Source organism: Actinomadura darangshiensis (assembly GCF_004349235.1).
Taxonomy (GTDB): domain Bacteria; phylum Actinomycetota; class Actinomycetes; order Streptosporangiales; family Streptosporangiaceae; genus Spirillospora; species Spirillospora darangshiensis.
On sequence record NZ_SMKY01000030.1, the window covers coordinates 1 to 53,269 of the forward strand.

At 72.8% G+C, this 53,269-nt stretch carries 56 protein-coding genes; 39 read left to right on the forward strand and 17 right to left on the reverse strand.

The window, feature by feature from the left end; genetic code table 11:
* Positions 1–233 (reverse strand): hypothetical protein (locus tag E1293_RS09555; RefSeq protein ID WP_132196034.1); only part of this gene is annotated, 233 nt, incomplete at its 3' end.
* Between the two features lie 215 nt (positions 234–448).
* Between E1293_RS09555 and E1293_RS09560 the strand changes: the two genes are divergently transcribed.
* The 8 genes from E1293_RS09560 to E1293_RS09595 all read left to right on the forward strand — a co-directional run bounded on the left by E1293_RS09560 (position 449) and on the right by E1293_RS09595 (position 7,193).
* Positions 449–1,885, forward strand: coding sequence for a 2-hydroxymuconic semialdehyde dehydrogenase (locus tag E1293_RS09560; RefSeq protein ID WP_132196036.1), 1,437 nt, complete (start codon positions 449–451; stop codon positions 1,883–1,885).
* Between the two features lie 11 nt (positions 1,886–1,896).
* Positions 1,897–2,697, forward strand: coding sequence for a 2-keto-4-pentenoate hydratase (locus E1293_RS09565; protein ID WP_132196038.1), 801 nt, complete (start codon positions 1,897–1,899; stop codon positions 2,695–2,697).
* Positions 2,697–3,440, forward strand: a complete 744-nt coding sequence (locus E1293_RS09570) for a 2-keto-4-pentenoate hydratase (protein WP_132196040.1) — start codon at positions 2,697–2,699, stop codon at positions 3,438–3,440. Before E1293_RS09565 ends, E1293_RS09570 begins: the two co-directional genes overlap by 1 nt.
* Before the next feature lie 50 nt (positions 3,441–3,490).
* Entirely contained in the window at positions 3,491–3,925 is a 435-nt protein-coding gene (locus tag E1293_RS09575; protein WP_132196042.1) for a RidA family protein, read from the forward strand.
* Positions 3,922–4,494, forward strand: coding sequence for a 3-hydroxyanthranilate 3,4-dioxygenase (locus tag E1293_RS09580; RefSeq protein WP_132196044.1), 573 nt, complete (start codon positions 3,922–3,924; stop codon positions 4,492–4,494). Before E1293_RS09575 ends, E1293_RS09580 begins: the two co-directional genes overlap by 4 nt.
* A gap of 10 nt (positions 4,495–4,504) precedes the next feature.
* On the forward strand, positions 4,505–5,551 hold the full coding sequence (locus E1293_RS09585) for an amidohydrolase family protein (protein WP_132196046.1): 1,047 nt from the start codon (positions 4,505–4,507) through the stop codon (positions 5,549–5,551).
* Positions 5,548–6,798: a kynureninase gene (gene kynU, locus E1293_RS09590; protein ID WP_243716127.1), complete on the forward strand. Its 1,251-nt coding sequence runs from the start codon at positions 5,548–5,550 to the stop codon at positions 6,796–6,798. The genes E1293_RS09585 and kynU overlap by 4 nt, the downstream gene beginning before the upstream one ends.
* A gap of 191 nt (positions 6,799–6,989) precedes the next feature.
* The gene (locus tag E1293_RS09595) at positions 6,990–7,193 is read left to right on the forward strand and encodes a cold-shock protein (protein WP_131761823.1); all 204 of its coding nucleotides are present in this window, start codon (positions 6,990–6,992) and stop codon (positions 7,191–7,193) included.
* Positions 7,194–7,274: 81 nt separating this feature from the next.
* Here the strand turns inward: E1293_RS09595 and E1293_RS09600 are convergent, their stop codons facing one another.
* Complete coding sequence (locus E1293_RS09600) at positions 7,275–8,495, reverse strand: MFS transporter (RefSeq protein ID WP_132196048.1); 1,221 nt, start codon at positions 8,493–8,495, stop codon at positions 7,275–7,277.
* 73 nt (positions 8,496–8,568) lie between these two features.
* Here E1293_RS09600 and E1293_RS09605 point away from each other — a divergent pair, with 73 nt between their 5' ends.
* Positions 8,569–9,588: an ROK family transcriptional regulator gene (locus E1293_RS09605; protein WP_243716128.1), complete on the forward strand. Its 1,020-nt coding sequence runs from the start codon at positions 8,569–8,571 to the stop codon at positions 9,586–9,588.
* A gap of 18 nt (positions 9,589–9,606) precedes the next feature.
* Here the strand turns inward: E1293_RS09605 and E1293_RS09610 are convergent, their stop codons facing one another.
* Entirely contained in the window at positions 9,607–10,269 is a 663-nt protein-coding gene (locus tag E1293_RS09610; RefSeq protein ID WP_132196050.1) for a TetR/AcrR family transcriptional regulator, read from the reverse strand.
* Complete coding sequence (locus E1293_RS09615; RefSeq protein WP_132196052.1) at positions 10,266–11,489, reverse strand: acyl-CoA dehydrogenase family protein; 1,224 nt, start codon at positions 11,487–11,489, stop codon at positions 10,266–10,268. The genes E1293_RS09610 and E1293_RS09615 overlap by 4 nt, the downstream gene beginning before the upstream one ends.
* Positions 11,490–11,535: 46 nt before the next feature.
* Here E1293_RS09615 and E1293_RS09620 point away from each other — a divergent pair, with 46 nt between their 5' ends.
* A complete protein-coding gene (locus E1293_RS09620; protein ID WP_132196054.1) occupies positions 11,536–12,282 on the forward strand; it encodes an SDR family oxidoreductase in 747 nt (248 codons plus the stop codon).
* A gap of 23 nt (positions 12,283–12,305) precedes the next feature.
* Positions 12,306–13,262, forward strand: a complete 957-nt coding sequence (locus E1293_RS09625) for a quinone oxidoreductase family protein (RefSeq protein ID WP_132196056.1) — start codon at positions 12,306–12,308, stop codon at positions 13,260–13,262.
* A gap of 2 nt (positions 13,263–13,264) precedes the next feature.
* Here E1293_RS09625 and E1293_RS09630 read toward each other — a convergent pair whose 3' ends face one another.
* Both E1293_RS09630 and E1293_RS09635 read right to left on the reverse strand, forming a co-directional pair.
* Positions 13,265–13,903, reverse strand: a complete 639-nt coding sequence (locus E1293_RS09630; RefSeq protein ID WP_243716131.1) for a LuxR C-terminal-related transcriptional regulator — start codon at positions 13,901–13,903, stop codon at positions 13,265–13,267.
* A 60-nt stretch (positions 13,904–13,963) separates the two neighbouring features.
* Complete coding sequence (locus E1293_RS09635; RefSeq protein WP_132196060.1) at positions 13,964–15,208, reverse strand: sensor histidine kinase; 1,245 nt, start codon at positions 15,206–15,208, stop codon at positions 13,964–13,966.
* Positions 15,209–15,371: 163 nt separating this feature from the next.
* On the opposite strand from E1293_RS09635, the gene E1293_RS50675 reads away from it, so the two are divergent.
* The 6 genes from E1293_RS50675 (at position 15,372) to E1293_RS09660 (ending at position 21,184) form a co-directional block, all read left to right on the forward strand.
* The gene (locus E1293_RS50675) at positions 15,372–15,455 is read left to right on the forward strand and encodes a putative leader peptide (protein ID WP_424923614.1); all 84 of its coding nucleotides are present in this window, start codon (positions 15,372–15,374) and stop codon (positions 15,453–15,455) included.
* A gap of 46 nt (positions 15,456–15,501) precedes the next feature.
* Complete coding sequence (locus E1293_RS09640; RefSeq protein ID WP_132196062.1) at positions 15,502–15,987, forward strand: cysteine dioxygenase; 486 nt, start codon at positions 15,502–15,504, stop codon at positions 15,985–15,987.
* 62 nt (positions 15,988–16,049) lie between these two features.
* Positions 16,050–16,682 carry a class I SAM-dependent methyltransferase gene (locus E1293_RS09645; RefSeq protein ID WP_132196064.1) on the forward strand — a complete coding sequence of 211 codons (633 nt, stop codon included), beginning with the start codon at positions 16,050–16,052 and terminating at the stop codon, positions 16,680–16,682.
* 51 nt (positions 16,683–16,733) lie between these two features.
* Positions 16,734–18,197 carry a sugar porter family MFS transporter gene (locus E1293_RS09650; RefSeq protein WP_132196066.1) on the forward strand — a complete coding sequence of 488 codons (1,464 nt, stop codon included), beginning with the start codon at positions 16,734–16,736 and terminating at the stop codon, positions 18,195–18,197.
* 295 nt (positions 18,198–18,492) lie between these two features.
* Positions 18,493–20,478: a threonine--tRNA ligase gene (thrS, locus tag E1293_RS09655; protein ID WP_132196068.1), complete on the forward strand. Its 1,986-nt coding sequence runs from the start codon at positions 18,493–18,495 to the stop codon at positions 20,476–20,478.
* A 94-nt stretch (positions 20,479–20,572) separates the two neighbouring features.
* Positions 20,573–21,184, forward strand: coding sequence for a hypothetical protein (locus tag E1293_RS09660; RefSeq protein WP_132196070.1), 612 nt, complete (start codon positions 20,573–20,575; stop codon positions 21,182–21,184).
* On the opposite strand, the gene E1293_RS09665 is transcribed toward E1293_RS09660, so the two are convergent.
* Positions 21,163–21,729, reverse strand: a complete 567-nt coding sequence (locus tag E1293_RS09665) for an Asp23/Gls24 family envelope stress response protein (protein ID WP_132196072.1) — start codon at positions 21,727–21,729, stop codon at positions 21,163–21,165. The genes E1293_RS09660 and E1293_RS09665 overlap by 22 nt on opposite strands.
* A 248-nt stretch (positions 21,730–21,977) precedes the next feature.
* Between E1293_RS09665 and E1293_RS09670 the strand changes: the two genes are divergently transcribed.
* Both E1293_RS09670 and E1293_RS09675 read left to right on the forward strand, forming a co-directional pair.
* A complete protein-coding gene (locus E1293_RS09670) occupies positions 21,978–22,544 on the forward strand; it encodes an HIT family protein (protein ID WP_243716132.1) in 567 nt (188 codons plus the stop codon).
* An 8-nt stretch (positions 22,545–22,552) separates the two neighbouring features.
* Complete coding sequence (locus tag E1293_RS09675; protein ID WP_243716129.1) at positions 22,553–22,945, forward strand: thiol-disulfide oxidoreductase DCC family protein; 393 nt, start codon at positions 22,553–22,555, stop codon at positions 22,943–22,945.
* Here the strand turns inward: E1293_RS09675 and E1293_RS09680 are convergent.
* The 3 genes from E1293_RS09680 to E1293_RS09690 all read right to left on the reverse strand — a co-directional run bounded on the left by E1293_RS09680 (position 22,854) and on the right by E1293_RS09690 (position 26,493).
* Positions 22,854–23,813 (reverse strand): hypothetical protein, encoded by a 960-nt coding sequence (locus E1293_RS09680; protein ID WP_132196076.1) that lies wholly within the window; start codon positions 23,811–23,813, stop codon positions 22,854–22,856. The two genes, E1293_RS09675 and E1293_RS09680, sit on opposite strands and share 92 nt — an antisense overlap.
* Positions 23,810–24,265: a hypothetical protein gene (locus E1293_RS09685; RefSeq protein ID WP_132196078.1), complete on the reverse strand. Its 456-nt coding sequence runs from the start codon at positions 24,263–24,265 to the stop codon at positions 23,810–23,812. Before E1293_RS09685 ends, E1293_RS09680 begins: the two co-directional genes overlap by 4 nt.
* 62 nt (positions 24,266–24,327) lie before the next feature.
* Complete coding sequence (locus E1293_RS09690; protein ID WP_132196080.1) at positions 24,328–26,493, reverse strand: elongation factor G-like protein EF-G2; 2,166 nt, start codon at positions 26,491–26,493, stop codon at positions 24,328–24,330.
* A 322-nt stretch (positions 26,494–26,815) separates the two neighbouring features.
* Here E1293_RS09690 and pgsA point away from each other — a divergent pair, with 322 nt between their 5' ends.
* From pgsA to E1293_RS09780, 18 genes are all read left to right on the forward strand, one after another.
* Positions 26,816–27,484, forward strand: a complete 669-nt coding sequence (gene pgsA, locus E1293_RS09695; RefSeq protein ID WP_132196082.1) for a phosphatidylinositol phosphate synthase — start codon at positions 26,816–26,818, stop codon at positions 27,482–27,484.
* Complete coding sequence (locus E1293_RS09700; RefSeq protein WP_207938756.1) at positions 27,481–28,422, forward strand: phosphatidylinositol mannoside acyltransferase; 942 nt, start codon at positions 27,481–27,483, stop codon at positions 28,420–28,422. Before pgsA ends, E1293_RS09700 begins: the two co-directional genes overlap by 4 nt.
* Before the next feature lie 10 nt (positions 28,423–28,432).
* On the forward strand, positions 28,433–29,599 hold the full coding sequence (locus E1293_RS09705) for a glycosyltransferase family 4 protein (RefSeq protein WP_132196084.1): 1,167 nt from the start codon (positions 28,433–28,435) through the stop codon (positions 29,597–29,599).
* Between the two features lie 19 nt (positions 29,600–29,618).
* A complete protein-coding gene (locus E1293_RS09710; RefSeq protein ID WP_132196086.1) occupies positions 29,619–30,158 on the forward strand; it encodes a LemA family protein in 540 nt (179 codons plus the stop codon).
* A 109-nt stretch (positions 30,159–30,267) separates the two neighbouring features.
* Positions 30,268–31,296 (forward strand): DUF3048 domain-containing protein, encoded by a 1,029-nt coding sequence (locus E1293_RS09715; RefSeq protein WP_132196088.1) that lies wholly within the window; start codon positions 30,268–30,270, stop codon positions 31,294–31,296.
* 134 nt (positions 31,297–31,430) lie between these two features.
* Positions 31,431–32,354 (forward strand): pyridoxal 5'-phosphate synthase lyase subunit PdxS, encoded by a 924-nt coding sequence (pdxS, locus tag E1293_RS09720; RefSeq protein ID WP_132196090.1) that lies wholly within the window; start codon positions 31,431–31,433, stop codon positions 32,352–32,354.
* Positions 32,355–32,494: 140 nt separating this feature from the next.
* Positions 32,495–33,109, forward strand: coding sequence for a DUF6928 family protein (locus tag E1293_RS09725; RefSeq protein WP_132196092.1), 615 nt, complete (start codon positions 32,495–32,497; stop codon positions 33,107–33,109).
* Positions 33,110–33,214: 105 nt separating this feature from the next.
* On the forward strand, positions 33,215–33,832 hold the full coding sequence (gene pdxT / locus E1293_RS09730) for a pyridoxal 5'-phosphate synthase glutaminase subunit PdxT (protein ID WP_132196094.1): 618 nt from the start codon (positions 33,215–33,217) through the stop codon (positions 33,830–33,832).
* 3 nt (positions 33,833–33,835) lie between these two features.
* The gene (locus E1293_RS09735) at positions 33,836–34,591 is read left to right on the forward strand and encodes a YebC/PmpR family DNA-binding transcriptional regulator (RefSeq protein WP_132196096.1); all 756 of its coding nucleotides are present in this window, start codon (positions 33,836–33,838) and stop codon (positions 34,589–34,591) included.
* A 77-nt stretch (positions 34,592–34,668) separates the two neighbouring features.
* Entirely contained in the window at positions 34,669–35,823 is a 1,155-nt protein-coding gene (locus E1293_RS09740; RefSeq protein ID WP_132196098.1) for a GNAT family N-acetyltransferase, read from the forward strand.
* A 55-nt stretch (positions 35,824–35,878) separates the two neighbouring features.
* Positions 35,879–36,454, forward strand: coding sequence for a crossover junction endodeoxyribonuclease RuvC (gene ruvC / locus E1293_RS09745; RefSeq protein WP_132196100.1), 576 nt, complete (start codon positions 35,879–35,881; stop codon positions 36,452–36,454).
* Positions 36,451–37,056, forward strand: coding sequence for a Holliday junction branch migration protein RuvA (gene ruvA, locus E1293_RS09750; protein WP_132196102.1), 606 nt, complete (start codon positions 36,451–36,453; stop codon positions 37,054–37,056). Before ruvC ends, ruvA begins: the two co-directional genes overlap by 4 nt.
* A gap of 104 nt (positions 37,057–37,160) precedes the next feature.
* Positions 37,161–38,171, forward strand: a complete 1,011-nt coding sequence (gene ruvB, locus E1293_RS09755; protein WP_424923615.1) for a Holliday junction branch migration DNA helicase RuvB — start codon at positions 37,161–37,163, stop codon at positions 38,169–38,171.
* Positions 38,172–38,348: 177 nt separating this feature from the next.
* The gene (yajC, locus tag E1293_RS09760) at positions 38,349–38,876 is read left to right on the forward strand and encodes a preprotein translocase subunit YajC (protein WP_132196106.1); all 528 of its coding nucleotides are present in this window, start codon (positions 38,349–38,351) and stop codon (positions 38,874–38,876) included.
* A gap of 42 nt (positions 38,877–38,918) precedes the next feature.
* Complete coding sequence (gene secD / locus E1293_RS09765) at positions 38,919–40,700, forward strand: protein translocase subunit SecD (RefSeq protein WP_341770180.1); 1,782 nt, start codon at positions 38,919–38,921, stop codon at positions 40,698–40,700.
* Between the two features lies 1 nt (position 40,701).
* Positions 40,702–41,865: a protein translocase subunit SecF gene (gene secF, locus E1293_RS09770; RefSeq protein WP_132196108.1), complete on the forward strand. Its 1,164-nt coding sequence runs from the start codon at positions 40,702–40,704 to the stop codon at positions 41,863–41,865.
* Positions 41,866–41,884: 19 nt separating this feature from the next.
* The gene (locus E1293_RS09775; RefSeq protein WP_132196110.1) at positions 41,885–42,409 is read left to right on the forward strand and encodes an adenine phosphoribosyltransferase; all 525 of its coding nucleotides are present in this window, start codon (positions 41,885–41,887) and stop codon (positions 42,407–42,409) included.
* A 103-nt stretch (positions 42,410–42,512) separates the two neighbouring features.
* Positions 42,513–44,972, forward strand: a complete 2,460-nt coding sequence (locus E1293_RS09780; protein WP_424923612.1) for a RelA/SpoT family protein — start codon at positions 42,513–42,515, stop codon at positions 44,970–44,972.
* Positions 44,973–45,072: 100 nt separating this feature from the next.
* On the opposite strand, the gene aspS is transcribed toward E1293_RS09780, so the two are convergent.
* Genes aspS through E1293_RS09795 form a run of 3 tightly spaced genes read right to left on the reverse strand, consistent with a single transcriptional unit; the run spans position 45,073 to position 48,823 of the window.
* Entirely contained in the window at positions 45,073–46,839 is a 1,767-nt protein-coding gene (gene aspS, locus E1293_RS09785; protein WP_132196112.1) for an aspartate--tRNA ligase, read from the reverse strand.
* Positions 46,836–48,116, reverse strand: coding sequence for a histidine--tRNA ligase (hisS, locus tag E1293_RS09790; protein WP_207938757.1), 1,281 nt, complete (start codon positions 48,114–48,116; stop codon positions 46,836–46,838). The genes aspS and hisS overlap by 4 nt, the downstream gene beginning before the upstream one ends.
* Positions 48,117–48,127: 11 nt before the next feature.
* Complete coding sequence (locus tag E1293_RS09795; RefSeq protein WP_132196114.1) at positions 48,128–48,823, reverse strand: MBL fold metallo-hydrolase; 696 nt, start codon at positions 48,821–48,823, stop codon at positions 48,128–48,130.
* Positions 48,824–49,033: 210 nt separating this feature from the next.
* Between E1293_RS09795 and E1293_RS09800 the strand changes: the two genes are divergently transcribed.
* Together E1293_RS09800 and E1293_RS09805 are read left to right on the forward strand one after the other, a co-directional pair.
* Complete coding sequence (locus E1293_RS09800; protein ID WP_132196116.1) at positions 49,034–49,786, forward strand: peptidylprolyl isomerase; 753 nt, start codon at positions 49,034–49,036, stop codon at positions 49,784–49,786.
* 72 nt (positions 49,787–49,858) lie between these two features.
* Positions 49,859–51,094, forward strand: coding sequence for a DUF349 domain-containing protein (locus tag E1293_RS09805; protein ID WP_132196118.1), 1,236 nt, complete (start codon positions 49,859–49,861; stop codon positions 51,092–51,094).
* A gap of 4 nt (positions 51,095–51,098) precedes the next feature.
* On the opposite strand, the gene E1293_RS09810 is transcribed toward E1293_RS09805, so the two are convergent.
* The 4 genes from E1293_RS09810 to E1293_RS48530 all read right to left on the reverse strand — a co-directional run.
* Complete coding sequence (locus E1293_RS09810) at positions 51,099–51,662, reverse strand: TIGR03086 family metal-binding protein (RefSeq protein WP_132196120.1); 564 nt, start codon at positions 51,660–51,662, stop codon at positions 51,099–51,101.
* A gap of 80 nt (positions 51,663–51,742) precedes the next feature.
* The gene (locus tag E1293_RS09815; RefSeq protein WP_132196122.1) at positions 51,743–52,387 is read right to left on the reverse strand and encodes a DUF305 domain-containing protein; all 645 of its coding nucleotides are present in this window, start codon (positions 52,385–52,387) and stop codon (positions 51,743–51,745) included.
* Positions 52,384–52,980 (reverse strand): DUF3105 domain-containing protein, encoded by a 597-nt coding sequence (locus E1293_RS09820; protein WP_132196124.1) that lies wholly within the window; start codon positions 52,978–52,980, stop codon positions 52,384–52,386. Before E1293_RS09820 ends, E1293_RS09815 begins: the two co-directional genes overlap by 4 nt.
* 101 nt (positions 52,981–53,081) lie before the next feature.
* A partial coding sequence (locus E1293_RS48530; RefSeq protein WP_207938758.1) for a hypothetical protein occupies positions 53,082–53,269 on the reverse strand: 188 nt, incomplete at its 5' end.

The following is a 53,269-nucleotide window of genomic DNA, read 5'->3' on the forward strand; positions in this document are numbered from 1 at the left end:
GACCAGGTCAGGGTCGCCCTGTCGTAGTGGCCGGCCGCGAGCCTCAGCGTGCGCTCGGGCTCGTGCTCGTTCGGGGTCTCGTAGAGGTAGGCGAGGGGTGCCGACGGGCTGCTGCGGGTCCGCGCTCGGGACTCCGCCGGCCGCGCGCGGACGACGAGGTCACCGCCGTCGAGTTCGGGCGGGTCGAGACGGAGGAACGGGGGCGGGTCGAGCGGGCCGGTGCCGCGGGTCATGACTGCGGGCCTCCCGAAGATCACCGGCGATCACAAGATCAAAGTGACATGGATCATGGTCCCCGGCAAGCCCGCGATCTTGTCCGTATCCGGCCATGGGCCGCGCTCCCCGAGATATGACCGTTCCGTCATATCGGACGGGGGATTTGGTATTTGCCAGGCATAGCTTCCGGGGCGGAGGATCGACAGTGCCGAACCGCACGGGAGGAACGCCAATGAAGGCCGAGCACTATGTCGGCGGGGTCTTCCGCTCGGACGGGCCCGCCTTTCCGCTCATCGCGCCCGCCGACGGCTCCGAGCTGGGCACCGTCCCCGAGGGCACCCGCGAGGCCGTCGACGACGCCGTGACCGCGGCGCGGGCCGCGATGAAGGGCCCCTGGGGGACGGCGAGCGCCGAGGAGCGGGCCGCCGCGCTCAGGCGCGTCGCCGACGGCGTCCAGGCGCGGTTCGAGGAGTTCGTTGCGGCAGAGGTCGCCGACACCGGCCGGTCCCGGGCCTTCGCCGAGACCGTCGACGTGCCGCGCGCCGTCGGCAACTTCCGCGCCTACGCCGACCTGCTGTACGGACGCCCCGAACGGGCCTACACGACACGCGTCCCGGGATGGAGCGCCGGGACGGGCGAGGCGCTCAACTACACCGTGCGCCGCCCGCTCGGCGTGGTGGCGATCATCTCGCCATGGAACCTGCCGCTGCTGCTGTCGACGTGGAAGATCGCCCCGGCGCTCGCCGCCGGCAACACCGTGGTGGTCAAGCCGTCGGAGGAGACGCCGTCCACCGCGACGCTGCTCGCCCGGGTGATCGACGACGCCGGCCTTCCGGACGGCGTGTTCAACCTGGTGCACGGCCACGGCGCGGGCGCGGCGGGCGAGTTCCTCACCGGCCATCCGGGCGTGGACGCCATCGCGTTCACCGGCGAGTCGGCCACCGGCGCCGCGATCATGCGCAACGCCGCCGACCACGTCACGCCCGTCTCGTTCGAGCTGGGCGGCAAGAACCCGGCGCTCGTCTTCGCCGACGCCGACCTCGACGCCGCCGTGGACGGGACGGTCCGCTCGTCCTTCACCCACTCCGGCCAGATCTGCCTGTGCACCGAGCGCGTGTACGTCGAGCGCCCGGTCTTCGAGGAGTTCGCCGCCAGGCTCGGGGAGCGCGCGAGGGCCCTCGACGGCTACGGGCCGATGATCTCGGCCGAGCACCGCGACAAGGTCATGTCCTACTACCGGCTCGCCGGGGAGGAGGGCGCCACGGTCGTCGCCGGCGGCGGCGCGCCGGCCTTCGGCGACGCGCGGGACGGCGGCTTCCACGTCGAGCCGACCGTCCTCACCGGCCTCCCCGAAACGGCCCGCACGGTGAAGGAGGAGATCTTCGGGCCAGTCTGCCACGTCGCCCCGTTCGACACCGAGGACGAGGCCCTCGAACTCGCCAACGACAGCCCCTACGGCCTCGCCTCCACCGTGTGGACGCGGGACCTGTCGAGGGCGCACCGGGTCGCGCCGCGCGTCGAGACGGGGATCGTCTGGGTGAACTGCTGGAACCTCCGCGACCTGCGCACCCCGTTCGGCGGCGTCAAGGCGTCCGGGATCGGCAGGGAAGGGGGAGAGTACTCCTTGGACTTCTTCTCCGAACCCGTCAACGTCTGCATCCAGATCTGAGAGCGAGCCCAGTGACCACCAACATCGACGACGCCGCCGAACGGCTGCTCGGCGCCTACGCGGACGGCACGCCGTGCGAGCCCGTCCGCGACCTGATCGCGACGGCGGACGACGCCTACGCCGTCCAGGACCTGCTGACCGAGCGCTGGCTGGGGGAGGGCCGCCGCCTCGCCGGACGCAAGATCGGCCTGACGTCGCGGGCCGTCCAGCGGCAGATCGGCGTGGGCACCCCCGACTTCGGGATGCTGTTCGCCGACATGGCCGTCCCGGACGGGGACGAGATCCCCGCCGGCGCCGTGCTGCAGCCGCGCGCCGAGGCCGAGGTCGCCCTCGTGCTCGATCGCGACCTGACGCACGAGCGGCACACCGTCGCCGACGTCATCCGCGCGGCCGCGTTCGCGCTGCCCGCCATCGAGGTCGTCGGCAGCCGCGTCCGCGACTGGGACATCACGCTCGCCGACACGGTCGCCGACAACGCCTCGTCCGGCATGTACGCGCTCGGCAGCCGCCCCGTCCCGCTCAAGGACGTCGACCTGCGCCTGTGCGGGATGGTGATGGAGCGCCGCGGCGAGCAGGTCTCGACCGGGAACGGCGCCGCGTGCCTCGGCCATCCGCTGAACGCGGCGCTGTGGCTCGCCGACACCCTCGTCCGCGTCGGCCGCCCGCTGCGCGCCGGCGACACCGTGCTGACCGGCGCGCTCGGCCCGGTCGTCCCGGCCGCGCCCGGCGACGTGTTCGAGGCCCGCATCGACGGGCTCGGCGACGTGCGCGTCGCCTTCGGCCGTGCCGAGTCAAGCGAGGAGGAGTCCTGATGGTGGACGTGCACGCGCTCGCGACGACGCTGGACGAGGCCGCCCGCGACGTGCGGGCGATCCCGAAGCTCACCGAGAGGACGCCGTTCGACGTCGCGGCCGCCTACGCGGTGCAGCGCGCCGGGATCGAGCGGCGCCGCCGCCGCGGCGAGCGCCTCGCCGGTGTGAAGATGGGCTTCACCAGCCGCGCAAAGATGGTCCAGATGGGCGTCGACGACGTCATCTGGGGGCTGCTCACCGACCGGATGCTGGCCGAGTCGTCGGTGGACGTCTCCCGCCTCATCCATCCGCGCGTCGAACCGGAGATCGCCTACCTGATCGGCCGGGAGGTCCGCTCCGCCGCCGAGGCCGAGTCGGCCGTGGCCGGCGTCGCGGTCGGGTACGAGGTGCTCGACTCCCGCTACGCCGACTTCAAGTTCACGCTCCCGGACGTCATCGCCGACAACGCCTCCGCCGCCCGGTTCGGAGTCGGGGCCTGGCACCCGCCGCGCGACCTGTCCAACGTGGGGCTGCTCCTGGAGATCGACGGGCGGCCCGTCCAGACGGGCTCGTCCGCCGCGATCCTCGGCGACCCGGCGCGGTCGCTGCGGGCGGCGGCCCGGCTCGCGCTCGGCGCCGGGATGAAGCTCGAACCCGGCTGGATCGTGCTGGCCGGTGCGGCGACGGCCGCGGTCCCGCTGCCGAAGGACGCGCACGTCCGCGTCACCGGCGCCGGTCTCGGCAGCGTGGAGGTGACGACATGAGCGGAGCGAACCGGGGGGCGTGGGGGGTCGGCCCCCCACCGAGTGCAGGCATGAGCGACGCGATCCTGGTCGAGGGCAAGGCCGAGCCGCGCGGCCGGTTCCCGCACGTCAAGCGCGCCGGCGACCTCGTGTTCGTGTCCGGGACGAGCTCGCGCCGCCCGGACGGGACGTTCGCCGGCGCGTCGGCCGACGCGATGGGCGTCACCGACCTCGACATCCGGGAGCAGACCCGCGCCGTCATCGAGAACGTGCGCGATCTGCTGGAGGCCGCGGGCGGAGGGCTGGCCGACGTCGTGAACGTCACCACCTACCTGGTGAGCATGAACGACTTCGGCGGCTACAACGAGGTCTACGGGGAGTTCTTCGACGAGACCGGCCCGGCCCGCACGACCGTCGCCGTCCACCAGCTCCCGCACCCGCACCTGCTCATCGAGATCTCGTGCGTCGCCCACCTACCCGCAGAGAACGAGGAGGCCGGAACATGACCCTGCCGCAGCCGTCGTTCGGACGGCCGTTCAACTTCGAGGCCTGGATCGACGAGCACCGCGACCTGCTGAAGCCGCCGGTCGGCAACGTCCAGGTGTTCGACGAGGCCGGGCTGATCATCATGGTGGTCGGCGGCCCGAACCAGCGCACCGACTTCCACGACGACCCGACCGAGGAGTTCTTCTACCAGCTCAAGGGCAACATGGTCCTGCGCGTCATGGAGGAGGAGGGCCGCCCGCCGGCGGATCTGCAGATCAACGAGGGCGACGTCTTCCTGCTGCCGCCGCACGTCCGGCACTCGCCGCAGCGGCCGGAGCCCGGGTCCATCGGCCTCGTCGTGGAGATCCCGCGGCCGGAGGGGCTGAGGGAGGCGTTCGAGTGGTACTGCACCGAGTGCCACCACCTCGTCCACCGCGCCGAGCTGCAGGTCCGCTCGATCGTGGACGACCTGCCGCCCGCCTTCGAGGGCTTCTACGGCGGTGACCGCAAGTGCCCGAACTGCGGCGCCGTCCACCCGGGCAAGAAGTGGCCGCAGACGATGACCCCCACGACGGCCCCCCGTGTCTGAGGGAGCATCCGTGTCCGGCCGGGCATCGACGCGGGTCGTCGACGTCCACGCGCACGTCTTCCCGCGGATCGCCAAGGCCGAGGCCCGGCTGCTCACCGACACCGGCGCGCCGTGGCTGCGCGTCGACGGCGGCGGCACCGGGATGATGATGAGCGGCGACGACGAGTACCGGCCGGTCGGCGAGGCGCTCTGGGACCCGGCGCGCCGCATCGCCGACATGGACGCCGCCGGGGTCGGCGTGCAGGCCGTCTCGTCCACCCCGCTGATGTTCGGGTACGCGGCCGAGCCGTCCCGCGCCGCCGACTGGTGCGACCTGGTCAACGACCGCATCCTCGTCCTGTGCGCGGACGCGCCCGACCGGCTGCTGCCGCTGTGCCAGGTCCCGCTCCAGGACCCGGGGCTCGCGTGCGAGGTCGCCACGCGCGCGGCGGCGGCCGGGCACCGCGGCGTCCACATCGGCAACCACGTCGGCGACCGCAACCTCGACGACGAGGGCATCACCGCGTTCCTCGCGCACTGCGCCGGCCTCGGCCTGCCCGTCCTGGCGCACCCGTGGGACATGCTCGGCGCCGACCGGATGCGCGGGCACATGCTGCCGTGGCTGTCCGGGATGCCCGCCGAGACGCAGCTGAGCATCCTCGGGCTGATGCTGTCGGGCGCGTTCGAGCGCATCCCGGAGTCCCTGCGGCTGTGCTTCTGCCACGGCGGCGGCAGCTTCGCGTTCCTGCTCGGCCGGGCCGACAACGCCTGGCGCCGCCGCGACATCGTCCGCGCCGACTCGCCGCGGCCGCCGTCGGAGTACGTGGGCCGGTTCCACGTCGACTCGGCCGTGTTCGACCCGCGCGCGCTCCGGCTGCTCGTGGACGTCATGGGCACCGGACGGGTCATGCTCGGCACCGACTACCCGTTCCCGCTCGGCGAGCAGGAGCCGGGCGCGACGATCCGGGCGTGCCCCGGCCTGGACGACGCCGACCGGGCCCGCCTGCTCGGCGGCAACGCGGAGGCGTTCTTCGCGCCCGCGCAGGACCTCGTGACCACCGAAGGAAGGAAGCAGTGAGCCTGGAGGACGAGGCGCGGCGGCTCGACGAGACCGACCCGCTGCCCACGCTGCGCGGTGAGTTCCTCGTCCCGCCCGCGCCGGGCGGGCGCTACGGGGAGGCCGCGTACTTCGCCGGCAACTCCCTCGGCCTCCAGCCCCGGAGCGTCGCGGGACGGCTGCGCGAGGAGCTGGACGACTGGGCGCGGCTCGCGGTCGAAGCCCACACGCAGGGCCGCCGGCCGTGGGTGGACTACCACGAGCTGCTCCGCGAGCCCGCCGCCCGGCTCGTCGGCGCGCGGCCGCACGAGGTCGTCGCGATGAACTCGCTGACCGTCAACCTGCACCTGATGATGGCGAGCTTCTACCGGCCCGCCGGGACGCGCACCCGCATCCTCATCGAGGACGCGGCGTTCCCGTCCGACGCGTACGCGGTCGCGAGCCAGGCCGTCCACCACGGGCTCGACCCGGCCGAGACGGTCGTGCGGCTCAGGCCCCGCGACGGCGAGCACCACCTGCGCACCGAGGACGTCCTCGGCCGCCTGGAACGCGAGGGCGACACGGTCGCGCTGGTCATGCTCGGCGGCGTCAACTACCTGACCGGCCAGCTGATGGACATGCCGGCGATCACCAAGGCGGGCCGGGCCGCCGGCGCCGTCGTCGGCTGGGACCTCGCGCACGCCGCCGGGAACGTCCCGCTGCGGCTGCACGACTGGGACGCCGACTTCGCCGCCTGGTGCACCTATAAGTACCTGAACGGCGGGCCGGGCGCGGTCGCCGGCTGCTTCGTGCACGAGCGGCACGTCCGCGACGCCTCGGTGCCGAAGCTGTCGGGCTGGTGGGGCACCGACCCGTCCGTCCGGTTCCGGATGGACCCCGAGATCGCGCCGCCCGCGTCGGCCGACGCCTGGCAGCTGTCCAACCCGCCGATCATGGCGCTCGCCCCCGTCCTGGCCTCCCTGGAGATCTTCGACCGGGTCGGGATGGACGCCCTGCGCGCCAAGAGCGAGCGCCTCACCGGCTACCTGGCGTCCAGGCTCGCCGGGACCGGCGCCGGGATCATCACCCCGGCCGACCCGGCGGCGCGCGGCACCCAGCTGTCGCTTCGGGTGGCGGACGCGGGCGGGCTCGTCCGGCGCCTCGCCGCGACGTCCGGCGTCATCGCCGACGCCCGTGAACCCGACATCGTCAGGCTCGCGCCCGTGCCGCTGTACTGCACGTTCCATGACTGCCACCGCGCCGCGGCGGCCATCGGAGATCTTGTCTAGGAGTGTCGGTGCCCGGAACGGCGCCGTATCGGGTAAGTTCGTGGGCGTTGCACGATGGCGTCGGCCCGGCCGGCCGCCGCCAGGCAGTCTCGAAACGTTTTCTCCGGGTCACCGGCGGACGTGAGATGAGTCCGCTGCAGCCCGGTCCGCCGCCCGGCGGGCCGGTGAGTTCTACCCGGAAGGGAAAGACCATGGCCGAAGGCACCGTGAAGTGGTTCAACGCTGAGAAGGGCTTCGGGTTCATCGCGCCCGACGGCGGCGGCCCGGACGTGTTCGTCCACTACTCGGCGATCTCCTCCAGCGGCTACCGCAGCCTCGACGAGAACCAGCGCGTCGGGTTCGAGATCACCCAGGGCCAGAAGGGCCCGCAGGCCGAGGGCGTCTACCCGCTCTAAGGCCTCGCCGTAGCTCGTGACAGGCCGGGGACGTTCACCGTCCCCGGCCTTTCGCGTGCCCGGCGCCCGTCGCCGCGGTGCCTAGCGCAGCGCTCCCTCGGCGGGCTCGGACGCGGGCGCGGACGTCCCGCCGCCGCGCGGGCGCAGCGCACCGGCCGTCACGGTCATCACCGCGACCACGCACGTGATCAGCCCGAACGCGGCCGGGTAGGACAGCGCCCCGGCGGTCCAGCCGGTGACGGCCGGCGCCGTCAGCCCGGACAGGTAGGTGATCGTGGCGACGCCCGCCACGCCCTCGCCGGGCGTGGCGCCGAGGTCGCCGGCCGCCGCGAACACCAGCGGCACGACCGTCGCCACCCCGACGCCGAGCAGCGCGAACCCCGCGATGGCCGGCCACGGCGCGCGGGACGCCACGACCAGCACCCCGCCGAGGACCGCGACCACGCCTCCGCACCGGACGACGCGGTCCGGGCCGAGCCGCCGGACCAGCCGGTCGCCGGCCAGCCGGGTGCCCGCCATGCACGACATGAAGATCGTGTAGCTGGCGGCGGCCAGTCCCGGCCCCGCGTCCCCGACCTCGGTGAGGTAGACGGCCGTCCAGTCGGCGCTCGCGCCCTCGGCGAATGTCGCGCAGAACCCGACCAGGCCGATGCCGAGGACGGCCTTCGTGGGCAGCGCGAACCGGCGCGGCGCGGGGGCTTCGGGGGCCGGGCGGACGTGCAGCAGCCCCCGTCCCGCCGCGGCGCCCGCCGCCAGCAGGACGGCGGCGACCAGCCCGAGGTGCAGCCGTGCGTCGACCCGCGCGTGCGCGGCGAGGATGCCGATGCCGCCGGCGACGAGGCTGCCGACGCACCACAGCCCGTGCAGGCCGGACATGACCGACCGCCGCAGGTGCCGCTCCACCGACACCGCGTGCGCGTTCATGACCACGTCGGACATCCCGGCGGTCGCGCCGAACAGCAGCATCGCCGCGAACAAGAAGACGGGTGCGGGGGCGAGCGCGGGCAGCGCGATGGCGCCGCACCACAGCGCGATGAGGAGGCGGGTGGCGCGCCGCTCGCCGATCCGGTGCGCGAGGCGGCTCGCGGTCGGCATGGCGGTGAACGCGCCGATGGACGGGCACAGCAGCGCGAATCCGAGGACGGCGGGGGAGAGGCCGAGCCGGTCCTGGATCCACGGGATGCGGGTCGCGAGGGTGCCGGCCACAGCGCCGTGGAGGACGAAGACGACCGCGATGGCGCGGTACTCAGGCGTTTGCCAGGGGGGCCGGGGGGTCGTCCCTCCGGATGGGCGAGAGGTCATGGCGAGAAACTAACAGGCAGCCTTCCTGATTAAAAGCGAATTAGGCAGGCGCCCTGCCTACTACGATGGGGGCGTGAAGACCGCCGACCCCACGATGGCCCGCGCGATCAACGACCGGCTCGCGCTCGACCTGCTGCTGGAGCGGGGCCCGCTCACCGCGCCGCAGCTGCGGACGCTGACCGGGCTGTCCCGGCCGACCGTGGCCGACCTCATCGAGCGGCTGCGCGCCGGCGGGCTGATCGAGGCCGCGGGGGAGACCGGCGCCGACCGGCGCGGCCCGAACGCCCGCCTCTACGGCCTCGTCGCGGACCGCGCGCACGTCGCCGGGGTGGACCTGCGCCGCGACGCCGTGCACGTCGGCGTCGCCGACATCGCTGGGAACCCGGTGGGGACGGCGTCCCGCCCGCTGCCCGCGGCCCCCGATCTCGCCGCCCTCGTCGCGGCGGAGGTCGCCAGGGCGGCGGGCGGCCGCGCGCTCCACACGGTGGTGCTCGGCACCCCCGGCCTGATCGACCCGCGCACCGGTCTCGCCGGCGACGGCGGCGTCCCCGGCGGGCGGCCCGACCTCGGCGCGGCCCTCCAGGACCGGCTCGGCGCGCCGGTCCGGCTGGAGAACGAGGTGAACCTGGGCGCCATCGCCGAGCACCGCGAAGGCGCGGCGGCCGGCCGCGACGACTTCGCGCTGCTGTGGCTGGACGACGGCGTCGGCGCCGCGCTCGTCCTGGACGGCCGGCTGCGCCGCGGTGCGTCCGGCGGCGCCGGCGAGGTGGGGCCGCTGCGGTCCGGCAAGGCGATCTTCTGCGACCTGCTGGAGGAGCGGGCCGTGGCGGGCCTCGACGACGAGGTCTTCGCCGCGCGCATCGCCGAGGCCGTGTTCGTGCTCGTCGCCGTCCTGGACCCGGGGCTCGTCGTGCTCGGCGGCGCCCTCGGCCGGGCGGGCGGCGACCGGCTCGCCGGGCTCGTCGCCGAGCGGCTCGGCGCCCTCAGCCCGGCCGCCGCGCAGGTGCGGGCGAGCCGGGTCGAGGGCGACTCCGTGCTGCGCGGCGCGGTGCTGACCGCCCTCGACCTCGTCCGCGACGACGTCTTCGGCTAGGCCGCGCCGCCGCCCGGCCTACTCCTTCGGCAGCCGCTCACCGGAGCGCAGCCGGTCGAGGCCGAGCCAGATGAACTCCACCGCCATCTGCTCCGCGCGCTCGCGCGGCGTGTCCGGATGCTCCAGCCACCACGACACGATCGACAGCATCGACCCGTACATCAGCGGGACGAGCAGCCGCGCCCGCCGCTCGTTCACCGCGAGCGCGGCGGGCGACAGCGCCGGGTCGGCGCGGCGGCGGCGCAGCAGCAGGTCGGCGAACGCGGTGCCGAGCCGGTCGCGCAGCTCCTGCAGCTCCAGCCCCACCTCGGGCTTGTCGAGGTGCCGGACGACCAGCGCCCACGCGTCCGGCTCCTCGGTGGCGTAGCCGAACAGCACCCGGATCATCGCCCGGATGCCGTCGGCCGAGCCGTGCGCGGCGAGCACGGCCTCGTTCAGCCGGCCGGTCAGCTCGCCGACGATCGCCTCGGTGACCTCGGCGAACAGCTCCTCCTTGGAGGTGAAGTGCTGGTACAGCAGCGCCTTGGACACCTGCGCCGCGGCCGCCACGTGCTCCATCTGCGTCAGGTGGTAGCCGCGCCGGCCGAACTCGGCGAGTGCCACCTGGAGCAGCTGCTCGCGCCGCCGGGCGTGCGGCATGCGCCGCCGCACCCCCGCGGCCTCCCCCGTGCCGCTGGTCATCTGCCGAGGTACTTGCCCAGCTCGGCGCGGGCCACGGACCGCACGTGCACCTCGTCGGGACCGTCCGCCAGGCGCAGCGTGCGCAGGCCCGCCCACATCGCGGCGAGCGGGGTGTCGTCGCTGACGCCGGCGCCGCCGTGCATCTGGATGGCCTTGTCGACGACGTCCAGCGCGACCCGCGGCGCGATCACCTTGATCGCCGCGACCTCGGACCGGGCGGCCTGGACGCCGTGCTTGTCGATCAGCCAGGCGGTCTTCAGCGTCAGCAGCCGGGCCTGCTCGATCGCCATCCGCGACTCGGCGATCTGCTCGCGGACGACGCCCTGCTTGGCGAGCGGCCCGCCGAACGCCACGCGGGACACCGCGCGCTCGCACATCAGCTCCAGCGCCCGCTCCGCCATCCCGACGGCGCGCATGCAGTGGTGGATGCGGCCGGGGCCGAGCCGGGCCTGCGCGATGGCGAAGCCGCCGCCCTCCTCGCCGACGAGGTTCTCCACCGGGACGCGGACGTCGGTGAAGGTGATCTCGCAGTGGCCGTGCTGGTCCTGGTAGCCGAACACGGGCAGCGCCCGGACGACCTCCACGCCCGGCGCGTCGAGCGGCACCAGCACCATCGACTGCTGCCGGTACGGGTGCCCCTCCGGGTCGGTCTTGCCCATCACGATCATGATCTTGCAGCGCGGGTCGGCGGAGCCGCTGATCCACCACTTGCGCCCGTTGATGACGTAGTGGTCGCCGTCCCGCTCGATGCGGGTGGAGATGTTGGTGGCGTCGGAGCTCGCGACGTCCGGCTCGGTCATCGCGAACGCGCTGCGGATCTCGCCGTCCAGCAGCGGGGCGAGCCACCGCTCCTTCTGCTCGGGCGTGCCGAACAGGTGCAGGACCTCCATGTTCCCGGTGTCGGGCGCGGCGCAGTTGGTGGCCTCGGGCGCGAGGCTGGGGGAGCGTCCCGTGACCTCGGCGAGGGAGGCGTAGTCGGTGACGCTGAGGCCGTGTGCCGGGTCGTCGCTGCCGGGTAGGAACAGGTTCCAGAGGCCGCGCTTGCGCGCCTCAACCTTGAGGTCCTCGACGACCTGGGGGACGTGGTGCTCGCGGCCCGCCGCGCGCAGCTCCGCCCGCTGGGCCGCGTAGACCGGCTCGGCCGGGTAGACGTGGGAGTCCATGAAGTCCTGGAGGCGGCCGTGGTGGTCGCGGGCCCGCTCGCTCAAACCGAAGTCCATTCCGCTAGAGTAACTGACGAGTCAGTTACTTTGGGAGGGAGTCCCCATGGCAGCCTTCGACGGCACCGGCAAGGTCGCGCTGATCACGGGCGGATCCAACGGCATCGGCGCCGCGGTGGCGCGCCGCCTGGCCCGCGCCGGCGCCCGCGTCGTCCTCGCCGACGTCGACGCCGAAGCGGGGGACGCGCTCGCCAAGGAGCTGGACGGGGCGTTCGTCCGCTGCGACGTCCGCGAGCCCGCCGAGAGCGAGGCCGCCGTCGCCACCGCCGTCGACCGCTTCGGCGGCCTCGACGTGGCGTTCCTGAACGCCGGCGTCGCCGGCGGCGGGGGAGTGGGCGACGACTTCGACCTCGCCGCCTACCGGCGGGCCATGGGCATCAACCTCGACGGCGTCGTGTTCGGCGCGCACGCCGCACTGCCCGCGCTGCGCGCCCGCGGCGGCGGCGACATCGTCGCCACCGCCAGCATGGCGGCGCTCACCGCGACGCCGTTCGACCCGGTCTACGGCGCGAACAAGGCGGCCGTCGTCGGCCTCGTCCGCGCCCTCGGCGCCACGTTCGCCGAGGAGGGCGTCCGTGTGAACGCGCTGTGCCCGTCCTTCGCCGACACCGACATCCTCACTCCCATGAAGGCGCAGCTGGAGGAGACCGGCTTCCCGATCCTCAACGTGGACGACGTCGTCGATGCGTTCATGCGGATCCTGGACGCGGACGGCGCCGGCGAGGCCTGGTACGTCGTGCCGGGCCGCCCGTCCGAGCCGTTCCGGTTCCGCGGCGTCCCCGGCCCCCGCTGAGTCCCACCACCGACAGGAGAGTCATGCGCGCGATCCAGATCACCGAGTTCGGCGGGCCCGAGGTCCTGAACGTCACCGAGCTGCCCGACCCCGTCGCCGGGCCGGGGCACCTGCTCATCGACGTCTCGCGGGCTGGCATCAACTACGCCGACACCCACCAGGCCGAGAACAGCTACCTGTCGGAGTCGACACTGCCGATGGTGCCGGGCGGCGAGGTCGCCGGCACGGCAGCGGACGGCCGCCGCGTCGTCGCGCTCGTCGGCACCGGCGGCTACGCCGAGAAGGCCGTCGCGCCCGAGGCCCTGGCCTGGGACGTCCCGGACGCCATCGACGACGTCACCGCCCTCGGCATGATCATCCAGGGCGCGTCGGCGTGGGTGCTGCTGCGCCGCAGCGTCCACCTGGCGCCCGGCGAGTCGGTCGTCGTGCACGCCGCCGCCGGCGGGGTCGGGACGCTCGCCGTCCAGCTCGCCAAGGCCTGGGGCGCCGGGCGGGTCATCGCCACCGCCTCGTCCAAGGACAAGCGCGACCTCGCCCTCGAACTCGGCGCCGACGCCGCGATCGACGCGAACGAGCCCGACCTCAAGGACGCGCTCATCGACGCCAACGGCGGCAAGCGCGTCGACACCGTCCTGGAGATGACGGGCGGCACGGTCACCGACCAGAGCCTGCACGCGCTCGCGCCGTTCGGGCGGCTCGCCTTCTACGGGATGGCGTCGCGGCAGGAGCCGGCGCCCGTCCGGCCCGCCAACCTGATGGCGCACTCCACCACGATCGCGGGCATGTGGCTGGCGCACGTCTTCCAGCTGCCCGGCAACGTGATGCGCGAGGCCCTGGACGAGCTGTTCGGCCTCGCCGCGGCCGGCCGGCTCCGCGTCATCGGCGGCGGCGAGTACGGCCTCTCCGAGGTGCGGCAGGCGCACGAGGACCTGCGCGCCCGCCGCACGACGGGCAAGCTCGTCCTCGACCCGGCGCGGTAGCGCTAGCCGACGAGGCCGTTCTCGTAGGCGTACACGACGGCCTGGGTGCGGTCGCGCAGGGCGAGCTTGGTCAGCACGTGGCCCACGTGCGTCTTGACGGTCTGCTCGGCCAGCACCAGCTCGTCGGCGATCTCGGCGTTGGACAGGCCGCGCGCGATGAGCCGCAGCACGTCCAGCTCGCGCGGCGTCAGGCCGGCGGTCGCCTTCGGGCTCGGCCGCTGGTGCCGGCGCCGCCGCGCGAAGTCGCCGATCAGCCGCCGGGTGATGGACGGGGCGAGCAGCGCGTCGCCCGCCGCCACCACCCGCACGCCGCTCACCAGGTCGGCGGCCGAGGCGTCCTTCAGCAGGAACCCGCTGGCCCCCGCGCCGAGCGCCTCGTAGACGTACTCGTCCAGGTCGAACGTCGTGAGGACCAGCACCTTCGGCCGCGCGGCGACCGGGTCGGCGTCCGGGTCGGTGTCGCCGGCCAGCTCGGCGGTGGCGGCGAGGCCGTCCATCTCCGGCATCCGGATGTCCATCACGACCACGTCCGGGTCGAGCCGGCGGGCCATCTCCACCGCCTCGCGGCCGTTGCCGGCCTGCCCGATCACCTCGATCCCCGGATCGGAGGACAGCAGCGCCGCGAGCCCGTCGCGGATCATCACCTGGTCGTCGGCGATCAGCACCCGAATCGTCACGAGCCAACCCTACGGGCCAGGCGATCAGTCGGGGTCGCCGTAGGGCAACTCGGCGACGACCGACCAGCCCTCGCCGCTCGGGCCGGCGTCGAGGCGGCCGTCGAGCATCGTGACGCGCTCGCGCATCCCGACCAGGCCGTGGCCGCCGCCCTGCGACTCCTCCGGGGTGCTGCGCGCGCCGTCGTCGGTGACCGTCACCGCGAGCGCGTCGTTGCCGTACTTCACCTCGACGTGGACCCGCGACCCCGGCGCGTAGCGGGACGCGTTGCTCAGCGACTCCTGGACGATCCGGTACGCCGACAGGTCGACCCCGGTGTTCAGCGGCCGCGGCATCCCGGCGACGACGGTCGCGACCGACAGCCCGGACTGGCGGGCCGCGGCGACCAGTTCGTCCAGCCGCTCCAGGCCGGGCTGCGGGGCGCGCTCGGCGCCCTCGTCGTCCGAGCGCAGCAGCCCGACGACCCGGCGCGTCTCGGTGAGCGCCTCCCGCGCCGCGTCCCGGACGACCCCGAACGTCTGCCGGGCGGCGTCCGGCAGCTCGGGGATCTTGTAGGGGGCGGCCTCCGCCTGCATCGCGATCACCGACATGTGGTGCGCGACCACGTCGTGCAGCTCGCGGGCGATGCGGGCGCGCTCCTCCAGCACCGCCTGCCGGGCGAGGTCGGCCCGGTGCTGCTCCTCGCGCAGGCGCAGCTCCTCCACGGCGGAGTGCCGCCCGCCGACCGCGTCGCCGAACGTCAGCGCGACCGCCGCGATCCCGGCGAGGATCATGCCGAACCAGCCCGGCATCCCGAACAGCACCGCGGGCACCAGCACCCCGCCGACGGTCACCGCGCCGACGCCGACGGTCGTCTCCCGGTCCGACCCGACGCCGGTGAAGAACAGGATGACGATCAGGGCCAGGATCGCGGTCACCGGCCAGGGCATGAAGCCCGTGCCCTGCCGGACGAGGACGGTGAGCAGCAGGCCGAACGCCGCGACCCGCCAGGCGGCGAGCGGCCACCGGGCCGCGAAGATCAGCGGCGCCGCCTGCAGCATGCCGAGCGGCCAGGCCAGCCCCATCATGACGTGGTACTGCTGGCTCGCGATGGCGATGGACCCCGCGGTGAAGCCGATCGTGAGCGCGGCGAGCAGCACCAGGAGGGGGACGCGCAGCAGGAGGCGGCCGGGCAGCAGCGTGACGGCCCGGTCGTCCGGGCCGGGCACCAGGGCGGAGCGGACGCCGGCGGCCAGCCGGGTGCGGGCCGCGGGCACGAGTGGATCGTTCATTTGCTGCGAGCCTAGAACGCGCGGGGCCCGGACGGACTGACCCTGCGGAGGGAGATGTGATCCGGCCCCTTGGTATGAGCGGGCGGGAGCGCCGGTCGGCAGGTCCGGCCGCTAATCGATATTCCCGATTGACTTTATAGGAAATCTGGGCCACCCTGAACCCGTGACGATCTCCGGAACCCGCCATGAGCGCCTGCACGTCGACCTGCGCCGCCAGGCGAGCGCGCTGTGTCACCGCCCGTCCTGAACCCAGCGAGGACGACCGGCCGCACACCGCCAGGAGAGAAGACCGCATGACCGTCACCACGCCGGACGCCGGCACGCCCCGATCCGAGGACGCGCCCTTCGCCCCGCCCCGCCTCGCCGAGCGGGCCCGCGAGCTCGCCGCCGCCTCGGGGGAGTGGCTGCACCGGGTCCGGCTCGACCCGGAGGGGCGCTGGTACGAGCGCGTCCACCTGGACGCCGACCACGAGGTCTGGCTGATCAGCTGGCTGCCCGGCCAGTCCACCGGGTTCCACGACCACGGCGACTCCGCAGGCGCGTTCGCGGTCGCCCTCGGGACGCTGGCGGAGCACCACGTCCGGTCCGGGCGCGACCTCGGCCCCGGGCAGGTCCGCTCGTTCGGCCCCGGCTACGTCCACGACGTGCGCAACACCTCCGGCGCCCCGGCCGTGAGCGTGCACGTGTACTCGCCGCCGCTGGCCTCGATGCGCAGGTACGACGTGGACGCCGGCGGCGGGCTCGTCCGGCTCGCCGACGAGTCGGCCGCCGACTGGTGAGCCCGCCCCGCCGGGGCGCGGCGATCTTGCGGTGATCGCCCGCGGCGGCGGACACTGCGGAGATGACCGACCTGAGCCATCCGATCTTCGCCCGGCTCTACCCGCGGCTGGACGCCGGCTGTGCCAAGGCGGGCGGCGACGCGCACCGCGCCGAGCTGCTCGCCGGCGTGTCCGGCCGGGTCCTGGAGGTGGGCGCCGGCTACGGGGCCAACTTCGCGCACTACCCGCCCGGGGTCACCGAGGTCGTCGCCGTCGAGCCCGAGCCGCGGCTGCGCGCGAGGGCCGGCCACGCCGCCGGGCGCGCCCCGGTGCCCGTCACCGTGCGGCCCGGCGTCGCCGAGGACCTCGACCTCGACGACGCCTCGTTCGACGTGGCCGTGGTCTCGCTCGTGCTGTGCTCGGTCCGCGACCCCGCCCGCGCGCTCGCCGAGCTGCGGCGCGTCCTGCGGCCGGGCGGTGAGCTGCGCTACTACGAGCACGTGCGGGGGAGCACCCCGGGGAAGGTCCGGTTCCAGCGCGCCGCCGACGTGGTGTGGCCGTTCTTCGCCGCCGGCTGCCACCTCACCCGCCGGACCGACGCGCGGATCGCCCGCAGCGGCTTCACCGTGCGGGACGAGCGGCATTTCGAGTTCCCGGACTCCGGCAAGGGCAACCCGGCCTCACCGCACGTCCTCGGAATCGCAATTCGCGACTGACCGAAGGCAAGGCTCCGCATAAGGTCCCTCCCCCGGGGAAGATCAGGCTCCATGACTGCACCGGGTAGCGGACCGACACCGGCGGGCGACCAGGAGCGGGACGAGCCGTCGCATTCGGCGGCCGTCGCGGCGCTCCTCGCGGGCGCCGCCGCCCTCGGCGGCTTCCTGTTCGGCTACGACTCCTCGGTGATCAACGGGACGGTCGACGCGCTCAAGGAGACCTTCGGGCTCAGCGGCTTCGCGGTCGGGTTCGTCGTGTCCGCCGCGCTGCTCGGCTGCGCCGCCGGCGCCTGGTTCGCCGGGCCGATCAGCGACCGGATCGGCCGGGTCCGGGTGATGCTGATCGCCTCCGCGCTGTTCGTGATCAGCTCGCTCGGCTCCGCCCTCGCCTTCAGCGCCGCCGACCTGACGCTCTGGCGGCTGGTCGGCGGCGTCGCGATCGGCGCCGCCTCGGTGATCGCCCCCGCCTACATCGCCGAGATCGCCCCCGCCGAGCTGCGCGGCCGGCTCGGCTCGCTGCAGCAGATGGCGATCGTCCTCGGCATCTTCGCCGCCCTCGTCGTCGACTACGTCATCGCCAACGTGTCGGACGGCGGCGCCACCGGGACGTTCCCCTGGGGCGGCGGCGCGTGGCGCTGGATGTTCGCCAGCTGCGTCATCCCCGCCGTGATGTACGGGGTGATCGCCACCACGATCCCGGAGTCGCCCCGGTACCTGGTGAAGAAGCACGAGACGGCCCGCGCCCGGCAGGTGCTCCTGCGGGTGATGGGCCGCGGCGACGTGGACGTCAAGATCAACGAGATCGTCCGGTCGATCGCCGCGGACCGCCCCGTCCACCTGCGCGACCTGCGCGGCAACCGGCTCGGGCTGCTGCCGATCGTCTGGATCGGCATCCTGCTGTCGGTGTTCCAGCAGTTCGTCGGCATCAACGTGATCTTCTACTACTCGTCCTCGCTCTGGCAGGCGGTCGGGTTCTCCGAGGACGACGCGATGCTCACCTCGGTGATCAACTCGATCGTCAACGTCGCGTTCACGCTGGTCGCGATCGCGCTCGTGGACCGGATCGGGCGGCGCCCGCTGCTGCTCGCCGGCGCCGCCGGGATGGCGGTCTCGCTCGGCGCCCTCACGGTCTGCTTCGCCACCGCCCCCGTGGTGGACGGCGACCCGAACCTCGGCGGCGTCGCCGGGCCCGTCGCGCTCGTCGCGGCCAACGTGTTCGTCGCCTCCTTCGCCGCGACCTGGGGCCCGGTCGTGTGGGTGATGCTCGGCGAGATGTTCAACAACTTCATCCGCGCCTCGGCGCTGGCCGTCGCCGCCGCCGCGCAGTGGCTCGCCAACTGGGTGATCACCACGACGTTCCCCGGTATCTCCGGGTTCTCCCTCGGCCTCGCCTACGGCATCTACACGCTGTTCTCCGTGCTGGCGTTCGTGTTCGTGATCCGGGCCGTCCCCGAGACCAAGGGACGCGAGCTGGAGGACATGGACGAGCTCACCGCCCCGCGGTCCCGCGCGTGACCGCGCGGAATCCGCGCGCCGCGCGCGTGCCCGTCGGTTACAGTGGAGGCATGCCGCACATGTTCTTCGAGACGACGACGCCGGGTCACTCCCGGCGCGACTGCGGCATGCACTGACATTGCACGCGGAAGGGCCCCGGGAGCGATCCCCGGGGCCCTTCCGCTGTCCGGGGACGCCGCGGGACCCCTCCACCAGCCGAGAGGAGCGGCCGATGGAACCGGATGCGTCCGGGGGACACCCCGAGTCGATAGCATCGGAACCCGCTGATCCCGACCCATCATCGCGAGGAGTACCCGTGTCCACCGTGTCCGAACTGCGCATCACCCTCGACGGGAGCGAGCGGGCGGTGCCGGCGGGCACCACCGCCGGGCAGGCACTGGAGGCCGACGGCCGCACCGTGATCGCCGCCCGCGTCAACGGCGAGTTGCGCGACCTCGCCGGGGAGCTGAGCGGCGGCGACGCCGTCGAGCCGGTCGAGATCGGGTCGGACGACGGCCGGGCGATCATGCGGCACTCGGCGGCGCACGTGCTGGCGCAGGCCGTCCAGGAGCTGTTCCCCGAGGCGAAGCTCGGCATCGGCCCGCCGGTGGAGAACGGCTTCTACTACGACTTCGACGTCGCCGAGCCGTTCACCCCCGACGACCTCAAGCGCGTCGAGAAGCGGATGCGCGAGATCGTCAAGCAGGGCCAGCGGTTCTCCCGCCGCGCCGTCTCCGACGACGACGCGCGCGCGGAACTGGCCGCCGAGCCGTACAAGCTGGAGCTGATCGGCCTGAAGGGCGCCGGCCCGGTCGAGGACGCGGCCGACGGCGCCGGCGTCGAGGTCGGCGGCGGCGAGCTGACCATCTACGACAATCTCGACGCCAAGTCCGGCGAGCTGCGCTGGAAGGACCTGTGCCGCGGCCCGCACCTGCCGTCCACCCGCGTCATCCCCGCGTTCAAGCTGATGCGCTCCGGCGGCGCCTACTGGCGCGGCAGCGAGAAGAACCCGCAGCTCCAGCGGATCTACGGCACCGCCTGGGAGTCCCGCGACAAGCAGGACGAGTACCTGAAGTTCCTGGAGGAGGCCGAGAAGCGCGACCACCGCAGGCTCGGCGCCGAGCTCGACCTGTTCTCCTTCCCGAACGAGATCGGCAGCGGCCTCGCCGTCTTCCACCCGAAGGGCGGCGCCGTCCGCAAGGTCATGGAGGACTACTCGCGCCGCCGGCACGAGGAGGAGGGGTACGAGTTCGTCAACACCCCGCACATCTCCAAGGGCCACCTGTTCGAGACCTCCGGGCACCTCGGCTGGTACAAGGACGACATGTTCCCGGCCATGGAGGTCGACGGCGGCGACTACTACCTCAAGCCGATGAACTGCCCGATGCACAACCTGATCTTCCGGGCGCGCGGCCGGTCCTACCGGGAGCTGCCGCTGCGGCTGTTCGAGTTCGGGTCGGTGTACCGGTTCGAGAAGTCGGGCGTCGTGCACGGCCTCACCCGCGTCCGCGGCATGACCCAGGACGACGCGCACATCTACTGCACCGAGGACCAGATGGGCGAGGAGATCAAGCGGCTCCTCGACTTCGTCCTCGGGCTGCTGCGCGACTACGGCCTGAACGAGTTCTACCTGGAGCTGTCCACCCGCGACGAGTCCGAGAAGTTCATCGGCTCGGCGGAGATGTGGGAGAAGGCGACCGCCGCGCTCCGCGAGGCCGCCGAGTCGACCGGGCTCGACCTCGTCCCCGACCCGGGCGGCGCCGCGTTCTACGGCCCCAAGATCTCCGTGCAGGCCAAGGACGCGATCGGCCGCACCTGGCAGCTGTCCACCATCCAGGTCGACCCGAACCAGCCGGAGCGGTTCGGCCTGGAGTACCAGGCGGCCGACGGCACCCGGCAGCGGCCGATGATGCTGCACCGGGCGCTGTTCGGCTCGATCGAGCGGTTCTTCGGCGTGCTGCTGGAGCACTACGCGGGCGCGATGCCGCCGTGGCTGGCGCCGGTCCAGGCGGTCGGCGTCCCGATCGGCGACGGCCACGTCCCGCACCTGGAGAAGGTCGCGGCGCAGCTGCGCGAGCACGGCATCCGCGCCGAGGTCGACACCTCCTCCGACCGGATGCAGAAGAAGATCCGCAACGCGCAGAAGCAGAAGATCCCGTACATGCTCCTCGCGGGCGACGACGACGTCGCCAAGGACGCGGTGTCGTTCCGGTACCGCAGCGGCGAGCAGCGCAACGGCGTCCCGATCGCCGAGGCGGTCGAGGAGATCGTCAAGGCCGTCGAGGCCCGCATCCAGATCTGACCCGGCCGCACCGCGCCCGTCCGGCGCGGGCGCGGTGCCCGGAGTTGGTAGCCTCATCGACCACGTTTCGACGACGACCGGGGAGACAGCGGAGATGAGATCCAGGAGGCCGGCGCGGCGGGCGCGGTCGCTCTGGGCTCGGATCGCCGGCTACACCGGCACCCTGCTGCTCGTCGCGGCGGCCGCCGCCGTGCTCCTCATGCCGCTGATGGACGACGGGGACAAGACCGCCGCCGGCGCCCAGGGGACGGTGAGTCCTTCCGCGCAGGCGGGCGGGCAGACCGGCGCTCCGGGCGGTTCCGGGCTTCCGGCGACCCCGACGAACCCGGTGCCGCAGCAGAACGGGAGCGGCCGGCCGTATCCGGGCGGGCAGAACGGCGGCTCCGGCGGGCAGGGCGGCGGGCCGGAGTTCCCCGCCCAGAACGGGGCGGGCGAGGTCGGCTGGTGCCCCAAGGGGACGGCCTTCTACAAGGCCGCCCAGAAGGGGGTGGACGTCGTCGTCACCGTCGCCTCCAGCGGCGCGATCCGCGCGGAAATGTCGCTGCGCGGGCGGTCGCCCGAGTCCCAGCAGACCACCGTGCGCAGCGGCGGCCCGCACGCGTTCCACTTCACCCGCGTCCAGCCGCAGCTGGTCGAGCGCGTCAAGGTCACCACGGTCTCGGTGGGCGTCTCCATGCAGACGTGCTACGCCCGCGCGGGCGCCTGACCGGCGCCGGCATGGCGGACGTCCTCGACGGACACGTTGACGGCGGCGACCCGCATCCCCAGCATCATGCCCGCCACCCGCGCGACGTTGGCCTTCACGACCTTCGCCACGTCCCTGATCACGATGCCGTACTGGACGGCGATGGCGACGTCGATGACGACCTCGTCGCCGTCCTTGCGGACCACCCGCACGTTGCCCGCCGACTCGCCCTGCGCGGTGAGCGCGGCGACGCCGTCCACCTCCAGCGCGGCCAGCGCGGCGATCTTCTCGATCACCGTGTCCCCGATGGTGATGCGGCCCTCCACCGGCGCGGTCAGGTCGCCGGACGACCCGTGCAGCGTCATCGGCAGCGCGTTCGGCCCCGACGACAGGACGCCCCGCGGGGGAGGGACCTGCTGCTGCTGCGCCGTCGGCGCGGTCAGCGGCGCCTCCTGCGGCGGCGCGGTGCCCGGGCGCCCGGCGGGTGCGCCGGGGAAGAGCGGCCTGGCGGCGGGCTCCGGCCCCTGGTCGGCGTTGCCGGTGTGGCGCTTGTCGAGCCCGGTCATGATCGCTCCCTGGGGTTCGGTGGGGTGACCATGGTGTCGGAGCGACGCGCTGGACGTCACGCAGGCACCGGATCGCGGGCGCGTCCGGGGGCGCGCCGACGGGCCATGCTAAGGGATCCCGGCTGCGGCCACGCGGCCGCCTCTCTCTATGCTGCTGGTCAGGCCGTGAACAAAAGGAGACCGCCGCGTTGAGCGCAGATCCGGAGGAGTCCGTGGGACAACAGGGGCGCGAGGAGGCGTCCGGGGCCGTGGCCGGAGACGAGCGCACGCCCCGCTACGAGGAGGAGAGGGGCGGCGCGGGCGCGCCCGACAACTTCCAGCGGCTCTGGACACCGCACCGGATGGCCTACATCAAGGGCGAGAACAAGCCGACCGGCGCGGACTCCGGCGACGGCTGCCCGTTCTGCGAGATCCCGAGGATGACCGACGAGGAGGGCCTGATCGTGGCCCGCGGCGAGTCGGTGTACACGGTGCTGAACCTCTACCCCTACAACTCCGGGCACCTGATGGCCGTCCCTTACCGGCACGTCGCCGACTACGCCGACCTGGAGGAGCCGGAGTATCTGGAGCTGGCCGCGTTCACCCAGCGGTCCCTCACGGCGCTGCGCAAGGCGAGCGGCGCGCAGGGCTTCAACGTCGGCATGAACCTCGGCCTCGTCGCGGGGGCGGGGATCGCGGCGCACCTGCACCAGCACGTCGTCCCGCGCTGGGGCGGCGACACCAACTTCATGCCGGTCGTCGGGCACACCAAGGTGCTGCCTCAGCTGCTGCGCGACACCCGGCGGATGCTCGCCGACGCCTGGCCCGCCTCGTGAAGCGGCCGGTGCTCGTCTACGACGGCGACTGCGGGTTCTGCACGTCCTCGGTGCGGTTCCTGGAGCGCCACGTGCACGCCGGCGCCACGGTGGCCGCGTTCCAGTTCGCCGACCTGGACGCGCTCGGCGTCACGGCCGAGCGGGCGGAGTACGAGGTGCTGTGGATCGACCGCGCCGGACGCGTCAGCGGAGGCGCCGAGGCCATCGGACGGCTGCTGACCGCCGCCGGCGGCCCCTGGAAGGCGCTCGGCGTGGTCATGCGGATCGCGCCCGTCAGCTGGGCGGCGCACGGCGTGTACCGGCTCGTCGCTAACAACCGGCACCGGATGCCGGGCGGGACGGCGGCGTGCATGCTTCCCGCGGCGCAGCGTCCGGGCGCCCGCGGCCGAGCAGGCCGGTGAGGCGCTCCAGCGGCAGGAACGCCGCCAGCCAGATGGCGTGCGGGAGGAAGTGGATCGTCATCAGCGCGTAGGTGACGGCGTGGAAGCCCGCGAAGAACAGCACCAGCAGGTACAGGGGGCGGCCGCGCAGGAACAGCAGCGCGGGGGAGACGGCCTCCGCGGTGAACATGATCCACTGGCTGGCCTTCAGCAGCACCGGGTAGCCGATGAGGCTCCGTCCGAACGCGGTCCCGCGCCGGCTCAGCGCCCACTGGACGGTCGAGCCGTTCGGCCACGCCGGGAACCCGCCGATGCGCACCTTCGCCCACGCGGACAGGAAGTAGGCCGCGACCACCCCGATCTGGATGCCGCGCACCGACCACGCCGCCGCCTCGCAGCGCCGCGTGTCGCGGATCCCGGCGCGCCCCGCGCTCGGCAGGACGAACAGCGCGACGACGAGCGCCAGGTGGTCGTGGTCGACCTTGCCGTACGACATGCTGATCGTGACCCACCACAGGTACCCGCACGCGCACAGGTAGCCGCTCGCGCGGGGCAGGACGCGGCCGGTCGCGGCGACGAGCCCGGCCGCGACGGTCACCACCAGCAGCGTGTACATGGCCCACGGCGTCGGGGCGGGCAGGTGCAGCAGCCGCCCGAGCAGGACCGGACGGTACAGGTCGGCGGGCAGCCGCGCGTGCGCCAGGGAGCTGCTGGTCAGCAGGAGCATGTCGATCGGCAGGAACACGTAGCCGAGGATCCGCAGCCAGGCGATCCGGGCACGGGGGACCGGCCCGAACCACCAGCGGCCCCACGCGGTGCGCTCCGGATCGGGCGCGTCCCCCGCGGGCCGGACGGGGCGGGGCGCCTCCGGCGTCGCGGCGGCGGTCATCGGACGTTCCAGACGACGCGGTTCTGCTTCAGCGTCGACACGACCTTGCCGTGCCTCAGCTTCTTGATCTCCTGCACGACGTAGATCCTGGTCAGCCTGGGCCCGCCCGGGTGCAGCCTGCGCTGCCCGTCGGCGACGCCCTGCAGCATGGACGGGTCGCGGACGATCCGGTCCATCTGCCCCTCGATCTCCGCGCGCTTCATGCCGGTGCCGGCCGCGTCGCGGGACAGCTCCACATGCGTGCCGGCCGCGGTGTCGGCCTCCAGCCAGTAGGAGCTGATCGCGCCGCCGTCGTCCTTGACCGCGAACGCGAACTGCGTCATCGGGCCGAGCGGGAAGTCGTCGTTGCTCCCGTACGAACTGGTGTAGAACAGCGCGCCGACGACCGCGACGCCCGCGAACGACCGCCAGAGCCGCGCACGCGGCGCGAGCCGGAGAGGGGGATGATCCACAGGGCAAGCCTAGAGCCCCGCCCGGCGGTGCGGGCGGGGCTCCGGGCCTTCGGCCGGTGCGGCTAGGCGTCCTTGGAGTCGGCGGCGAGCTTCTCGGCGAGGTGCGTCGGGAGCGGCTCGTACCGCAGGAAGGTGCGGTTGAACGTGCCGGTGCCCTGCGACATCGACCGCAGGTCGATCGCGTACCGGACGATCTCCAGCTGCGGCACCTCCGCCTTGATCATCGTGCGGCCGCCGGGCACCGCCTGGGAGCCGAGCACCCGGCCGCGCCGCGAGGTGAGGTCGGACATGATCGCGCCCACGTACTCGTCGGCGATCAGCACGTCCACCTCGTCGACCGGTTCCAGCAGCAGGATCGGCACCTGGCCCGCCGCGTCCTTGAGCGCGAGGGCCCCGGCGGCCTGGAACGCCATGTCGGAGGAGTCGACCGAGTGCGCCTTCCCGTCGTGCAGGGTGACCTTGATGTCGACCAGCGGGTACCCGGCGGACACGCCGCGCCCCATCTGCTGCCGGACGCCCTTCTCGACCGACGGGATGAACTGCCGCGGCACCACCCCGCCGACGATCTTGTCGACGAACTCGAAGCCCTCCCCGGACGGGAGCGGCTCCACGTCGACGTGGCAGATGCCGTACTGGCCGTGCCCGCCGCTCTGCTTGACGTGCCGGCCGAGGCCCTTGGCGGCCCCGCCGAACGTCTCCCGCAGCGGGACGCGCAGCTCGATGCGCTCGACCTCGACGCCGTACCGGCTGTGCAGCCGGTCGATGAGGACGTCGGCGTGGGCCTCGCCCATGCACCACAGCACCAGCTGCCGCGTCTCGGCGTTGTTCTCCAGCCGCAGCGTCGGGTCCTCGGCGACGAGGCGGCCGAGCGCCTGGCTGAGCTTGTCCTCGTCGGCCTTGGACTTGGCGCGGATCGCGACGGGGAGCAGGGGGTCGGGCATCGACCAGGGCGCCATCACCATCGGCGAGCCCGAGTCGGACAGGGTGTCGCCGGTCTCGGCGCGGCCGAGCTTCGCCACCGCGCAGATGTCGCCGGCGATGCAGGACGACGCGGTCCGCTGCGTCTTGCCGAGGGGCGAGGTGAGCGCGCCGACGCGCTCGTCGACGTCGTGGTCCTCGTGGCCGCGCTCGGCCATGCCGTGCCCGGAGACGTGCACGGTCGTGTCCGGGCGCAGCGTCCCGGAGAACACCCGGACCAGCGAGATCCGGCCGACGTAGGGGTCGGAGGTGGTCTTGACGACCTCGGCGACCAGCGGCCCCTCGGGACTGCAGGAGATCTCCTTCGGCGGCCCGCCCTGGACCGAGGTCACGGGGGGGATGCCGTGTTCGAGGGGGGAGGGGAACGCCTGGGTGATGATCTCCAGCAGCTCCATCATGCCGACGACCGGGCCGGGATGGTCGCCGTGCGGGACCGACGTCGCGAGGACGGGGTAGAAGCTGCCGCGGGCCACCGCGGTCTCCAGGTCCCCGATGAGCGCCTTGACGTCGATCTCCTCACCGGACAGGTACCGGTCCATGAGGGTCTCGTCCTCGCTCTCCTGGATGATCCCCTCGATCAGCGACGCCCGCTGCTCGGAGATCTGGTCCAGGTACTCCGGGTCGGGCATGCACTCGACGCGCTCCCCGCTGGAGTAGTCGAGGCAGCGCTGCGACAGCAGCCCGATCAGGCCCTTCAGCCCGTCCCCGCCGGCCGCCGGGAAGTACAGCGGCGCGACGCCCTCGCCGAAGACGTCCTGGCAGGTCATGACCACGTCGTCGAAGTCGCCGCGCTGCTGGTCGACCTTGGTGATGACGACCGCGCGGGGCATCTGCACCGCCGCGCACTCCTCCCAGATCATCCGGGTGAGCCCGTCGATGCCGTCCACCGCCGAGATCACGAACAGCGCCGCGTCGGCGGCGCGGAGCCCGGCCCGCAGGTCGCCGACGAAGTCGGCGTAGCCGGGCGTGTCGATGAGATTGACCTTGACGTCCCCCTGCACGAGGGGGGCGAGCGCGAGGTTGACCGAGCGCTGCTGGCGCACCTCGACGTCGTCGAAGTCGCTGACGGTGGTGCCGTCCTCGACCTTGCCTGCCCGCTGCAGCGTGCCCGTGGCGGCGAGCAGCGCCTCGACGAGCGTGGTCTTGCCGGCCCCGGAGTGGCCGACCAGCGCGACATTGCGCACCTTGTCGCACCCGCCGGCCTCCGGTGCCCTGCCGGAGCCTCCCGGGTGGCCTCCCTTGTCCGCCATGACTACCTCCTCGGACGGGCCTCGCGGAGGCCCGCGTGCGGCTGGGGCCCGGCCCGGCGGGCCCGGCCCTGACGTCCGAGTGCGGCGTCCGACCTCGTATCGCGCGTGACCGACGTCACACCCGTGTCAACACCCTTTCCCGGGATCGCCGGGACCACAAGGGGTGAACGACAAACAACCGTGATCTGTCCGGGGCGGTGCGCCCCCAAACCCCGCTCTGACCACCGGTCCGCCGCGCCCGCACTACGATGGGCGCGCTACGGCGGACGGCCCGCCCCTGCGCGCGACGGCCGTCATCCCGGGACCAGAAGAACGGACGGCGATGCTCAACAAGATCAGGCCCGCGCTGGGGCGCGTCCTCACCCCCGTCGGGCAGGCGGTCGCGCGGACCGGGGTCTCGCCCAACGCCATCACCGTCATCGGCACGGTGGGCGTCGCCGCCGGCGCGCTGGTGCTGTTCCCGCGGGGCGAGTTCTTCTGGGGCACGATTGTCATCACCGCGTTCGTGCTGTTCGACATGCTGGACGGCGCGGTCGCCCGGGTCACCGGGAAGATCTCGAAGTTCGGCGCGTTCCTGGACTCCACCATGGACCGGGTCGCCGACGCCGCGATCTTCGCCGGGCTGATGATCGGGCTGGACCGGGACGGCCAGGGGCCCCTCGCCGGCGTCGCGCTGTACTGCCTGGTCTCCGGTGTCGTGGTGTCCTACGCCAAGGCGCGCGCCGAAGGGCTCGGCTACACCTGCAACGTCGGCATCGCCGAACGCGCCGAGCGCCTCATCGTGGCGCTGGTCGCGGCCGGGTTCGACGGGCTCGGCGTCCCCTACATCCTCGCCGTCGCGCTGTGGGCCCTCGCCGCGCTCAGCACGATCACGGTCGGGCAGCGGTTCGCCGCCGTGTACGCCCAGGCGAAGGACGGCGCCGGCGCGCGGAACGGGGCCGGGAACGGGGCGCCGGACGGGGCCGGGAAGACGCCGGAGCCGCGTCCATGACCACGCCCCGCCGCGGCGAGGGCGCCCCCTCGCTGCGCGACGAGGTGACCGACGCCGCCTACGCGATGGGCTGGACGGTCGTCCGCAAGATGCCGGAGAGCGCGGCCCGGCTGGCGTTCACCGCCCTCGCCGACCGCACCTGGCACCGCTACGGCACCGGCGTGCGGCAGCTGGAGCGCAACCTTTGCCGCGTCCTCGGCAAGGACGCCGTCGACGACGAGGTCCGCGTCCTCAGCAAGAAGGTGCTGCGCTCCTACTTCCGCTACTGGCTGGAGGTGTTCCGGCTGCCCGAGTACGACCGGGCGCGGATCCTCGGCCGGATGCGCGTCACCGGCGAGAAGAAGATCTTCACCAACCTCGACTCCGGGCGCGGCGTCATCCTCGCGCTGCCGCACATGGGCAACTACGAGCACGCCGGCGCCTGGCTGGTGCACTGCGGCTACCCGTTCACCACGGTGGCGGAGCGACTCAAGCCCGAGTCGCTGTTCGACCGGTTCGTCGAGTTCCGCGAGAGCCTCGGCATGGAGGTCCTCGCGCACCGGGGCGGCTCCGCGTACGGGCGGCTGGCGCAGCGGCTGCGCGCCGGCCGGCCGGTGTGCCTCGTCGTCGACCGCGACCTGACCGAGAGCGGCGTCGACGTCGAGTTCTTCGGCGCGACCGCCCGGATGCCGGCCGTCTCCGCCGCGCTCGCGCTGCAGACGGGCGCCGCCCTCATTCCCGTGACACTCTGGTACGAGGGCGAGTATTGGGCGGCGCGGGTCCACGCGGAGATCCCCGCCCCTGCCGGGGGCGGCAGACAGGAGAAGATCCAGGCCATGACCCAGGAGCTCGCGGGCGTCTTCGAGGACGGCATCGCCGCCCACCCCGAGGACTGGCACATGCTGCAGAAGGTCTGGGTGGACGACCTGGCCGGCGACCCGGCCGGCGGCCGAAGATGAGGGCCGCCGGATGAGGGCCGGGATCGTCTGCCCCTACACCTGGGACGTGCCCGGCGGCGTCCAGCAGCACATCGGCGACCTCGCCGAGGCGCTGATCTCGCTCGGCCACGAGGTGTCGGTGATCACGCCCGCCGACGACGACGCCGACCTGCCGCCCTACGCGGTGGCGGCCGGGCGCGCCGTCCCCGTCCCCTACAACGGCTCGGTGGCCCGGCTGGCGTTCGGGTTCCTGTCGGCCGGGCGGGTCCGGCGCTGGATCAACGAGGGCGGCTTCGACGTCCTGCACGTCCACGAGCCCGCCGCGCCCTCCCTCGGGATACTCGCCTGCTGGGCGGCGGACGGCCCCATCGTCGGCACCTTCCACGCCTCCTACGAGAAGTCGCGGATGGTGTCGGTCACCGCGCCGATCCTGCGCAGCGCGCTGGAGAAGATCACCGGCCGGATCGCGGTGTCGGAGGCCGCGCGCACCACCCTCGTCGAGCACCTCGGCGGCGACGCCGTGCTGATCCCGAACGGCGTCGCCACCGAGCGGTACGCGATGGCCGAGCCGCTGCCCGGCTGGCGGGGCCGCGCCGACGCGCCGCACGGGAGCGGCGACGGGGGAGCGCTCGGGTTCCTCGGCCGGATGGACGAGCCGCGCAAGGGCCTGCAGGTGCTGCTGCGCGCCTTCGAGATCCTCGGCCGCCGCCGGCCGGGGCTGCGGCTGCTGCTCGCCGGGCCCGGCGACGCCGACGACGTGGTGTCGCGGGTATCGCCCGAGCTGCGCGACCGCGTCGTCGTCCTCGGCCTGGTCAGCGAGGCGGACAAGGTCCGCGCCTACCACTCGGTGGACGTCTTCGTCGCGCCCAACCTCGGCGGCGAGAGCTTCGGCATCGTCCTCGCCGAGGCCATGTCGGCGGGCGCGCCCATCCTCGCCAGCGACATCGAGGCGTTCGACCGGGTGCTGCGCGGCGGCCGGGCGGGGGCGCTGTTCCCGGCCGGCGACCACGAGGCGCTCGCCGCGGCGGCCGGCGAGCTGCTCGACGACCCGGCTCGCCGCAAGCAGCTGTCCGCCGAGGCCCGCGCCGCCGTCCGCGCCTACGACTGGTCGGCCGTGGCCCGCGACGTGCTGCGCGTGTACGAGACCGTCACCGACGGCCGCCCCCGGGTCGTCGAGTCCGGCCTCGGGGCCCCGTAGGCGGTAGGGAGGCCCCTGGATGTCCTACGACTGGATCATCGACGTCCTGTTCTGGATCGCCGTCGTCTTCCTCGTCGGCGTGTACGTGTCGTGGCGCGCCACCCGCCTGGACCGGCTCCACGTCCGCGTCGAGACGGCCCGCGCCGCGCTGGACGCCGCGCTGGTCAGGCGGGCCGCGGCGACGCTGGAGCTGGCCGCGTCCCGGCTCCTGGACCCCGCCACCAGCCTGGTGCTGGCGACCGCGGCGCACGAGGCCCGCACCGCCGACGCCGACGGCCGCGAGTTCGCCGAGAGCGACCTGTCGCGGGCGCTGCGCGCGGCCGTCGACCAGCCCGGGTTCGTCGACGCCCTCGCCCTCCACGGCGGGGACGGCAAGGCGGTGCTGGAGGAGCTGTCGTCGGCCGCCGCGAAGGTCGCCTACGCCCGCCGCTTCTACAACGACGCGGTGTCCCAGGCCCGGATCGCGCGCCGCAAGCCGCTCATCCGCGTCCTGCCGCTCGCCGGCCGCGCCCCGCTCCCGGACTTCTTCGAGATCGACGACGATCCGCCCGGGATCTGAACCGCCGGGTTTGATCACACGGGCCCCTCGCGGCCGTACCGCTGGACGGGCGGGCGCACCAGATCACGTTCGCTACCCTCTGGCAGACCGTCCAAGGGAGGGGTACATCGTGCGATCCGTATGGGGCACCACCCGGGGCCGCCTGGCCGCGGGAGTCGGCGTCCTCGCCCTCGGCGCCGCCCTGCCGGCCTGCTCGGACTCGAAGGAGCCGGAGTCGGCGCCGCCGCCGCGCAGCACGGGGGCGCCGTCGCCGAGCCCGTCCGAGCCGGCGGCGCACCCGTTCAACGGCGGCACCAAGGGGCTGGGCAACCCGGTCCTCGCGGTCAAGATCGAGAACACGAAGCCCGCGCTCCCGCAGAGCGGTGTGTCGGCGGCCGACATCGTCTACGTGGAGCAGGTCGAGGGCGGGGAGACCCGGCTGATGGCGGTCTACTCGTCCAAGCTGCCGAAGAAGGTCGGGCCCGTCCGCAGCGCCCGCATCTCCGACCTGCACATCCTGCCGCAGTTCGGCCGCCCCGCCTTCGCGTTCTCCGGCGTCCAGAGCAAGATGAAGAAGTACGTCCGCAAGGCGCCGGTGTACGACATCTCGCAGGAGAGCGCGGGCGGCGCCTACTTCCGGTCCGGCGCCAAACCCATCCCCTACAACCTGTACGCCGACCCCAAGAACCTGCTGAAGCGGGCGCCGAAGGCCGCGAAGCCGCGCGACATCGGCTTCCGCTTCGGGGACGCCCCGGACGGCGGCAAGCCCACCAAGTCGTTCACCGCCAAGTGGCCGGCCGCGACCATGGGGTTCACCTGGTCGGCGAAGAGCAAGCGGTGGCTCGCCAGCTGGGGCGGGCGCCCCGACCGCGCCGCCGAGGGCGGACGGCTCGGCGGCAAGACGGTCGTCATCCAGTACGCCAAGACGACCCGGTCGAAGTTCCACGACTTCCTCGGCAGCTACACGCCGCTGATCCACACCACCGGCACCGGGCGGGCCGTCGTCCTGCGCGACGGGAAGTCCTACAAGGCCAAGTGGTCGCGCCCTTCGGAGGACAAGGGGACCACCTACACCACCGCCGACGGCAAGCCGATGAACTTCGACCCCGGCCAGGTCTGGGTGCTCCTCGTCAACGACGGCAAGCCGTACACCCCGTAGCGGCAGCCCGCTAGCGGTTGTGGCGGCCGTCACTTCGTAAGGCACCGGTGCTTCGCCTTGACACTCTGCCGGGGTGAGAGGGCACGCGAGCAGGCAATATCATGGAAAGCGACTTGTCGTCCGTCCAGTGAGGAATGCCCGTGTCCACTTCCACTCCCGTCCCTGACAACGCCGCGCCCGAGACCGGGACCGCCCGCGTCAAGCGCGGCATGGCGGAGATGCTCAAGGGCGGCGTGATCATGGACGTCGTCACGCCCGACCAGGCGAAGATCGCCGAAGACGCCGGCGCCGTCGCCGTCATGGCCCTGGAGCGCGTGCCCGCCGACATCCGCACCGAGGGCGGCATCTCCCGGATGAGCGACCCCGACATGATCGACGGGATCATCGGCGCGGTCTCCATCCCGGTGATGGCCAAGGCCCGCATCGGCCACTTCGTCGAGGCGCAGGTGCTGCAGGCGCTCGGCGTCGACTACATCGACGAGTCCGAGGTGCTCACGCCCGCCGACTACGACAACCACATCGACAAGTGGGCGTTCACCGTCCCGTTCGTGTGCGGCGCGACCAGCCTGGGCGAGGCGCTGCGGCGCATCACCGAAGGTGCGGCGATGATCCGCTCCAAGGGCGAGGCCGGCACCGGCGACGTCTCCAACGCCACCACCCACATGCGCAAGATCCGGCAGGAGATCCGCCGGCTGCAGAACCTGCCCGAGGACGAGCTGTTCGTCGCGGCCAAGGAGCTGCAGGCCCCGTACGAGCTGGTCAAGGAGGTCGCGCGGGCCGGGAAGCTGCCCGTCGTGCTGTTCACCGCAGGCGGCATCGCCACCCCCGCCGACGCCGCCATGATGATGCAGCTCGGCGCCGAGGGCGTCTTCGTCGGCTCCGGGATCTTCAAGTCCGGCAACCCGGCGCAGCGCGCCGAGGCGATCGTGAAGGCCACCACCTTCCACGACGACCCTGATGTGCTGGCCAAGGTGTCGCGCGGGCTCGGCGAGGCGATGGTCGGCATCAACGCCGCCTCGCTCGGCGCGGACCAGAAGTTCGCCGGCCGCGGCTGGTGACCGTTGTCCGCCCGGTCCGGGTGACCGGGCGGATACCGGGGTACCCCCTCCACAGCGGGCCCTGACAGGGTTTACGCTGACGGCGCGGCCGGTGGAGGAGCTCCTCCTCCGGGCGGTGCCCGGCCGCGGGAGGGGAGAGCATGGCTTGGTCGGTCGCGCTGGCGTGCGCGAGCGCGGGTGAACCCGCCGAGGTGTTCCGGCCGGGCCTGGTGCCCGATCCGGACACCGCCGCGACGATCGCGCGCGGGCTGTATCCGGCGGCCACCCTGACCGAGACCGGTGACACGGTCCTGGACTTCGCGCTCTGGCCCTACGAGGACGAGCTGTTCGTCGGGGCGTTCGAGCGGGCCCTGCTGCTGTGCGACCGGCGGCTGTACTGCCTCGACGACGACGCCCGCCGGATCGCCGACACCGCCGCGGCGGCGCTGCCCGGCGCGCACTGCGGCGTCCTCGTGCTGCACAACGTCGTCCGCGGCTGCTGGTTCCGCTGGTACGACTCCGGCGAGCTGCGCCGCGACGTGTTCGTCACCGCCGAGGACGGCGTCGTCGTCGACCAGGGCGAGCGGCTGCCCGCCGAGCGGCCGTTCTGGCGGGCCATCGACGCGGGCGCCGCGGACGTCCCGCTGCCGTTCGACCCGGAGGAGTTCGGCCTCGCGCTCGCCCAGGAGCACATGTTCGGCCGCGGCATCGCCGACCGCGGCAAGGACGGCTTCCTCCCGCTCGAACTCCCCGTGCGCCGCTTCAAGCACGCCTGACCGACGCCCGGAGCGGAGCGCCAGGGGAAGATCGGCCAGGTCGTCGGGCGTTGTAAGCAACGTCTAGGGTTGAGATGCCCCCCTGTGCCCCCGGAAGGTTTCCACGTGACCGCTGTGCCCACGATCGGTGTCCTCGCCCTGCAGGGCGACGTGCGCGAGCACGCGCGCGCCCTGGAGGCGGCCGGAGCGCGCACCCTGGCCGTGCGCCGCCCGGACGAGCTGGAACGGGTCGACGGGCTGGTCCTGCCCGGCGGGGAGTCGACCACCATGTGGCGGCTGGCGCGGTCGTTCGAGCTGCTCGGCCCGCTGCGCAAGCGGATCGAGGCGGGCATGCCCGCGTACGGCTCCTGCGCCGGCATGATCATGCTCGCGGACCGGATCCGGGACGGCGCGGCCGGCCAGGAGACCGCCGGCGGGATCGACATGACCGTGCGGCGCAACGCCTTCGGCAGGCAGGTCGACTCGTTCGAGGCCGACGTCCCGCTGACCGGTATGGGCGACACGCCGTACCACGCCGTTTTCATCCGCGCGCCCTGGGTGGAGTCCGTCGGCGCGGCCGTCGAGATCCTCGGACGCGCGGAGAGCGGCCAGAACGCCGGTAGGATCGTCGCCGTCCGCCAGGGGCGCCTCATGGCGACCGCGTTCCATCCGGAGTTGACAGGCGATTTCCGCGTGCACCACTACTTCGCCGATCTGGTGCGCCGGACGACAGAGGAGGATTGACAGATGTCCGGCCATTCCAAGTGGGCGACGACCAAGCACAAGAAGGCGGCCCTCGACGCCAAGCGCGGCAAGCTCTTCGCCAAGCTGATCAAGAACATCGAGGTGGCGGCCCGCACCGGCGGCGGCGACCCCGACGCCAACCCCACCCTGTACGACGCCATCTACAAGGCGAAGAAGAACTCGGTCCCCAACGACAACATCGAGCGCGCCCGCAAGCGCGGCGCCGGTGAGGAGGCCGGGGGCGCCGACTGGCAGAACATCACCTACGAGGGCTACGCGCCCGGCGGTGTCGCGGTCCTCATCGAGTGCCTGACCGACAACCGCAACCGGGCCGCCTCCGAGGTCCGCGTCGCGCTCACCCGCAACGGCGGGTCCCTCGCCGACCCGGGCTCGGTCTCCTACATGTTCGCCCGCAAGGGCGTCGTGATCGTCCCCAAGTCGGGCACGAGCGAGGACGAGGTGATGATGGCCGTGCTGGACGCCGGCGCGGAGGAGGTCAACGACCTCGACGAGGAGAGCTTCGAGGTCGTCAGCGAGGCCGGTGACCTCGTCGCGGTCCGTACCGCCCTCGTGGACGCCGGGATCGACTACGAGTCGGCGGAGAGCAAGTTCCTGCCGAGCGTCACCGTCCCGCTCGAAGAGGACAACGCCAAGAAGGTCTTCCGCCTCCTCGACGCCCTGGAGGACTCCGACGACGTCCAGGACGTCTACGCCAACTTCGACGTGAGCGACGAGGTCATGGCCTCGATCGACGCCTGACGCACCGCCGCGCGAACGCCGCCGCCCGCGCCGGGCGGCGGCGTTCGGTGTCTCCGCCATGGCATACGGTCTGGATCATGGAGATCCGCACGCTGGCATGGGAGGAGCACGGCGCCGTCCGCGACATCCGGGCGCGCGCCTTCGGGCCGCTGTCGGACGAGGCGTGGCGGTGGCGCATGGAGGCGCTGCACCGGCCGTCGTTCGAGACCGGGCGGCAGTTCGCCGTGTTCGAGGACGGCCGGATCGTGGCCACGGCCGCGCTGCACGAGATGACGCAGTGGTGGCACGGGCGGGCCGTGTCCATGGGGGGCGTCAGCGGGGTCACGGTCGCGCCGGAGGAGCGCGGCCGGGGTCTCGGGCGCGGCCTGGTGACCGGCGTGCTGGAGCGGTGCGCCGCGTTCGGGCATCCGCTGGCCGTGCTCTATCCCGCGACGACGCGGCTCTACCGGCTGCTCGGCTGGGAGCACGCGGGCGCGCAGCACCACATCGAGTTCCCCGCCGAGGTGCTGCGCACCGTCGCCGCCGGGCGGGTCCCCGTCCGCAGGGCGGGCCCGCAGGACGCCGCGGAGGTCGCCGCCGTCATCGGCCGCACCCACGAGTCGGCCCGCGACTGCGGCCCGGTGGGCTGGACGGAGCCGAGGTGGCGGGGAGCTCTCGGCAGCCGCGACGACTACGCCTACCTGGCGGAGGACGGATTTCTCTCCTACCGCTGGAGCGAGGGCGGCTCCGGGCTGGAGGTCAACCGGCTCGTCGCGTCCTCTGAGGCCACGTTGAGGGCCTTGTGGGCGATCGTCGGGTCCGGGTCGTCGACCGCCGAGACGATCCGGGCGTGCGTGTCGCCCATGGATCCGGTGCTGTGGCTGCCGGGCGAGCGCGAACACGAGAACGTCCACCGGAGCCAGTGGATGCTGCGCGTGGTGGACGCCCCGGCCGCGATCGCCGCCCGCGGCTACCCGGCGGGCGTCACCGCCGGGGTCCCGCTCGACATCGACGATCCGCAGCGTCCCGCGAACTCCGGGCACTGGCGCCTGGAGGTGAAGGACGGCGAGGGGCGTCTCGAACGCTCCGCCGAGGACGCGGGAGCCGTGCGCCTCGGGCCCCGCGGCCTGTCGGCCCTCTACGCGGGCGTACCCGTGCCCACCCTGCGGCGGTCCGGCCTGCTCCAGGGCGGGGACGCGGACGCCCTCTCGGCCGTGTTCGCGGCCACGCCGTTCTCGCTGGATTACTTCTGACCGGCCACGCGGATTGATAGCGTTGTCGGCCGAACAGGTGATCGAAGGAGCGGCCGTGCGGGTGATGGGGGTGGACCCCGGTCTCACCCGGTGCGGGGTGGGGGTCGTCGAGGGCGCCCCCGGAAAGCGCCTGCACCTGGTGCACGTGTCGGTCGTGCGGACCGCCCCCGACGAGGACCACGCCCTGCGCCTCGTGGGCATCGAGGCGGGCATCGAGGCGCTGATGGACGACCTGCGCCCCGACGCCGTCGCCGTCGAGCGCGTGTTCTCCCAGCACAACGTCCGGACCGTGATGGGGACGGCGCAGGCCGCCGGCATCGCCATGCTGGTCGCGGCCCGCCGCGGGCTCCCCGTCGCGCTGCACACCCCGAGCGAGGCCAAGGCCGCCGTCACGGGGAACGGCCGCGCCGACAAGGCGCAGGTGGCGAGGATGGTGACCCGGCTGCTGTCGCTGGAGGCGGCGCCGAAGCCCGCGGACGCGGCCGACGCCCTCGCGCTGGCCATCTGCCACGTGTGGCGCGGGGGAGCGCAGCAGCGGCTCGCCCGCGCCCAGCGGTCGAGGATCGAGGAGGCGGCCAGGGCCGAGCGCGAACGGCTCGCCGCCCGAGGACGAGGAGGAACCCACCAGTGATCGCGTTTGTCAGCGGCCGGGTGGCCGCCGCCGGCCCCGACGGGGCGGTGATCGACGTGCACGGCGTCGGCCTGGCCGTGCAGTGCACCCCCGCGACCCTGGCCGGGCTGCGGGTCGGCGAGGAGGCGAGGCTGCCGACCTCCATGGTCGTCCGCGAGGACTCCCTCACCCTGTTCGGGTTCGCCGACGACGACGAGCGCACCGTCTTCGAGCTCCTGCAGACCGCCAGCGGGATCGGGCCCCGCATCGCCCTGGCGATGCTGGCCGTGCACACGCCGAACGCGCTGCGCCGCGCCGTGTCCACCGAGGACTTGACCGCCCTCACCAAGGTGCCCGGCATCGGCAAGAAGGGCGCCCAGCGCATCGTCCTGGAGCTCCGGGACCGCCTCGGCGGCCCGGTCGGGGACGGCGCCGGCGACCTGCGCGCGCCCGCCCGCGCCGAGCCGTGGCGCGAGCAGGTCCAGCTGGGCCTGATCAACCTCGGCTGGTCCGCCAAGGACGCCGACGGCGCCGTGGACGCGGTCGCCGCCGACCTCGACGGCGGCGCCACGCCCCCGGTCGCCGCCCTGCTGAGGTCCGCGCTGAAGAAGCTGAGCAAATGACGAGCGGGAGCGAACCGGGGGGTCGCCCCCCGCACGGAGCGATGAGCCCGGACGGCGAGGCCGAACGGCTCGTGTCGGGGGCCGCCGACGGGGTCGAGGAGCAGATGATCGAGGCCGCGCTGCGGCCGAAGAAGCTGGACGACTTCGTCGGGCAGGAGCGGGTGCGCGAGCAGCTCTCGCTGGTGCTGCACAGCGCGCTGCGGCGCGGCCGGACGCCCGACCACGTGCTGCTGTCCGGCGGGCCGGGGCTCGGCAAGACCACCCTGGCCATGATCATCGCGGCGGAGCTGGGGCAGCCGCTGCGGATCTCCTCCGGGCCCGCCATCGAGCGGGCCGGCGACCTCGCGGCCGTGCTGTCCACGCTGGCCGAGGGCGAGGTCCTGTTCCTGGACGAGATCCACCGGCTGGCCCGGCCCGCCGAGGAGATGCTCTACATGGCGATGGAGGACTTCCGCGTCGACGTCGTCGTGGGCAAGGGGCCGGGCGCGACCGCGATCCCCCTCGACATCGCCCCGTTCACGCTGGTCGGGGCCACCACCCGGGCGGGCATGCTGCCGGGGCCGCTGCGCGACAGGTTCGGCTTCGTCGCGCACATGGACTTCTACGAGCCCGCCGAGCTGGAGATCATCGTGCACCGGTCGGCGCGGCTCCTGGACGTGGAGATCGACGACGCGGCCGCCGCCGAGGTGGCCGGCCGCTCCCGGGGCACGCCCCGCATCGCCAACCGGCTGCTGCGCCGCGTCCGCGACTACGCCGAGGTCCGCGCGGACGGCACGATCACCCAGGAATCGGCGCGGGCCGCCCTCGCGTTGTACGAGGTGGACGAACGGGGCCTCGACCGGCTCGACCGTTCCGTCCTGGAGTCGCTGATGCGCAAGTTCGGCGGCGGGCCCGTGGGCCTGTCGACGCTGGCCGTGTCGGTGGGGGAGGAGCCCGAGACCGTCGAGGTCGTCGCGGAGCCGTTCCTCGTCCGGCAGGGGCTCCTCGCCAGGACGCCGCGCGGGCGGATCGCGACGCCCGCCGCGTGGGCGCACCTGGGCCTCGCCCAGCCGCCCACGGCGCCGATGGCGGGGACCCTGTTCGCGCTGGACGAGGCCACCGAACAGCCGGAATAGTGATCATCTGATAACGGGTTGGGAACTTCCCGGCGTCGCCGATCGTCACGTCGTTGCCGGGGTCTCGCGTACTCTCTAGACTCCGGGACTTGGTTCACCGTCTCCAGCCGGCGGTCCCGTTGCACGTGGCCGATCCGGTCACAGGCTGGCAATCGACTTCGGAAGGATGCCCCTGTAATGGGCAGCGACATGATTCTCGCGGCGGACGGCGGCGGTAGCGGGGCCTTCAACCTGCTCCTTCTCCTCGCCGTTCCCTTGGTCTTCTACTTCCTGCTCATCCGGCCGCAGAGCAAGCGGCGCAAGGAGCAGGCGAACATGCAGAACTCCATGGAGCCGGGCGCCCGCGTCCTGACGACCAGCGGTATCCGCGCCACCATCGTGGAGGTCGACGACGACGGCCTCCTGCTGGAGATCGCGGACGGCGTCGAGGTGCGCTTCGTCAAGCAGGCCGTCATGCAGGTCCTCAAGGACGAGCCCGAGGAGATCGACGACGAGCTCGACGAGGACGACGACCAGGACGAGGACGGCGACGGCGTCGACCTCGCCAAGGACGACACCGAGGTCGACCTGTCCAAGGACGGCGAGACCGAGGACGCCGAGCCGCTGGACGCGGAGGTGAAGGACACCGACGCGACGGACGAGGACGGCGAGCCCGAGTCCAAGCCGAAGGGGAAGGCGAAGGTCAAGGCGGACAAGTCCGCCTGACCCTCCCCAAGGCGACGACAAAGACGGGAAGTACGACGACAAGTGGCTCCGCCCAACAACGCTCCCAAGCCCGGGCGCACGCTCCTCGCGCTCTTCGCGATCATGGTGGTCCTGGCCGGCCTCGCCGTCTGGCAGGGGCAGACGAAGCCCAAACTGGGCCTCGACCTCGCCGGCGGGACGACCGTGACGCTCACGGCCAAGACCGCGAGCGGCAAGAACCCCCCGGCCTCGCAGATGGACCAGGCCGTCAAGATCATGACGCAGCGCGTCAACGGTCTGGGGGTGTCGGACGCCGAGGTCACCAAGCAGGGCAGCAGCAACATCGTGGTGAACGTCCCCGGTGAGGGGCAGAGCCGCGTCGTCAGCCTGATCGGCACGACGGCGAAGCTGCAGTTCCGCCAGGTGTACGCGGTGGCCGACGGGCACCCCTCCAACGGGGCCGCCCCGTCGCCGTCCGCCAGCCCGTCCGAGAAGAGCGGGGGCAAGACCGGCGGGGGCAAGAGCCCGTCGCCGAGCGCGTCGGCGTCCCCGTCCGGGAGCCCGTCGGCGTCGTCCACCCCGCGCGGCCGGGCGCTGTCGGGGGCCCTGACGGCCCCGACGCCGAAGCCGTCCGCCTCGTCGCCGCTGACCCAGCCGTCCGGCCAGCCGCCGGGCCAGGCGTCCGACCCCGGGCAGACCTACCCGGGCGTGACCGACAAGGCCGTCATCAAGCAGTTCGAGGCGCTCGACTGCTACAGCGGCGACCGGCACGCCGCGGGCGCGAACGACCCGAAGCGCCAGTTCGTCGCCTCCTGCGACCAGGACGAGGAGGGCGGCCAGGTCGCCAAGTACATCCTCGGCCCGGTCCGGGTCCTCGGCGAGAGCGTCGACTCGGCCAACGCGATGCCGCCGAACTCGCAGCAGGGCCAGGCCAGCTGGTCGGTCTCGCTGAAGTTCGACGGCAAGGGGACCCGCCAGTTCGGCGAGGTCACCACCGCCGCGTCCCAGGCCTACCAGCAGAACCCCTCGTCCCCGCAGGCGCAGGTCGCGATCGTCCTGGACGGGCAGGTCGTCTCGGCCCCCAGCATCCGGGAGGGCCCGATCACCGGCGGCACCGCCAGCATCGACGGGCCGCCCGACAGCTTCAACCAGCAGTACGCCGCCGACCTCGCCAACGTGCTGAAGTACGGGGCACTGCCGCTGGAGTTCACGCAGAGCTCGATCGACGAGGTGTCGTCCACGCTGGGCTCCGACCAGCTGAGCGGCGGCCTGATCGCGGGCGCGATCGGCCTCGGCCTGGTCGTCCTGTACTGCCTGTTCTACTACCGGGGCCTCGGCCTGGTGGCGGTGACCAGCCTGGTCGTGGCGTCCGCCATCACCTACGAGGCGGTGGTGATCCTCGGTGAGGGGATGGGCTTCCGGCTGTCGCTGCCGCACATCATCGGCCTGATCGTGTCCATCGGCATCACCGCCGACTCGTTCATCGTGTACTTCGAGCGGCTGCGGGACGAGCTGAGAGCCGGCCGCAAGCTGCGCTCGTCGGTCGAGAACGCCTGGAAGCGGGCGCGGCGCACCATCCTCGTCGCCGACGCCGTCACCTTCCTCGCCGCGCTGGTGCTGTACTTCCTCGCGGTCGGCGGCGTGGCCGGGTTCGCGTTCGCGATGGGCCTCACCACGCTCATCGACATCGTCGTGGTGTTCTTCTTCACCAAGCCGATGGTCGCGCTGCTGTCGCGCACCAGGTTCTTCGGCCGCGGGCATCCCCTGTCCGGGCTCGACCCGCGGCGGCTGCACAAGCCGGCGCAGAGCACCACCGCCGCCCGCACGACGAGCCAGGAGGCCTGACATGGGAACGCGTGCGGTCGTCTCCCGGATCTACCGGGGCGAGATCAGCGCCGACATCGTCGGCCGGCCGAAGATCTGGTACACGATCTCCGGGCTGCTGCTGGCGTTCTCGATCGCCGGGCTGCTCGTCCAGGGCCTCAACTTCGGCGTCGAGTTCAAGGGCGGCTCGGTCTTCACCTTCAAGGCTCCCAACGCCTCGATCGAGCAGGTGCGCAGCGCCGCCACCGACGGCGGCGTCCACCAGGTGATCGTGCAGAAGGCGGGCGGCGACTGGCGGGTGACGACCGAGAGCCTCCCCTCGGCGGACGTCACGAAGGTCAAGTCGAGCATCGCCGGCGAGCTGAGCGTCTCCGCGGACAAGGTCAGCACCCAGGTCGTCGGCGCCTCCTGGGGCGGCCAGATCCAGAAGAAGGCATGGCAGGCGCTGGCCGTCTTCATGATCTTGATCATCGCCTACCTGTCGGTGGCCTTCGAGTGGCGGATGGCCGTGGCCGCGGTGGTCGCGCTGGTCCACGACCTGGTGATCACGGCGGGCGTCTACGCCTGGTCCGGGTTCGAGGTCACCCCGGCCACGCTGCTCGGCTTCCTGACGATCCTCGGCTACTCGCTGTACGACGCGGTCGTCGTGTTCGACATGATCAAGGAGGTCACCAAGCCGCTCGGCCCGACCTCCAAGACCACCTACAGCGAGGCCGCCAACCAGGCGCTCAGCAGCACCCTGGTGCGGTCCCTGAACACCTCGCTGGTGGCGATCCTGCCCGTCGGTGCGATCCTGTTCATCGGCACCACGCTGTTCGGCGCGGGCACGCTGAAGGACCTGTCGCTCGCCCTGTTCGTCGGCATGATCGTCGGTACCTACTCGTCGATCTGCGTGGCGACGCCGCTGCTCGTCCAGTTCAAGGAGCGCGAGCCGAAGTACCGGCAGATCCGGGAGAACATCGCCCGGCGCGAGCACAGCGCCAAGCGGCAGTCCAAGACCGCCAAGGTGACGGCCGGGGCCGGGGCGTCCGGCGACGACCGGCCCGGCGACGCGCGCTCGCGCGAGGAGCCGGACGACGACGTCCCGGACGTCAGGAACACCGTCACCGTGCGGAAGGTCATGCAGACCGGGTCGCGCCAGCAGCCGAAACGCGGATCGCGGCAGCAGCGCCGCGGCGGCAAGTAGCAGCGGGAGATTCTCGAACGTGGACCTCGGCAAGCTGATCCAGGAGCGGATCCGCGACATCCCCGACTACCCGAAGCCGGGGGTGGTCTTCAAGGACATCACCCCGCTGCTGGCCGACCACGTCGCGTTCGCCGGGGTGGTCGACGCCATCGTCAACCACTACGGCCGCGGCACCATCGACAAGATCGTCGGGATCGAGGCGCGCGGCTTCATCATGGCCGCGCCCGTCGCCTACCACTTCGGCGCCGGGTTCGTCCCGGTGCGCAAGAAGGGGAAACTGCCCGCGGCGACCAACGCGGAGACCTATGATCTCGAGTACGGGAGCGAGACGATCGAGATCCACCTCGACGCGTTCGACCCCGGCGACCGTGTGCTGATCGTCGACGACGTCCTCGCCACCGGCGGGACGGCGCGGGCGGCCGCCGAACTCGTCCGCCGCGGCGGCGGCGAGGTCGTCGGCCTGTCGGTCCTCCTCGAACTCTCGTTCCTGCACGGACGCGGCAAGCTGGGGAATCTGGACGTTCATTCCCTGGTTACGGTCTAGTAGGAAATGGGTGCCGGATACACTGGCACCCATCAGGGTCCGACGGGGACGGGCGCGACCCGCGGGGCAGCGGCCACGGCGCCCGGACGGCTAAGGAGGCTGGGTGCCCGGTGAGGTGGTATCGACCGACGCGGTGAACGACGCCGCCGAGGAACGGCGCGCGTCACCGTCCGAAGCCCCGCCGCCCGATCCGGCCGAGAAGGCCGAGCCCGCCGAGACCCGGCCCGCCGGCAAGACGCCCGCTTCCCCCGCCACCGCCCCTGGCCCATCCTCCGGCGAGGAGTCCGATGAGGCCGTTCCGTCCAGGCCCACGCCGGCCACGATCCCGCCGTCCGCCGCCCGGGTGCGCCGCAGGCTCGCCAGGCTGGGCGCCCAGCGCGGCCCCACTATGAACCCGGTACTCGAACCACTGATCAAGACGGTCCGCAACACGCATCCGAAGGCGGACCTCCGGCTCATCGAGCGCGCCTACGACGTGGCCGCGCACTACCACCGGCACCAGAAGCGCAAGAGCGGCGACCCCTACATCACCCACCCCCTCGCGGTCGCCACGATCCTCGCCGAGCTCGGCATGAACACCGAGACGCTCTGCGCGGCGCTGCTGCACGACACCGTCGAGGACACCCCCTACACCCTCGACCAGCTCAGCTCCGAGTTCGGCGACGAGATCGCCGCGCTCGTCGACGGCGTCACCAAGCTCGACAAGGTCAAGTACGGGGAGGCCGCCGAGGCCGAGACCGTCCGCAAGATGGTCGTGGCGATGTCCCGCGACATCCGCGTCCTGGTGATCAAGCTCGGCGACCGGCTGCACAACATGCGCACGCTGCGCTACATGCCGCGGCACAAGCAGGAGAAGAAGGCCCGCGAGACCCTGGAGGTGTTCGCGCCGCTCGCGCACCGCCTCGGGATGAACACGCTGAAGTGGGAGCTGGAGGACCTCGCGTTCGCCACGATGTACCCCAAGCGGTTCGACGAGATCGCCCGGCTGGTGTCCGAGCGCGCCCCGCGCCGCGACGTCTACCTGCAGGAAGTGATCGAGAACGTCTCCACCGACCTGCGCGAGGCCCGGATCAAGGCCACCGTGACCGGCCGGCCGAAGCACTACTACTCGATCTACCAGAAGATGATCGCGCGGGACGTCTCCTTCGACGACATCTACGACCTGGTCGGCATCCGGGTCCTCGTCGACAGCGTCCGCGACTGCTACGCCGCCCTCGGCTCGATCCACGCGCGCTGGAACCCGGTCCCCGGCCGGTTCAAGGACTACATCGCGATGCCGAAGTTCAACATGTACCAGTCGCTGCACACGACGGTGATCGGCCCCGAGGGCAAGCCCGTCGAGCTGCAGATCCGCACCTGGGGCATGCACCGCCGCGCCGAGTACGGCGTCGCCGCGCACTGGAAGTACAAGGAGGAGACGGTCGGCGGCCGCAAGGCCGGCGACATGCAGTGGCTCCGCCAGCTCCTCGACTGGCAGAAGGAGACCGCCGACCCGGCCGAGTTCCTGGAGTCGCTCCGCTTCGACCTGTCGGTCTCCGAGGTGTTCGTGTTCACCCCGAAGGGCGACGTGATCGCGCTGCCGCAGGGCGCGACCCCCGTCGACTTCGCGTACGCGATCCACACCGAGGTCGGGCACCGATGTATCGGCGCCCGCGTCAACGGCCGCCTCGTCCCCCTCGAATCGACCCTCGACAACGGCGACACCGTCGAGGTGTTCACCTCCAAGTCGCAGGACGCCGGCCCGAGCCGCGACTGGCTCGGCTTCGTCAAGAGCGCCCGCGCCCGCAACAAGATCAAGCACTGGTTCTCCAAGGAGCGCCGCGACACCGCGATCGAGTCCGGCAAGGACGCCATCGCCCGCGCCATGCGCAAGCAGAACATGCCGCTGCAGCGGATGATGTCCGGTGAGGCGCTGCTCGCCCTCGCCCGCGACATGCGCTACCCGGACGTCTCGTCCCTCTACGCGGCCGTCGGCGAGAGCCAGGTGTCGGCGCAGCACGTCGTCCAGCGGCTCGTGGACGCGCTCGGCGGCGTCGAGAGCGCCGAAGAGGACCTCGCCGAGATCGCCCTGCCGACCCGCCGCAAGCGCAGCCGCCCCGCCGGCGACCCGGGCGTCGTCGTCGCCGACGACGCGGACGTGTGGGTCCGCCTGTCCCGCTGCTGCACCCCGGTCCCCGGCGACGACATCGTCGGCTTCGTCACCCGCGGCCACGGCGTCTCCGTCCACCGCGCCGACTGCGCCAACGTCGAGAGCCTGAGGGCGCAGCCGGACCGCCTGATCGACGTCAAATGGTCGCCGGGCGAAGACTCGGTCTTCCTCGTCGCCATCCAGGTCGAGGCCCTCGACCGCCCCCGCCTCCTGTCGGACGTGACCCGCGTCCTCTCCGACCAGCACGTCAACATCCTGTCGGCGTCGGTCACCACCACCCGCGACCGTGTGGCCGTCAGCCGGTTCACCTTCGAGATGGGCGACCCGAAGCACCTGGGCCACGTCCTGAAGGCCGTCCGCTCCATCGACGGTGTCTACGACGTCTACCGCACCACCAGCGGCGCCACGACGTAGACCGGCGCCCTCCGCCGCGGTCGCCGGCGGAAACCCGACGTCCGTGGTGGTGACGCGGCAAGGGCGGCCGCCGGGTGGCGGCCGCCCTTGGATACGCGGGTCAGTTCCCGGTGGGGGCGTCCTCTTCTTCGGGGATCACGTCCACGCCGGCCTCCGCGCGCTGCTGCGGGGTGATCGGGGTCGGGGCGGCGGTCAGCGGGTCGTAGCCGGACGCTGCCTTGGGGAAGGCGATCACGTCGCGGATCGACTCCTGGCCGGCGAGGAGCATGACCACGCGGTCCCAGCCGAAGGCGATGCCGCCGTGCGGGGGCGGGCCGAACTTGAACGCCTCCAGCAGGAACCCGAACTTCGACTCCGCCTCCTCCTTGGAGAGGCCGAGCACGTCGAAGACGCGCTGCTGCATCTCCGCGCGGTGGATTCGGATGGAGCCGCCGCCGATCTCGTTGCCGTTCAGGACGAGGTCGTAGGCGTTCGCGAGGGCGCCGCCGGGGTCGTCGTGGAAGGTGTCGGCGAACTCCGGCTTCGGCGCCGTGAACGGGTGGTGCACGGACGTCCAGCCGATCTGCTCGCCCTTGCCGTCCTCGACGGGCTCGAAGATCGGCGCGTCCACGACCCAGACGAACTCCCAGGCGGACCCGTCGATCAGGTCGCGGCGGCGGCCGATCTCCAGGCGGGCCGCGCCGAGCAGCTCCTGCGTGGCGTGCCGCTTGCCGGCGCCGAAGAAGATCGCGTCGCCGGGGGCGGCGCCGGTCTTCGCGGCGAGCCCCTCCTTCTCGGTGCCGGAGAGGTTCTTGGCCACCGGGCCGCCGAGGGTGCCGTCCTCCTGGACGAGGACGTAGGCGAGGCCCCGCGCCCCGCGGGCCTTGGCCCAGTCCTGCCAGCCGTCCAGCTCCTTGCGGGTCTGGGACGCACCGCCGGGCATGACGACCGCGCCGACGTAAGGGGCCTGGAACACGCGGAACGACGTGGCTGCGAAGTACTCCGTCATGTCGGTCAGCTCGTTGCCGAAGCGCAGGTCGGGCTTGTCGGAGCCGTAGCGGGCCATCGCGTCCGCGTAGGTGATGTGGGGGATCGGCCGGGGGATCTCGTAGCCGGCGACGTCCTTCCAGAGGCGGGCCACGAGGTCCTCGCCGACCTTGAGGACGTCGTCCTGGTCGGCGAACGACATCTCGATGTCGATCTGGGTGAACTCGGGCTGCCGGTCGGCGCGGAAGTCCTCGTCGCGGTAGCAGCGGGCGATCTGGTAGTAGCGCTCCAGGCCGCCGACCATGAGGAGCTGCTTGAACAGCTGCGGCGACTGCGGCAGCGCGTACCAGTGGCCGGGCTTGAGCCGGACGGGGACGAGGAAGTCGCGGGCGCCTTCGGGGGTGGACCGGGTGAGGGTGGGCGTCTCGACGTTGACGAAGCGGTGCTCGCGCATCACCTCGTGCGTCAGGAACGATGCCTCGGAGCGGACCTTCACCGCGCGGGCGACGGACTCGCGGCGCAGGTCGAGGTAGCGGTACTTGAGCCGGATCTCCTCGTTGACGTTGACGTCGCCCTCGATGGGGAACGGCAGCGGCGCCGCGTCCGACAGCACCTCGATGTGCGCGGCGGCGACCTCGATGTCGCCGGTGGGCAGCTCGGGGTTCTCGTTGCCCTCGGGGCGGACGCGGACCTCGCCGACGACCTTGACGCAGAACTCCGCGCGCAGGTCGTGAGCGGCGTCCTCCTCCCGGAAGACGACCTGCGCGGTGCCGGACGCGTCCCGCAGGTCGATGAACGTGACGCCGCCGTGGTCGCGGCGGCGGCCGACCCAGCCGGCCAGCGTGACCTGCTGCCCGGCGTGCTCCTTGCGGAGCGCGCCCGCCTCGTGGGTGCGGATCATTTGGAGAGCCTTTCCTTCAACGTCGTGGTGAGGTCGGTGAGCGGGACGGCGGTCTGCCCGCCCTCGGCCAGATCCTTGACCTGGGCGACGCCGTCCGCGATATCTCGCTCCCCGAGGATCACGGCGTAGCGGGCGCCGGAGCGGTCCGCGTCCTTCATGGCGCCCTTCAGCCTCTTGCCGCCGAACGCCATGTCGGCGGCGATCCCGGCGCGGCGCAGCCCGTCGACGATGGCGAACATCCGGCGTTCGGCGGTGTCGCCGAGCGCCACCCCGAACGCCTCGCAGCGGGGCCGGACGGTGAACGCGGCGCCCTCGGCCTCCTGCGACTCGGCTTCGAGGGCCAGGATCGTGCGGTCCAGGCCGAGCCCGAACCCGATGCCGGGCAGCGGGGGGCCGCCGATGTCCTCCGACAGCCCGTCGTAGCGGCCGCCACCGCCGATGCCGGACTGGGCGCCGAGCAGCGGGTGGTCGAACTCGTAGGTGGTGCGGGTGTAGTAGTCCAGGCCGCGGACGAGGGTGGGGGTGTCCTCCCAGGCGATGCCGAGGTCGGCGAGCAGTTCCCGGACCCGGTCGTGGTGCGCCTTGCATGCGGGGCACAGGTGGTCGGCCATCAGAGGCGCGCCGGCGAGCTGCTCGCGCACCCTCGGGCGCTTGTCGTCCAGGACGCGCAGCGGGTTGATCTCGACGCGGGCGCGGGTGTCGTCGTCCAGGTCGAGGGCGCGCAGGAAGTCCTGCAGCAGGGCGCGGTAGGCCGGACGGCACTCCTTGCAGCCGAGCGAGTTCAGCAGCAGCCGCACCCGGGTCAGGCCCAGCGACCGGTACCAATGGGACGCGATCGCGATCGTCTCGGCGTCGACCTGCGGGTCCTCGCTGCCGATCGCCTCCAGGTCGAGCTGGTAGAACTGCCGGTAGCGGCCCTGCTGCGGGCGCTCGGCGCGGAACGCGGCACCGGTCGTCCACACCTTCACCGGCAGCGCGCCCTTGTGCAGGTTGTTCTCCAGGACGGAGCGCAGCACTGACGCGGTGAACTCGGGGCGCAGCGTCAGCGACCGGCCGCCCCGGTCCTCGAACGTGTACATCTCCTTGGACACCACGTCGGTGGACTCGCCGACGCCGCGGCGGAACAGGTTGGTGTCCTCGAAGACGGCCAGTTCCAGGTAGCCGTAGCCGGCGAGCCGCGCCTGCTCGGCGAACGCCTCCCTGATGGCGTAGAAGAGGTCCGCGCGCGGCGGGACGTATTCACTGACCCCTTTGGGGGCCCGGAAGCTCGAACTCATGGTCTCTCTGGTCAGAATCCCTTGGTGGGCCCGTCCGCGGGAACCAATTCCGCGAGGAACGGGTTGGTCGCGCGCTCGCGGCCGATTGTGGTCTGCTCGCCGTGCCCGGGCAGGACGGCCGTCTCGTCGGGCATGGTGAGGCACACCCGGGACAGGCTGGCGAGGATCTCCTCGTACGATCCGCCCGGCAGGTCGGTGCGACCGATGGACCCGGCGAACAGCAGGTCGCCGGTGAACATCACGTCCGGGACCTGCTGCGCCTGCGGCGTCCGGAACGTCACCGACCCGGGCGTATGGCCCGGCGCGTGGTCGACGGTGAAGCTCAGCCCGGCCAGCTCCAGCACCGAGGCGTCGGCCAGTTCCCGCACGTCGTCCGGCTCCGACAGCTCCAGGCCGCCGAACATCTGCTGCCCGGCGCCGAGCGACAGGCCCTTCGCCGGATCGGTGAGCAGGTCGCGGTCGTCCGGATGGATGTAGGCGGGGACGTCCTTGGCGCCGCAGACCGGGGCCACCGACCAGACGTGGTCGAGGTGGCCGTGCGTGAGCAGCACCGCGACCGGCTTCAGCCGGTGCTCGCGCAGGATGTCCTCGATTCCGGCCTCGGCGTCCTGGCCGGGGTCGATGACCACGCACTCCTCACCCGCGGCGGGCGCCACGACGTAGCAGTTCGCGGCGAACGATCCAGCGGGGAACCCGGCGACGAGCACGGTCGTCCTTCCTTGGAGCCATCTCGGGTGGGCGTGTCCGAAGGGTACCGGCGCGGCCGCGGCCACCGCGAACGAGATAGCGCGTTCGCCGTGTCGCGCCGGGCGCCGCGATCGCGGGAAAGCGCTCCCTGAACGCGGCGGCGCTTTTACTCGCGGGTACCGCTACTATGCGCTGCACGTTCACCTGATCACACCGGAAGGGCGAAGCACGTGGCGGGGAAGGACCGCAAGAAGCAGCTCGCGCGCCGGCGCTACGAGCGCCAGCAGCAGCGGCAGGCGCAGGAGGCGGCGAAGGCGCGCCGCCTCAAGATCATCAGCGCGGCCGCCGCGGTGGCGGTCATCGTCGTCGGCGGCGCCGTGTTCATGGTGGTGACCGGCAAGGACGACAAGTCCACGGCGGCCGGGCCGAAGTGCACCTACAAGGCCGCCCAGCAGGACGGGGCGCCCAAGAGCATCGGCACTCCGCCGGCCAAGCCCGCGCACACGGGGATCGTCCAGTCGACGGTGAAGCTCGGCCAGGGCGAGGTGGAGATGCAGCTGTACGGCGGGAAGGCGCCGTGCACGGTCAACTCCTTCACCTACCTGGCGCAGAAGAACTTCTTCGATAAGACCGAGTGCCACCGGCTGACGAGCGGCGGGCTCAGCGTCCTGCAGTGCGGCGACCCGACCGCGTCGGGGTCGGGCGGGCCGGGCTACCAGTTCGCCAACGAGAACACCGACGGCGCCATGTACACCGAGGGCACCCTCGCCATGGCGCACAGCAGCCAGCCGGACTCCAACGGCAGCCAGTTCTTCATGGTCTACAAGGACTCGCAGCTCCCGCCGGACTACACGGTCTTCGGGAAGATCACCAAGGGGCTGGACGTGCTGCAGAAGATCGCCAAGGCGGGTTCGGAGCCGAAGGGCGACGGCAAGCCCAAGAAGAAGGTAGAGATCCAGGACGTCACGATCGCCGGGAAATAGGCGAACGGGATACTAAGGTGTGGAGGGTCCGGAAGGCGCGAGTCGTCCGGACCCGCGATTCAGGAGGCAAGGGTGTCCAGCGCGACCGATCCCTGGGGCCGGGTGGACGAGGACGGCACCGTGTACGTCAGGACGGCCGACGGCGAGCGGGTAGTCGGGTCCTGGCAGGCCGGTGCGCCCGAAGAGGCCCTGGCCTACTTCAAGCGCAAGTACGACGCGCTCGTCACCGAGATCGGCCTGCTCGAACAGCGGGTCCGCACCACCGACCTGCAGCCCGCCCAGGCCCAGCAGAGCATCGACCGCCTCCGCGAGGCCGTCTCCGAGGCGCACGCCGTCGGCGACCTCGACGCCCTCGGCCGCCGCCTGGACGGCCTGACCGAGCGGGTCGGGCAGCGCCGCGAGGAGGTCAAGGCGCAGCGCGAGCAGCACCGCCACGAGGCCCGCGAGGTCAAGGAGCGGATCGTCGCCGAGGCCGAGCGCATCGCCGCCGAGGAGACGCACTGGAAGAACGGCGGTGAGCGGCTGCGCCAGCTCGTCGAGGAGTGGAAGGCCGCCGACCGCATCGACCGCCCCACCGAGACCGCGCTCTGGAAGCGGCTGTCGTCGGCCCGCAACGCCTTCACCAAGCGCCGCAAGGTCTACTTCGCGACCCTGGACGACCAGCGCGAGGAGTCCCGCCGGGACAAGGAGCGCCTCGTCGTCGAGGCGGAGTCGATGTCCGGCTCCACCGACTGGGGCGAGACGGCCGCCGCCTACCGCGACCTGATGCGCCGCTGGAAGCTGGCCGGGCGCGCCTCCCGCGACGCCGAAGAGGACCTGTGGTCCCGGTTCAAGGGCGCCCAGGACACCTTCTTCCAGGCCCGCAGCGCCGCGTTCGCCGAGCGCGACGCCGAGTTCCGCGGCAACGCCGAGGAGAAGGAGAAGATCCTCGCCGAGGCGGAGCGGCTGCTGCCGGTGCGCGACGTCCGGTCGGCGCGGCAGGCGCTGCGCGCGGTCCAGGAGCGCTGGGAGGCCGCCGGGATGGTCCCCCGCGACCAGCGCGACCGCCTCGAAGGCCGGCTCCGCAAGATCGAGGAGACCGTCCGCTCCGCCGAGGAGAACGAGTGGCGCCGCACCAACCCCGAGGCCCGCGCCCGCGCCGAGGCCACGGTCGGCCAGCTGCGCGGCTCCATCGAGCAGCTGGAGAAGCGCCTCGGCAAGGCCCGCGACGCCGGCCGCGAGAAGGACGCCAAGGAGGCCGAAGAGGCCCTCAGCGCCCGCCGCGCGTGGCTGGAGGAGGCCGAACGCACCCTCGCCGAGTTCTCGTGACCCCCTAGGCCGTCCGGCCCAGGAAGGCGAGCATCCTGGTCTGCTCGTCGGCTCCGCGCGGGGCCGGGAGGGGCGGGGCCAGGTCGCCCTTGGCCCGGAGCGGGGCGGCGACCACCTGGGCGGTCGCGAAGGCGTGGTGGACGAGGTCCGGGTCCAGGCGGGACGGCTGGCCCGTCGCGCGGGCCAGGTCCCAGGCGTGCACCAGCGGCTCCAGGATGTAGGCCTCCAGGTAGTCGCCCAGCGGCAGCTCGCCCAGGCCGCCGAACGGGATGAGACGGCCGAGGGCGTCCGGGGTGAGGGACGCCGCGCACTCCTTGCGGGCCGTCCGCCAGCTCATCAGGACGTCGCCCTCGACGAACCGCGCCGGGTCCCCGTTGACGTCCGGCTGGGGTTCCCCAGCGGCCAGCGCCCGGACCAGGGACTGCCCGCCGGTCACGTGGCCGGCGACGTCCCGGGCGGTCCACGCGTCGCAGGGCGACGGTGCGTCCCACCCGTCGCGGGGGACGCCGGCCACCAGGCCCTCGAAGAGGTCGAGGGCCCGGTGGTAGCCGCTGAGGTTGTGAGCCATGGTGGTCAGTGACCCGCGATCCGACCGCGCTGTCAAGCGCTATCGCGAAGCTCGCCTGCCCGGGATCACGCCGCCCGGGATCACACGGCGGGGCGGCCCCGCTCCCGCAGCATCGCGTTCATCTGCGTGATCTCCGCCCGCTGGCCCTCCACCATCGTGCGGGCCAGCCGCCGCACCCGGTCGCGGCCGGTGCGGGCGAGGACGGCCTCGGCCATCCCCACGCCGCCGCGGTGGTGGGCGATCATCAGCCGCAGGAACCCGACTTCGGCGGCACGGCCGGCGGCCTGCTTGAGGTCCGCCAGCTGCTCGCGCGTCGCCATGCCCGGCATCGCGGCGCCACCGCCCCCGTGGCGGCCCCCGTGCCCCGACATCCAGCGCATGTGCCCGGAGGGGTCGGTCTTCGGCAGCCCCCACTCGTCCAGCCAGGCCGTCATCATGCCGATCTGGGCGGACTGGGTGTTGATGATGTCGAAGGCCAGCAGCCGGACGGCCGGGTCGCCGGTGCGGTCCCGGACGATGAACGACATCTCCACCGCCTGGGCGTGGTGCGAGCTCATGTCGCGGGCGAACCCGGCCTCGGGGCCGTCCGTGCCCGGCTCCTCCGAGCGGAAGGCGGCGCGCCCCACCAGGACGGCGCTGGCGAGCAGGACGAGGACCGCGAGGACGACGGTGACGCGCCGTCCCCGCGGTGCCGCGGGGACGGCGCTCACGGCGTCCCCGCTCACGGGGTGTCCTTGCCGCCCGAGCAGGCCGCGCCGGGCTCGGGCGTCTGGGGGCCCTTCACGAAGGCGCGCAGGAACTCGTCGACGCGGGGGTCGGAGGCGTTCTGGAGCTTGAGCTGCTTGCCCCAGGCGGTGAGCGTGACCGGCGAGTCCTCGGACGGGTAGGGGCTCAGCAGCGTGTAGTCGGTGCCGCTGACCTTGCTCTTGAGGGACGCGAGCTGATCGGCGGCCAGGCCGGGCCTGTAGGTGATCCACACGGCGCCGTGCTCCAGGGCGTGGACGGCGTGCTCGTTCTGGAGCGGCGCGTCGTAGACGTGGCCGTCGCAGTTCTGCCAGACGGGGTTGTGGTCGCCGCCCATCGGCGGATCGGTGTCGTACTCGACGGTCCCGGCGACGTGGCCGCGGCCGAGCCCGTCCTTGGTCACCAGGCCCTTGATCGAGTCGTCGGCGGACGACGGCCTGGTCTGGAGGTACGCGTAGCCGATGGCGATGACCGCCACCAGGCCGATGACGGTGAAGAAGGCGATGCCTCCCCACGGGACCTCGCGCTGGGTCAGGACGTTCTTGGCGGTCTTGTTACGGGCGCTCTTGGACATGAGAGCGGTCCTCTCAGGGGCTGTGGTCCAACACGGACATGAGCGCAGCGCCGTATCCCGGCAAGGGTGATACGGGCGTGCGCGGCCTTACGGCCGGTCCGTCACAGCCGGAGAACCTGGAGTGCGGGAGCGAACGAGGGTGCGGGGGCGGCATCGGCCGGTGGCGCGAGCGTCCAGCCGATACGCGGAGACAGGGACCGGAGCGGCCTGCGCCCTGCGGCGGCCACCCCGAGGAGGATGAGGGCGAAGAGCACGGCCAGGCACAGGCATGCGTCCATGGGCGCCGGGG

Excerpts from the sequence above, each read along its gene's own strand:
- E1293_RS09610 (WP_132196050.1), bottom strand. The coding sequence starts at position 10,269 with ATGACCAGCGGCACGGGGGAGGCCGCGGGGGTGCGGCGGCGCATGCCG.
- secF (WP_132196108.1), top strand. The coding sequence starts at position 40,702 with ATGGGAACGCGTGCGGTCGTCTCCCGGATCTACCGGGGCGAGATCAGC.
- yajC (WP_132196106.1), top strand. The coding sequence starts at position 38,349 with ATGGGCAGCGACATGATTCTCGCGGCGGACGGCGGCGGTAGCGGGGCC.
- E1293_RS09560 (WP_132196036.1), top strand. The coding sequence starts at position 449 with ATGAAGGCCGAGCACTATGTCGGCGGGGTCTTCCGCTCGGACGGGCCC.
- E1293_RS09580 (WP_132196044.1), top strand. The coding sequence starts at position 3,922 with ATGACCCTGCCGCAGCCGTCGTTCGGACGGCCGTTCAACTTCGAGGCC.
- E1293_RS09645 (WP_132196064.1), top strand. The coding sequence starts at position 16,050 with ATGACCGACCTGAGCCATCCGATCTTCGCCCGGCTCTACCCGCGGCTG.
- E1293_RS09635 (WP_132196060.1), bottom strand. The coding sequence starts at position 15,208 with ATGAACGATCCACTCGTGCCCGCGGCCCGCACCCGGCTGGCCGCCGGC.
- E1293_RS09640 (WP_132196062.1), top strand. The coding sequence starts at position 15,502 with ATGACCGTCACCACGCCGGACGCCGGCACGCCCCGATCCGAGGACGCG.
- E1293_RS09625 (WP_132196056.1), top strand. The coding sequence starts at position 12,306 with ATGCGCGCGATCCAGATCACCGAGTTCGGCGGGCCCGAGGTCCTGAAC.
- E1293_RS09595 (WP_131761823.1), top strand. The coding sequence starts at position 6,990 with ATGGCCGAAGGCACCGTGAAGTGGTTCAACGCTGAGAAGGGCTTCGGG.
- E1293_RS09660 (WP_132196070.1), top strand. The coding sequence starts at position 20,573 with ATGAGATCCAGGAGGCCGGCGCGGCGGGCGCGGTCGCTCTGGGCTCGG.
- E1293_RS09615 (WP_132196052.1), bottom strand. The coding sequence starts at position 11,489 with ATGGACTTCGGTTTGAGCGAGCGGGCCCGCGACCACCACGGCCGCCTC.
- E1293_RS09700 (WP_207938756.1), top strand. The coding sequence starts at position 27,481 with ATGACCACGCCCCGCCGCGGCGAGGGCGCCCCCTCGCTGCGCGACGAG.
- E1293_RS09665 (WP_132196072.1), bottom strand. The coding sequence starts at position 21,729 with ATGACCGGGCTCGACAAGCGCCACACCGGCAACGCCGACCAGGGGCCG.
- E1293_RS09680 (WP_132196076.1), bottom strand. The coding sequence starts at position 23,813 with ATGACCGCCGCCGCGACGCCGGAGGCGCCCCGCCCCGTCCGGCCCGCG.
- E1293_RS09620 (WP_132196054.1), top strand. The coding sequence starts at position 11,536 with ATGGCAGCCTTCGACGGCACCGGCAAGGTCGCGCTGATCACGGGCGGA.
- pdxS (WP_132196090.1), top strand. The coding sequence starts at position 31,431 with ATGCCCGTGTCCACTTCCACTCCCGTCCCTGACAACGCCGCGCCCGAG.
- E1293_RS09705 (WP_132196084.1), top strand. The coding sequence starts at position 28,433 with ATGAGGGCCGGGATCGTCTGCCCCTACACCTGGGACGTGCCCGGCGGC.
- pgsA (WP_132196082.1), top strand. The coding sequence starts at position 26,816 with ATGCTCAACAAGATCAGGCCCGCGCTGGGGCGCGTCCTCACCCCCGTC.
- E1293_RS09650 (WP_132196066.1), top strand. The coding sequence starts at position 16,734 with ATGACTGCACCGGGTAGCGGACCGACACCGGCGGGCGACCAGGAGCGG.
- E1293_RS09690 (WP_132196080.1), bottom strand. The coding sequence starts at position 26,493 with ATGGCGGACAAGGGAGGCCACCCGGGAGGCTCCGGCAGGGCACCGGAG.
- E1293_RS09630 (WP_243716131.1), bottom strand. The coding sequence starts at position 13,903 with ATGATCCGCGACGGGCTCGCGGCGCTGCTGTCCTCCGATCCGGGGATC.
- E1293_RS09600 (WP_132196048.1), bottom strand. The coding sequence starts at position 8,495 with ATGACCTCTCGCCCATCCGGAGGGACGACCCCCCGGCCCCCCTGGCAA.
- aspS (WP_132196112.1), bottom strand. The coding sequence starts at position 46,839 with ATGATCCGCACCCACGAGGCGGGCGCGCTCCGCAAGGAGCACGCCGGG.
- ruvB (WP_424923615.1), top strand. The coding sequence starts at position 37,161 with ATGATCGAGGCCGCGCTGCGGCCGAAGAAGCTGGACGACTTCGTCGGG.
- E1293_RS09735 (WP_132196096.1), top strand. The coding sequence starts at position 33,836 with ATGTCCGGCCATTCCAAGTGGGCGACGACCAAGCACAAGAAGGCGGCC.
- E1293_RS09810 (WP_132196120.1), bottom strand. The coding sequence starts at position 51,662 with ATGGCTCACAACCTCAGCGGCTACCACCGGGCCCTCGACCTCTTCGAG.
- E1293_RS09740 (WP_132196098.1), top strand. The coding sequence starts at position 34,669 with ATGGAGATCCGCACGCTGGCATGGGAGGAGCACGGCGCCGTCCGCGAC.
- hisS (WP_207938757.1), bottom strand. The coding sequence starts at position 48,116 with ATGAGTTCGAGCTTCCGGGCCCCCAAAGGGGTCAGTGAATACGTCCCG.
- E1293_RS09820 (WP_132196124.1), bottom strand. The coding sequence starts at position 52,980 with ATGTCCAAGAGCGCCCGTAACAAGACCGCCAAGAACGTCCTGACCCAG.
- E1293_RS09725 (WP_132196092.1), top strand. The coding sequence starts at position 32,495 with ATGGCTTGGTCGGTCGCGCTGGCGTGCGCGAGCGCGGGTGAACCCGCC.
- E1293_RS09575 (WP_132196042.1), top strand. The coding sequence starts at position 3,491 with ATGAGCGACGCGATCCTGGTCGAGGGCAAGGCCGAGCCGCGCGGCCGG.
- E1293_RS09710 (WP_132196086.1), top strand. The coding sequence starts at position 29,619 with ATGTCCTACGACTGGATCATCGACGTCCTGTTCTGGATCGCCGTCGTC.
- E1293_RS09570 (WP_132196040.1), top strand. The coding sequence starts at position 2,697 with ATGGTGGACGTGCACGCGCTCGCGACGACGCTGGACGAGGCCGCCCGC.